Genomic DNA, 57,671 nt, shown 5'->3' with positions numbered 1-57,671 from the left:
ACGCATTTTTCTTGCGGGCCTGAATCTCGGAGTAGATCGCCTCGAGCAGAGTTCGGACTTGGGACCGCGAAACCGGTTTGAGCAAATAATGCTTCACGCCGAGCTGCATCGCTTGGCGTGCGTATTCGAAATCCTGATAACCGCTCAGGAGAAGGATTTCCGTGTCCGGGTACCGGTCGCGCACATGTCCGGCGAGCTCAAGGCCGTTCATGACGGGCATCCGAATATCCGTGATGATCAAATCGGGTTTGATGCGGTCGAGGAGCTCCAGCGCTTCCAGGCCGTTATAGGCCATCGCCGCCACTTCGAACATGTCGTGCGCGGACTCGACGACCACTCTTAGGCTGCGCTGAATCGGAGCTTCGTCCTCGACAATCATGACCTGGATCAATTGTGCCTCCTTTCGATCCGCACCATAGTACCCGCCGGTTTATTGTCGAAACTTGCTGTACGCTCTGATGATCCGAAGGCGAGATTTAAGCGGACCTATGCATGAAAAAATCTGCTACTTAATTTAACATGATTTAACATCCGGGTCTAATGCCTGAAAGGCGCTTTGGCCCGACAATGCTATGGTTATGTCGAAAAATAAAGCGGTTAACCGGCATCTATTTCAAAAATTGTCATGGATTAATCGAACAATATGACGATTTTATCTTGCGTATTCTTGATTATATGACGATTTTTGATCACTTTCGATATTTGGGATGGACGAACTGTGTCGAATGGTGAAGTATTATCGGAAATTTATGCATCATAAGTCCTTTAGTTTTTCTATTTAGTAACTATGTCCTAGGAAAATATAATTAAAACTATCGGACTAGAATTGAGGATGGTTCATAAGATAGTCAACTACGTCACTTCGTAACTTTCTTGATTTGAGGGGAATGATCTCTGCGCACAAACTGGAATAAAACGGAAAATATACAGAGGAAGCGTTTGCAGGGAAATGGAAAAAGTCAAGATTGAAAGGGGTTCTGAGGAGCAAGTCAATTGGAAATTGACTTCAGGCAGCTTATTCTATTCTAACTCGTCAGAATATTTTATACAAGCTTTTGTCGAATTAGGTGTTTGATGGTGAATGGACGAAAAATGGAGTTAATTGACGAATAACGTTTGGGAGGAAATCGGAATGCGGCAAGCGGATCAAAACCAGTACGTCGAATTCGGAATCGGCGAGGAGAGCTACGCCATTCTGATCTCGGACATCCACGAGATTATCCGGATGCAGGACATTACGGAAATTCCGAACAGCCGGCACTACGTGCAGGGCGTGATCAATTTGCGGGGAAAGATCGTCCCGGTCATCAGCTTAAGAAGCCTGTTTTCCCTCGACAGGGATGAGTTGACCAAATCGACCCGCATCGTCGTGGTCAATCATCTCGAGGAATCCGTCGGCATCATCGTGGATAAAGTGCACAAGGTCACCACGTTCAGCGATATCCAGCCTCCTCCGGAGCGTGTAGGCGGCATCAACGGCGATTACTTCGTCGGAATCGGAATTACGCCGTCCGGTTTGACCGGGATTCTGAAGCTGGATGAAGTGCTCATTCGGCAGTAGGGGGATAGGCGATGGCCAACATGACGGAGTATAAGTCGCTGTTCCTGGAAGAAGTAGAGGAGCAGCTGCAGGTCATGGAGGAGGAAATCCTCCTGCTGGAACAGGAGGGAGGCTCTGCGGAAGGCGTGCAGCGGCTGTTCCGGGCGGCGCATACGCTCAAGGGCTCATCCGCCGCCATGGGTTACGGCAGGATGAAGCAGCTGACCCACGCGATGGAATCCCTTCTCGATCAAGTGCGCAGCGGCGAATTTTCCGTCACCTCGGAATTGGCCACCTTATTCTTCCGGTGCGTGGACCGGATGAAACTGCTGCAGGCAGAAATCGCGGCTGACGGCGACGAATCGTCCGAAATCGACGACTTGGCCGCCGAACTGAATAAGCTGGGCAACAGTCGAATGCCGGAAAACGTGAAGCAGGCGGAAGCGGGTCAGCAGGTTCGCTCACCGTTCCTGCTGGAGGATGACAAGCTGGATTCGGCGCGCAAGCAGGCTGCGGCCGGCATGTCTTTGTTTCGGGTCGAAATCCGATTATCGGCGGACTGCCTGATGAAAAGCGTTCGATGGGATGTCATTGACGCACAGCTTCGGGAAGCGGCAACGGTCGTCTGGTCGGAAATCAAGGAGAGGGAAAACCAGGCATCGCCGGACGACGAAGATAAGGGTTGCTGGCTGATCGCGTCCGTCGAGCGAAGCGAGACGCTCGCGGAAGAAATTCGGTCCTGGTTCGATATCGCATCGGCTGAAGTGACGCCATGCAGCTTGCAGGAATTGGAGCCCAGATCCATTTCCCCGTCGGTCGGGGAAGAGGACAAAGCCGTGCGGGAGAAGGCTTCGGGCTCCTCGGGAGCTTCGGGCGTCATCGAAAAAACCAAAGCGCAGACGATCCGGGTGAACGTGGAACGCTTGGAGCATCTGATGAATCTGGTCGGGGAGCTCGTTATCGATCAGACACGGATTCGGCAAGTCGAGGGCATGCTCGGACAGAAATTCGGTTCCGACGAATCCGTGCAGGAAATGGGTTACATATCGGATCATCTGACCCGGGTGATCGGGGAGCTGCAGGAAAGCGTGATGAAGGTGCGCATGCTGCCGATCGAACAGCTGTTCAACCGGTTTCCCCGCCTGGTCCGCGACTTGGCGAATACGCTCGGCAATGAAGTCGAGCTGGTACTGGAAGGCAAAGAAACGGAGCTTGACCGCACCTTGATTGAGGAAATCGGCGATCCGCTCATTCATATTATTCGCAATGCAGTTGACCACGGCATCGAGACACCGGAAGCGCGCGTTCGAGCAGGCAAACCCGAGAAGGGAACGCTGAGGATCGTCGCCTCCCACGAAGATAATCAAGTCATCATAACCGTAGAGGATGACGGGGCGGGCATCGATACGGAGAAGCTGCTCGCTAAAGCGATAGACAATCAATTGATTCCCGCGAACGAGGCGCAGCATTACACGGAGAGAGAAGCCATCAATCTGATTTTTCACCCGGGCCTGTCTACGGCTCCCGAAGTCAGCGACATTTCCGGACGCGGTGTCGGCATGGATATCGTACGGGCCGGCATCGAGCGGATCAACGGCATGATCGAAGTGGAGGCCCACAAGGGCCGGGGAACCCGGTTCAGAATCCGGCTGCCTCTGACGTTAGCGATTATTACCGGCTTGATGGTGGATCTCGCCGGGCGGATTTACATCCTGCCGATGAGCAATGTCGTGGAAATCATCCGAATGGCGCCGAGGGAGATCCGGACCGCGGGCGGCGTTCCCGTCGTTACGCTGCGCGATCAGGTCATTCCCGTCGTGTGGCTGCACGATGCCTTCGGTTATCCGCGGACGTCTGGGACACGAAAGCAAATTCCGATGGTCATCGTCGGCCGGGCCGAGAAACGGATGGCGCTGGCGGTGGACGAGCTTCACGGATACCAGGAGGTCGTCATCAAAACCCTCGGCGCGTTCGTCGGAAAGACGGAGGGCATATCGGGCGCGACGATCTTGGGCAACGGCCAGGTGGCGCTGATTCTGGAAATCGGCGGGATTATGAAGATAGCCGGCGGGCAATCAGGGCGGAGCGCAACATGAACATGCAGACGACATAAGGGACATTATGGATCAGGACTGGGGCGTTCTGATCACTAGCCCATTCTAAGGAGAAGATTCGGTCATGAAATTAACGATCGGCAGAAAACTAACGTTTAGCTTTGTTTTGATACTGATCCTAATGATTGCGATCATCGGAGTAAGCTATTCACAACAGGACGCGCTTAAACGACAAACCGGCATGATTGTCAGCGACGCGATCCCGCTGGGCCAAGCGGCGAATGATATTCTGCTTGCCCTGGTGAACGAAGAAACCGGGGTTCGCGGATATCTGGTTACGGGCGACGAAGCCTATTTGGAGCCGTATAATGCGGGACGCAATAGCGTTCAAGAGTCGCTGGCTGTTGTTGAGAGCCATCTTGAGGGTCATCCCATCATGGCAGAATTGATTCGAGAAGCGAAGCCCAAGATCGAAAGCGTGGAGGAATATTTCAGCGAACAAATCGCTTTGGTTAAATCGGGGAAAATCGAAAAGGCCCGGGATAACATCGGAAATGGCAAGAAGCTGTTCGACAGCTTCCGGCAAACGAATGAGAAAATCAAGAGAGATGTCGCCAAGCTTACGAACGACTCGTGGATTGAAGTCATGAACGTCCAAAAAAAGGCCGCGATTCTGCTCGTCTTGATAGGCTCGTTTGCCATTCTGGTCACCATCATTCTCGTATTTGTGCTCGTGCGTGCCATCTCCAGGCCGATCATATCGGTTTCCGGTTCCCTCGGCCTTATCGCTGGCGGCAATCTGACGCTTGAGGAAATAAAGATATCCAATCGGGATGAAATCGGAGATCTAGCCCGATCGCTGAATCTCATGGTTGTGAATTTGCGCAGCACCATCGGATCTATTCTGGCGGCGGCGGACAACGTCTCTGCATCTTCGCAGGAAATTTCGGCCAGCTCGGAGGAAATAGCCAGCGGCAGCAACGATCAAGCTAAATCCGCGCAGACGATGAGCGAACTGTTCAAGGGGCTGTCTGAGGCGATCGCTGCAATGGCCCGAAGCGCAGAGCAGGCGTCCGACATGTCGAACCGGACGACGGAAATCGCTCGTGAAGGCGGCAAGGTGGTTGACGCTTCGATCCGCAGCATGGACCGTTTGAACGAGCAAATGTCAAAGCTGGAGAACGATTCGAATAAAATCGGGGAAATCATCGAAGTGATCGACGATATTGCCGAACAAACGAATCTGCTTGCTTTAAACGCTGCGATTGAAGCGGCGCGGGCCGGGGATCAGGGACGCGGCTTTGCCGTCGTCGCGGACGAAGTCCGCAAGCTGGCGGAGCGCAGCGGCGAGGCGACGAAACAGATTACGGCCATTATTAAAGGCATGCAAACAAACACGCAGGAAAGTGTTAAAGCGGTTGGGGAAGGCTTCGAGACATCACAAAAAATGGGAGAAGCTTTCCAGAACATCGTGTCTATGGTTAACGACTCCAGTCTGAAGGTGTCGGAAATCGCTGCTGCCAGCGAGCAACAGTCCGCGCAGACGTCGGAGGTGCTGCAGGCGATCGAAACGATCTCCTCTTCGACGGAGGAATCCGCCGCGAGCAGCGAAGAGACCGCCGCGGCGGCCCAATCGCTGGCCCAGTTGGCGGAGGATTTGAATAAAACGGTATCTGTTTTCAAAATCAGCTGACTGGAGGAGAACCCATGAACCTGTTCAAAAATCTGAAGCTGTACTATAAGATCTTTACGCTTATTGTGCTGGCTCTGCTGATGCTGATCTCAGTCGCTGTCATCGGTTACAACTATATCAACAAAGTGGCGGATAACGGGGATAACTTATACAAAAATAACATGCAGATCGTCGATTCGCTGCAAACGATCCGGAATTCGATGCGGGCAAACATCGCGAATTTCATGGAAATTATCGTTAGCAATGATGCGAACAAGATGAAGGACTTGAGCGAGCAAATCAAAGCCAGGGGGCCTAAGGTTCAGCAGCAATTCGCGCGTCTCGACGCGCTTACGATGCAACCAAGGAATAAAGCGCTATATCCGAAGTTTCAAGAACAATATGCCGCATACAGCAAGTTACGGGATGAAGGAATCGCGCTGGCGCTCAAGGGCAAGAACGAAGAAGCGTATGGATTGTTCCTCAACAAGACGGATGCCTTGATGAGGCAGACACTCGATACGATTGACCAGATGGTTGCCAATGCCAATGAAACGGCCGGGGTCATCAACGGCGATAACAAGAAAGCCGCCTCGACAGCCGTAACGATTATGATTATCGCCGCTCTGATCGCGGCCTCTCTTCTCACCGTCATCGGCATCGCCATTACGAATCTCATCACCCGCCCCGTGAAGAAATTACAGGCGCTGATGGGCCGGGCCGAGAAGGGCGACTTGACGGTGCAGGGGGACTACAACGCGAAGGATGAGATCGGCCAGCTCAACGCGTCTTTCAACGCCATGCTGACCGGGTTTAAAGATACGGTGGACAAGGTTCTGTCCGCTGCCGAAAGCGTATCCGCCTCTTCGCAGCAAATCTCCGCCAGCACGGAGGAAATCGCCAGCGGCAGCAACGATCAGGCCAAATCCGCGCAGACGATGAGCGAGCTGTTCAAGGAGTTGTCCGAGGCGATCGCTTCGGTAGCTCAGAGCGCGGAGCAGGCGTCGGATATGTCGAACCGGACAACGGAAATCGCCCGGGAAGGCGGCAAGGTCGTCAACGCTTCGATCCGCAGCATGGACCGTCTGAACGAGCAGATGTCCAAGCTGGAGAACGATTCGAATAAAATCGGGGAAATTATCGAAGTCATCGACGACATCGCCGAGCAGACGAATCTGCTCGCCTTGAACGCCGCCATCGAAGCGGCGCGGGCAGGCGATCAGGGGCGCGGCTTTGCCGTTGTCGCGGACGAAGTCCGCAAGCTGGCGGAGCGCAGCGGCGAGGCGACCAAGCAGATTACGGCCATCATCAAAGGCATGCAGACGAACACGAAGGAAAGCGTAAAAGCGGTCGGGGACGGTGTCGAAACGTCCCAGAAAATGGGCGAGGCCTTCGAAAATATCGTGTCGATGGTGAACGAATCCGGCCTGAAAGTATCGGAAATCGCGGCCGCCAGCGAGCAGCAGGCCGCTCAGACGTCGGAGGTGCTGCAAGCGATCGAAACGATTTCCGCCGCGACGGAGGAATCCGCCGCGAGCAGCGAGGAGACCGCCGCAGCGGCCCAATCTCTGGCCCAGCTGGCCGAAGATTTGAACCGAACCGTTTCGGTCTTCAAGATTCATTAAAGATGTATCCCATACAAGGAGATGTTCTCTATGGAAGAATGGCACCTGAAACCTTTTCAGGAATCGGCAAATAACGTATTCGGCATGTTCCAGTTGTCACCCCAAATCGGCAGTCCTTCTAAACGGGAAACGGCTTTCACAGGCAATGAGATCCTGACGGTCATAGGAGTGACCGGAGATCTTCGCGGACAAGTCTATCTGGGAATGTCGACAGCCGCCGCTATGAATATCGCATCGGTCATGATGGGAGGAGCCGCCATCGCCGAATTCGATGCCATGGCTCAAAGCGCCGTATCCGAGCTGGGCAATATGATCTGCGGCAACGCTGCGATTGCTCTTTATTCGAAGGAAGGGCTATCGCTCGACATTACTCCTCCTACCTTGGTTGCAGGGAGCGGAATGGAAGTGTCGGCGGTGAAAATGAACGTCGTTTCGATCCCGATTCATCTGGAAGGAATGGACGGAATGGAAATGAATCTGGCCCTTGAAGCCGGGAGAAACGAAGGGTAAGAAAGGAGAGCGGATACGGACATGAGAGTGCTGATCGTAGATGATGCCGCTTTTATGCGGATGATGCTTCGGAAAATTCTTGAAACCGCGGGATATGAAGTAGCCGGAGAAGCGGTGGACGGCAACGATGCGGTGGCCAAGTACTTCGAGCTCAAGCCGGATCTGGTGACGATGGATATCACCATGCCGGCCAAAGACGGAATCGAAGCGGTCGGCGAGATACGGGCCAAGGATCCGAAAGCGAAGATTCTGATGACTTCCGCCATGGGGCAGGAACCGATGGTGAGAGCGGCGATTCTCGCCGGTGCTTACGATTTCGTGGTCAAGCCCGTGGAAGAGGAACGGTTTTTGAAGGCGGTATCCCGTGCGGCAAAATGACTTGAACGATTGTCCGGGGACGAAAGTCCCCGATTTTTTTCGTTATTTATGTCGAATAATGCTACGATTATAAGTCTGAAGGAATTCAGAGCAGTACACTAGGTCTAATCTATGGACGGTCGAAAGCGAGGTGACCCGGATGAACGTCCAGCTGCTGCCCCATATCATGCTGCTTGTCCCGGCCTTATTCCTCTTCTGGATGACGGCGGAGATTTATTCGCGCAACCCCGGCAGCGCTCTGAACCGCTGGACGGCGCTAACCGTTTTTGCCTTCAGCTGCATGATTATGGGATTATTCCTTGAACAAACGCTGCCGATGGAGCTTGCGCCGCTCTTCGGGCGATATTTCACCTATACCGCTATCCTTGTATCCTTGACGGCCAGCCTTTATTTCGTGCACTTGTTCACCCGATCCCGGGTCCGGCCCGCGGTTCTTCATCTCCTGTCGCTGCTCCCGGCGACGGGACTCGGCTTTCTGTATTCGGGATCGCCCCGGTTCGGGATATCGGTGTTTCCCGGACCGGTATGGCGAACCGAAGTGAAAAGCGATGGATTAGACGTTCTCTTGCTGTTCTTCACGCTTTACTCCGTCGTCCTTTATTTCATCCGGATGAGCCAAGCTCTTCGAAAACTGAAATCCGAGCCCTGGCTTGTCGGGCAGAGGAGGCGCGTGCGGTTCTTCCTTGCGGCGAACGCGATCGCCTTGGCGCTAACCGCGGTTTGCCAATTCATTCTCAAGCCGCTGGGTCCGGATCATCCATACCTGTCGTACGAGGTTCTCTCCGTTTACCCGGTCCTGATCATCTGTTGGGCCATGCGGTATGCGATGCTCCATTACGGTTTCTTGTCCTCGACCGGCAGGCGGTACGAGATTCTGTTCGGGAAATCTCCGATCGGCGTTTCGATTTTCAACGATCAAGGCGAGCTGCTGGATGCCAATCCCGCTTATTTGCGGTTGTTGGGAGTTGCGAATCCGAGCGATTGCAGCAGCTGGAAGAAGAAGAGGATAGCGGATTTCGCCGCTTTTGACGACGGAGGAGACAATATAAGCCTAATGAGTCAGGGCTTCCGGGAGAAACGGTCGCTGCAGCTGAAGGGGGTGATGGTCAACCGTCTCGACGAGCGCTTTATCGTTGAGAAATCCATCGACTACTTCGAAATGGAAGGGCAAATGCTGGCATTCGCCATCATCCAGGATGTGACCGGGCAAACGGCCTATGAACAAAACCTGGCCTTTCTCGCCTATCACGATCCGCTTACCCATCTTGGCAACCGGAGATGGTTCTACGAGAATCTGGCCGGAGAGCTGGAACGGCTTCGCAGGACAGAGGAACGCCTTGCCGTCCTGCTGATCGACCTGGATCAGTTCAAGTGGATCAACGACACGCTGGGCCACCACGCTGGAGACGAGCTGCTGCGTTCGGTCGCGGAGCGGCTGAAGGAAGCCGTCCCGGCGGAGGCGATATTAGCCCGGCTCGGCGGCGACGAATTCGCGGTGCTGATTCCGAATCTGTCCTCGGAATGCGAGGCGGAGGGGCTTGCGAGGGAGGTGGTGGCGGCGCTGCGGAATCCTTTCCCCGTCAGCGGCCGCACCTTTCAGGTTACAGCCAGCGTCGGCCTGAGCCTGGCGCCGAAGGACGGACGGGATGCGGAAGAACTGATGCGCAATGCCGACTCCGCGATGTACAGCGCGAAGAAAGCGGGACGCGACGGATACGGGACATTCAGGCCCGAGCTGATAGCCGAATCCCAACGGTCGCTCATGCTGGTGAACGGGCTTCGAACCGCGCTGGAGCGGGAAGAGTTCACCCTTCAGTATCAGCCGCAATTCGATCTGCAAACCGGTCGGACGATCGGAGCGGAAGCGCTGATCCGCTGGCATTCGGCCGAATGGGGGGCGGTATCTCCGGGCGAATTCATTCCCGCCGCGGAGGAGAACGGCACGATCGTCCCGATCGGCGACTGGGTGCTTCGTTCCGCCATCCGGCAGGGCAAACGGTGGATGGAAGCGGGTCATGCCGGTCTGGTAGTTTCGGTTAACGTTTCCGCCCGCCAACTGAAGGATCGGCAGTTTGCGGGGCGACTGGCGGAGATTCTAGAAGAGGAGCAATTTCCTTCCTGCAATCTCTGCCTTGAGCTTACGGAAACTTCGGCGATAGAGGACATGGAGCAGTCTCTCCATATTTGCCGGGAAATCGTCGGGCTTGGCGTAACGCTGGCGCTCGACGATTTCGGAATCGGCTACTCGTCCATAGGGATGCTCAGTCAATTTCCGTTTCACACGATCAAGATCGACAAGTCGCTGATCCGCAACATTGAGAGAAACCTCAATGACGTCGATATCATTCAAACGATCGTGAAATTGTCCGGCAACAAGGGGATGAAAGTGTTGGCCGAAGGCGTGGAGACGGAATGGCAGATGGAGCTGCTGAGGCGATTCGGTTGCCATGCGGCGCAAGGCTATTTGCTCGGACGGCCGATGTCCGCCGATCGCTTCAGTGAACGGTTGAGCAGGCATGAAACGAAGGCGGAATTCAGATATCAGAGGTACCGGGGAATCGAGATTTGCGGAGGAGCCGTAATGTCTTTTCTAAACGGCGCCGGGAGGTACCGGCCCGTGGTGCTTCGATTCCTGGAAGAAGGCGGATTTGGCCGGCCCGAGCCGAACGGATGGTATCCGCTCCCGGATTTTTTGGCGGTATTGGGGGGCATTTCGGAACAATTGGGAACGGAAGCGCTCCACCGGATTGGTCGGGAAATTCCGGAAACCGCGGTATTCCCGCCGGACATCGGCAATCTCGTAGGCGCGCTCGCCTCCATCGACAAGGCATACTACATGAACCATCGGGGCGTGCAAACCGGACAAATCGGCCATTACCTGTTCGCCGCAACCTCGGACCGCTCGGGCGTCATGGTATGCGATAATCCATACCCTTGCGACTTCGATCTCGGCATTATCGAGGCGATGGCCGGCAAATTCAAAGAGCCCGCTTCGCAGGTCCGCATCGTTCACGACGTCAACGGCTGCCGCAAACGGAACGGATCCAGTTGCACTTATCGTATCGTTTGGTAAACCATGCGTATTGGAGTTGACTGAGAATGAAAGTTTTGCTGCTGCTGGTCTTCTTTTATACTCCGTTCCTGATACTCATTGCCGGAGCGGCGGAAATATACCGGAGGAATACCGGCAGCGCGCTTTATCGCTACTCGGCGGCGATGTTGCTCACCAACGCCGTCTTCTTTCTGGGCGACATTCTCGTGCAGACCTTGCCGATCGAGTATGCCCCGGACATGCATCTTTACGTCAAAACCGGCTCCGGATTGCTGAATATGACCGCAGGCATTTACTTTATTCAGAAAATGACCCGTTCATCGGTCCGGCCCGTCTGGTTCCATATCGGCGCGCTACTGCAGATTGCAGGAATCGGCGCCCTGGCGTTCGGACGGCCCTGGTTCTACGTCGAGGTTCATCAGGGTGCGGTCTGGAGAACGGTGGAGCGCAGCGAAGCGCTTGTCCTTCTTCTGCTCGTCTCCGTCGCTTATTCGTTTGTTTTATTTTTCTTTCACCTGGGGTCCGCCAGCCGAAGGCTGAAGATCACCCCTTGGTTGTCCCAGGAGAGGGCGAGAGTTTTCCTCTTCATCAACACGACCATCGCCTTGATGCTCTGGGTCGCACTCTGGCAGCTTTATGGGGCGCGGGCATTCTGGCAAAACGACTATCTTCAGATCGATTTGATCACTTCCTACGGAAATCTGTTCTTCTGCGGGGCGATTCGATATGCCATGGTTCATTACGATTTCCTGTCTGCGCCGGAAAAGAGGTACAAGCTGTTGTTCCGGGAAACCGAAGACGGCATTGTCATTTTTGACGAAGCTTGGCGTTTCGTGGACGCGAACCCGGCTTTCTTGCGAATGATCGGCATCGAGGATAAGAACGACGGGAGCTGGCAGGGCGCTTCTTACACGGAATTTGTGCATTTGGAAGGCAGCTTGCCGCAAGGCGGGCAGATCCAGCGGGCAAGAACGGGCAGCGTGCCCTTGCACATGGATCTTCGTTTCGTCAACAGGCAGAACCGCTCTTACGATATCGACGCCCAAGTGCATTTCTTCGAAACGGAAGGTCAAATCGGTTCCTTCGTCATCGTCAAGGACATCACCTCCCGGAAGGAATATGAACAAAAATTGACTCTGCTGGCCTATCACGATCCGCTCACCAGACTGGCCAACCGGAGACAATTCTATGAAAAACTGACGCAGATGCTCGGTCGGCCCGGCTATCATGCCGTGCTTCTCATCGATCTGGACCAGTTCAAGTGGATCAACGATACGCTCGGCCACTTTGCGGGCGACGAATTGCTGCTGAAGGCGGCGGAGCGGCTGCAGAAGGCGGTGCCGAAGTACGGCTGCGTCGCCCGCTTGGGTGGAGACGAGTTCGGCGTGCTGCTTCCCGATATCCAGACGGAATACGAGGCCGACGCGTTGTCGCTGGATTTGATCAACAAGCTGAGACACCCTTACGACCTCATGGATCAATCGCTCCAGGTCACGGCTAGCATCGGCATCAGCATCGCGCCCAGGGACGGAACCGACGCCGAAACGCTGATCCGCAACGCAGATACGGCCATGTACCGCTCCAAGCGGGAAGGCCGGGATCAGTACCGGAAGTATAGGCCGGAACAGCGGGAGACCGCGCAAAAAGCGCTTGTGCTGGTCAACGGGCTGCGAAGCGCGCTGGAGGAGCAAGAATTCACGCTGCATTATCAACCGCAAGTCGATGTGCGGACAGGCCGGATTGTCGGGGCCGAAGCGCTGCTGCGCTGGTTTTCTCCGCACCTGGGCGCGGTTTCGCCGGCCGATTTCATTCCGGTCGCCGAAGAGACGGGAGCGATCGTCCCGATCGGAGAATGGGTTCTCCGCGCGGCTGTCAAACAAGGCAAGCGGTGGATGGAAGCGGGACATGCAGACCTGAAGCTGTCCGTCAATCTGTCGGCCAGACAGTTCCGCGATCCGGATCTGGTAGGCCGTCTGAAGGAAATCCTCTCCGCATACGATTTCCCGGCAGGCAATCTGTGTCTGGAAATTACGGAAAGCGCCGCGATCGAACAACTGGACCAGGCGCTCGCCGTCATTCATGAAATGAAGCGGCTTGGCGTTTCGCTCGCCATCGACGATTTCGGAACCGGCTACTCCTCGCTCGCCATGCTGAACCGGCTTCCGTTCCGGACGGTGAAGCTCGACAAATCGCTCATCCGGGATATCGGGAAGGACCGCAAGGATGCGGCGGTCGTCCGCATGATCATGAACTTGTCCCGCCGCCTGGAGATGGAGGTCCTCGCGGAAGGGGTGGAGACGGAGGAGCAGCTTCGGCTGCTCAAACGGTTCCGGTGCCACCAGGTTCAAGGTTATTTGTTCGGAGCCCCGATGCCCGCCGAGGCCTTGAACGAATGGCTGGCCGCGCGTCAAGCGTTTGCAGCAGCTGATCAGACTTCGGCTAAGGGAGACCACACGGCGTGATAACCATCCAGAGGAAGGGGAGCGTGTCCGGGTGAGCGGCCTGATCCTGCCCTTATTGTTCATTTTTGTTCCCGTTCTGATGTTGGTCTATATGGAAGCGGACATCCATTCGCGGAATCGGAAGAGGCCTAACCGTTCTGCCATTCGGTAACGGTATCCGACGGGGGGATTTCGATCGCGTCCGGATTTTTCGGCAGCTTGGAAGAAGCGGGGCAATGGTTGTATGAAGTCGATGGAAACAGAAGAGGAACCGTTGAACGATAACCTCAAGAGAAGGATGGACCGGACAAATGGCGAAAATATTAGTGGTTGACGACGCTGCGTTCATGAGAATGACGCTGAAGGATATGCTCTCCAAAGGCGGGCACGAGGTGGTCGGCGAAGCGGAAAACGGCGTGGAAGCGGTTGAGCAATACCGCAAATTGAATCCCGACCTGGTGACGATGGATATCACGATGCCGATCATGGAAGGTATCGAGGCTGTCCGACAAATCAAGCAAGAGTTCCCGAACGCGAAGATCATCATGTGTTCCGCGATGGGACAGCAAGGAATGGTCGTCCAAGCCATTCAGGCGGGAGCAAGGGATTTTGTCGTAAAGCCGTTCCAACCGGAAAGGGTGCTCGAAGCGGTGAAGAGGGTTTTGGGATAAACGGGATGGAAGGCGTTGCCGAAAGGCGCTCAAATTCGAAGGATATGAGGGGTGTTGAGGATGGGAAGTTTGTTGTTTGCCGGGAAGCGGGGTGAAGAAATGTCCGGGAGCTTGCCGATCACGCATCTGGAGCACGCAATGAATCGGTTTTCGGTGAAATACCGGCTCACGAAGCGCGAGTCCGAAATTCTTGCCTTGATCATGATTAATGGATGCACGAACCGTGAAATCGCCGATCGATGCGTGATCAGCGAGAAAACGGTCAAAATCCACATCTCCAACATGATGAAAAAAGTGGGTACCAGTTCCATACGCAAGCTTTTTTCCTTGCTCTTCATCAATTTGAACCGAGACCTGTTTCAGCATCACGGACTGGAGAGATAGCGCGATTCCAAGCGAGTAAACGTTCGCCAAGCGGAAGGTGCAAAGGAGAATTTCCATGGAAACCGGCATGAACTTTCCCCAAGACAGCCGCCTGTTGCATGAAACGATCAGCCGTCTGGACATCGTTCTCTGGGCCCGTGATTATGAGACAAGACGGTTGTTATATATTTCGGAGGGCTGCGGAAGAGTTTTCGGGATTTCACAGGAGGACGCGTTCCAGCTCAGCAGCTTTGTCCACATCGTACATCCGCACGACTCGATGATGACGGCTGAGAAAATCTACGGCGGGACTCAACAGACGGTCGAATACCGGATCATTCACCCGCAAACCGGAGAACTGCGGTGGATTCAGACGCAAGTCAGACCGGAAACGGACGCGTACGGACGAATGAAATCCATTCACGGAATATCGATCGACGTCACGAACCGGAAGCTGCCGGTGGAAATCATGAGGACGCAGAACGAAGTGTTAAGTCTGATTGCGCTTGGTAAACCGTTATCGGAAATTCTATGGAAAATCGCGGAACTCACGAACACCCAACTATCGGGGCGCGCTTGTTCGATTCTCCTCGTGGATCAGGAAAGGCAAGTGTTCGTGAACGGGGCTTCGCCCGGTTTCCCCGACATCTATCAGGATGCGATGGTAAACAGGCCTTTCCGTCAATTAAATAATCCTAGCGTACAAGCAGTATTCTCCAAAAAGCCGGTCATCGTTCCCGACGTGAGCCGCGAAGCCGCATGGGAACATTCCGCTTTCAATCAGGCAGTCATGGCGTTCGGATTGAAGTCTTGTTATGTCTATCCGATTTTGTCGGTTGACCATGAAGTGGTTGCCGTGTTTGCGCTCTATTCCCAAACCAGGGGGGAGCCTGGAGAATATGAGCCCGAAACGATCGAATCCTTCACCCATCTGACTTCGCTTGCGATCGAACGGAAAGAAAACGAACGGAAAATCCGGAAGCTGGCGTATTACGACTCCCTCACCGGATTGTACAATCGGAGTTATTTTACCGACAAATTTCAGCAATTTCTGGACAACAAGCATCCGATTAACGGAAGGGCCGCTCTGCTGTACATCGATCTCGATCAGTTCAAGTGGGTGAACGATTCGCTCGGTCACGATGCCGGGGACCAGCTTCTTGTCGAAGCGGCTGGCCGGATGAACGGCTGCTTGTCGGAAAATCAAATTCTTTCCCGCATCGGGGGAGACGAATTTGCGATGCTGGTGCAAGACATTGCTACGGAGGCAGAGGCTTTTCAAGCGGCCGGGAAAATCAAGGATTGCTTCGATCAGCCCTTCTCGATCAGAGGGCACGAGTGCCGAATCGGCCTTAGCATCGGCGTATGCTTGTATCCGGATCACGGTTTAACGGCCGGCGAATTGATGAAGCATGCCGATACGGCCATGTACCAGGCCAAATCGGGGGGGAGAAATAAAGTGAAGCTTTACCATCCTTCCTGGAATGATGCCGTGTACGACAGATTCGTGCTGCGTACTCAATTTCATAACGCTCTACTCGAAAAACAGTTCTTCCTTCACTACCAGCCGCGAATCGAATTGTGCAGCGGTGAAGTTCACAGCGTGGAGGCGCTCATTCGCTGGAATCACCCGGTCAGAGGGCTGATTTCGCCGTCCGAATTCATATCGCTGGCCGAAGAGTCCGGATTTATCGTTACGCTGGGTGAATGGGTCATGCGGGAAGCATGCAGACAAAATAAAGCATGGCAGGATCGGGGTTACCCGCCATTGCGCGTCGCCGTGAACGTGTCCGCGCAGCAGTTCAGGCAAGAGTCGTTCGTTTCGAAGGTGAAGGAGATTTTGATGGAGACGGACCTTCATCCCAGGTTTCTGGAAATCGAAATTACCGAAAGCGCGCTCATGGATCATGAAGAGCGGATCATCCAAACCCTGCATCGGTTGAATGAAATGGGCGTCTATGTAGCCGTCGATGACTTTGGTACCGGTTATTCTTCGTTAAATTACTTGAAGAGGTTTGAAGTCAATGCTCTCAAGATTGACCAGACGTTCATCCGCGATCTTCAGAGCGATAGGAAAGACGAATCGATTACCCGAATGATCATTTCTTTGGCTTCCAGCTTGGGGCTCGATGTCATCGGGGAAGGGGTTGAAACGAGGCATCAGCACGACTTTCTGCTTCAAAACGGTTGCCGGCATGCACAGGGTTATCTCTATAGCAAGCCTCTGTCCGCAAAGTCAATGGAGGAGCAGCTGATTCGTGACATGCAATTCTTCAGCCTAAACCCCCGAAGGGGCAGCCCATGACGAGACTTACCCGGAGCTGAGGCTCAGGAACAATTCCTAAGCCGCGCGGAAGAAAGAAGCGATAGCCCGGGAAATGGCCGGAGGCACGCAGAACGTTGCGGCTGCGACGGAAGAACAATTGCCCGCCATGCAACGAACCGAATCCTCCGCTGCTTCGTTATCTCGGTTAGCGGAAGATTTAAGACAGGCGACGGAGCCATTTTCCCTTCGTTGGCGCCCAGGAATGAACAAGAAAGGGGGAGAGAGGGTGACCCTTCACTCAATTGTGAAAGGCGGCATGGATTATATCCTCTTTACGGCGTTCGTCATGCTTGCGTTGGCGGGATTGATGCGGTTCGTGCGCAAATCGTGGCTGCCGTCGGTCGACATCCGGCGGCTCAGGCCGGTTATGCTTATCGTGGCAGCGATAACGATCGTTATTATGCTATGCGGATGGTTTCTCGTTCAATTGTCGGAAAATAGGGAATACAAGCGAACGAAAGTCATGTTGACGAGCATGGCGCCGATTCTGGCCTACGAATTGTCCGAGAACGGATACGCGGGCATCCGGCTGGACACCCCGTCTGACGATCCGGTCTATTTGCGGTTACTGGAGGAAATGCTTCGCTGGATGAAGCTCGATCCGCAGGTAATTTCTTTCTATACGCTTCGCAAGCTGGAGACGGTCGGAACGTCTTTATCCTGGGACCCGAAACGGATTATAACCGCGACGGCCGGATTTCCGGCGATGTGGAGGCGAGGGTTCCGATCGGGGAAGTATACGCGGAACGGATTCCGGAGCTGGAGGAAGCGTTCCGGGGGCGAGAGACGTTTCAGTCCGAGGTCTCCGAAGACCCGTGGGGAATCACGATCAGCGCTTTTGTCCCGATTTACGATGCTAAAGGGGAGCTTCACGGCGTCCTTGGAATCGATTACGACGGCCGGCTGTTTCTGAGAAATGTCGCAATGGCCCGCATCGGCATGAGCGGGAGCATCTTCGCCGTCCTGTTGTTTTTGTATTCGATATTGGCGGCATTTGCTTACTTCATCCTCCGGCGACAGAGCAACCGCCATCAGGAAGAGTTGCGGAATTTGGCCTTTCACGATTCCATGACCGGACTTCCAAACCGTTTCTTGTTCCGCGAGCGGCTGACGGCGGCGATTTCCGATTTGCCGGAACGCGCGCATTCGGCTGCCGTATTGTATCTGGATATGGACCGGTTCAAGACCGTGAACGACAGTCTCGGGCATCAAGTCGGCGACCGCTTGCTGCTCGAGCTGGCCGAGCGGTTGAAGGCGGGGCTGAGCGGGGACGAGCTGCTCGCACGGCCCGGGGGAGATGAATTCATGATCCTCATGAAGAACGTTCGGGGCTGGGAAGACGTAAGGATCAAAGCGGAATCGATCCTGTCCGTGCTCGAGGATCCGGTCCTCGTAGACGAATACGAGCTGTTCGCCAAGCCGAGCATTGGGGCAAGCCTGTATCCAAGCGGAGGCAAGGACGCCGATACGCTGATCCGGAATGCGGATACGGCCATGTACTACGCCAAAGAGCGAGGGATTGATTTTCATATCTATACGGAGGATATGAACGAGAAGCTGTTGAAGAGGTTGTCGCTTGAAAACGATTTGCGCAAGGCGATCGAACGCGGCGAATTCCTGCTCTATTATCAGCCCAAGGTGGAGACTCGAAGCGGAAGCGTCGCCGGCATGGAAGCGCTGATCCGCTGGAAACACCCGACGAAGGGCATGGTCCCCCCGAGTCTGTTCATTCCGGCGGCCGAGGATACGGGGCTGATCGTTCCTCTCGGCGAATGGGTGCTGAGAGAAGCTTGCAGGCAGCTTCAGGCATGGATGGCAGCAGGCTTGGAGCCGATTCCCGTATCCGTGAACCTTTCGAGCCGCCAATTTCAAAAGAAGGATCTGGTCACGAGGATTCGCGGCATCCTCGCGGAATACGAAATCGATCCGAAGTGGCTGGAGCTGGAGCTGACGGAGAGCTGCGTGATGCAGACGCCCGAATTGTCGAACCATACGATGCATCAATTGAAGAAAAGCAGGCTGAGCATCGCACTCGACGATTTCGGTACGGGATATTCCAGCTTCGGCTACTTGCGCAGCTTTCCGCTCGACGTGCTCAAGATCGACAAGGGGTTCGTCAAAGACGTGACGAACAATCCGGATAACGCGGCGATCGTGGAGTCCCTCATTTCGCTCTCCCATCATTTGGGGCTGAAAGTCATTTGCGAAGGGGTGGAAACCGCGGATCAGCTCGAGTTTTTGAAGAAGCGAAGATGCGACGAAATACAGGGGTTCTATTTCAGTCCGCCGGTGCCCCCGGACCAGGCGGAAGGTTGGCTGGGCAGCGCCAAGGGCAGGGAGGCGAAGAGACTCGGCTAAACGGCGGGAAATAATCAAGAGAGTTGTGATTTCATGCTATTGGCAAGAGATTTGATTTCCAATTTTGCCTTACTGTCCACCATGATCTTTATCGTAACGCAGATCTCCAGCCAACCGCTGCTGCGCACTTCAGGCAGCGCCAAGCGGAAGTGGGCGATCGGCGTCGTGTTCGGCTTGATCGGCATCTGCCAGATACTGCTGAGCATCCGGGTTACCCCTTCCATGATGATGGATTTGCGTTCGCTCGCCATCGTTTGCGCTTCCCTGTTCGAGGGACTTCCGGCAGCCGTATTGGCAAGCCTTATCATTGCCGCCGCAAGGCTGACTTTGTTCGGCGCGCTTACCGATGCCGCGGTCTCGAGTTCCATCTCCATCGTGGTAAACGCGATCGGCTGCGGCATCATCGTACATATCGTAAAGGATTACCGCAAGGCATGGGCTTGCCTCCTGCTCTATTCAGCGGCATTGCCGGCGATCAACGTTTATTGGCTGCTCCGGGAGAACAGCCGGCCGGTAATCTTTGCATTCGTCCCGATATACCTCGCAAGCGGAGTTCTGATCGCCTACGTCATTTACTACTTGGACCGGACGAAGGCGCTTTTCCTGAAATACGAAACGGAAGCAACGAAAGACCATCTGACCGGATTGCCCAATGTTCGATCCTTTGACGTAAGCTATAATGAAGCTGTCCGGCAAGCGAATGTCAGGCATTCCGCTCTTTCCGTCCTGATGGTCGACATCGATGATTTCAAGATGGTCAACGATACTTACGGGCACGCAGCCGGCGACGAAATATTGAAGCAGTTCGCGGCGGTGTTGGCCGATTGCACGGGGTCTCCTCAATCCGTATTTCGGAAAGGCGGAGAAGAGTATGCCGTTATCTTGGAAAATTGTCCCCGCAGCCACGCTTTAACGGTTGCAGATGCGATTTGCGCCGAAGTACGAAGATTCCATTTTCGGTTGCCGGACGGGCAAAGCATCCCGATCACGACCTCTATCGGGACGGCAAGTTACCCGGATATTGCCGGCGAGAACTTGTTGGCTGCCGCCGATGCCGCATTGTACGAAGCGAAGAGGACGGGGAGAAACAAGGCCGTATCGGCATCTGGCACGGCTCGGATGAACGTATTCGGACCCTAGAGAGGGAATACCTGAATCGGCAGGTGTGGGAGGTTTTCCTGTGAAACTTATCCAAATGCAATGCAACAGATGCCAAGGCAAGCTGGTATGGCATCCTGATTTCGGATCGATAGAAGCATGCGTGTACTGCTTCCACCTGTGGGACGAGAATTCGAATCTGTCCCGGAAGGACGATCGGGTCGAATGCTACACCCCGGAGACGTTTGCCATGGCGCTGGATGTCCTAGAATTTACAACTCGTCCTCATATTGAATCCGCCATTACCTTTGCCTTGAAAGCAGTAGAGATTGCCTCGATGCTGGGTGTCGAGGAACTGGAAATGCGCGCCCAGTTAATCCATGCCGAAATCATGATTCGGAAAGGACTACTAGCGGAAGGAGGACGCATTCTCCAGAAAATCAGCGGATGGGCCGAATCTCATCCCCATGCATACATTTCGGCTCGCGCGCACCGGCATCTGTCCGTTTTTTTCCAGTGTCTCGGAGATTTGCCAAGGGCGCTGGAGCATGCGCTGCATTCCTGCCAGCTTCTGCCCAACGATGCGCGGCCCCAGATTCGGGGAAATCACCTTCTGCTGATGGGGTGTATTCTTGCTCGAAGCAGGGAATATGAAGAGGCCAATCGAAGTTTTCAAGAGACTCTTGACATCGCGCTCGAAACGAATCAGTTGCAAATTGCCTTGATTACGTTAAACAATATGGCCTATGCGCAGTATGAAATGGGGAATACGGAAGAAGCAACCGGGATCATCGAACGGCTCCGTGAGTTTGGGCAAAAGCACGGACTGCCGCTCAATCCCCGCATTCTGGATACGATTGCGAGGGTTGAAATCCTCCGTGGACGTTATGAGGAATCGGAGCGTACGCTGCAGGCTGTTATCGATCGTCAGCTGGACCGTCTTGTAAATGAGTTCGAAATGCTGCCCGAATGTTTCATCACCGCTGCGATGGCTCAACGGCTTCAAGGAGCGTACGGCCGATCGCAAGCAACGCTGGACGAAGCGCTGAGGCTTTGCGAGGAGCACGGCTTCGCGGGTTACCAGGTCAATATCATGGAGGAGCAAGCCGAGCTCTATGCCGCATCCGGACGTTACCGCGAAGCTTATGAGGAATTCCGCAGATTCCATGCCGAATCGGAAAAGCTGCGCTCCAAAGAACGCGAAGCCCGGGCCAAAGTTCTGCAGGCCGTCTTTGAAACGGAAGAGGCCAAACGCGCCAGCGAGTATTACCGGAATTTGGCTTTCCGAGACCCCTTAACCGGCCTGTACAACAGGCGTTACATAGACATGCAGGTCGATGAATGGATCCGGCTCTCCGTCGTTTCCGGCGCCCCCCTCTCGATCGTCTTGCTGGATCTCGATCATTTCAAGCAAATCAACGATACGCTGTCCCACGAGATCGGCGATACGGTGCTGATCCATGTCGCCAAAATCCTTGAAGCCGCCGCCGAAGAGCCCAAAGCAGCCGCCCGCATAGGCGGAGAGGAATTCCTTATCGTGCTTCCCGGATACGATTCCAAACAGGCATTGGCCTATGCGGAAGAGCTCTGCCATACGATTCGTTCCATGGACTGGTGTCCCATTACCGGGACATTGAAAGTTACGGCCAGCATGGGAATCAGTACCTTCTCCGATGGACTAAGCCGTTCCCGCTTATTGACGCTGGCAGACAACAACTTGTACCAGGCCAAGCGCGCGGGAAGAAACCGGGTTGTCGGTTGAACAAGTGAAAAGTTCGAGGATAGGATTCAAGAGGGTCGGAGTGGAGGCATAGAAGGTCATCGCCAGAATGGGGGAAAAGCGACATGCGAGCATTGATCAACATCGACTATACCCGCGATTTCATCGCGTCGGACGGGGCGTTGACGTGCGGGGCGCCGGGACAGGCGATCGAACGGGAAATCGCGCGTTTGACGAAGGAATTCGCGGAAGCGGGCGATTACGTTGTGTTCGCGGTTGACGTACACGACAAAGACGACCGGTTCCATCCGGAAACGAAACTGTTTCCGCCGCACAATATTCGCGGAACGGAGGGTCGAGACCTGTACGGGGAACTCGGCGTACTGTACGAAAGCATCCGGCGGTTGCCGAACGTCCGCTACATGGACAAGACGCGGTACTCCGCTTTCACGGGCACGGATTTGGACTTGAAGCTGCGGGAACGCGGCATCTCCGAAATCCACCTCGTCGGCGTCTGCACCGACATTTGCGTTCTTCACACCGCCGTGGATGCCTATCATCGGAACTATAAGATCGTCGTGCACGAGAAAGCGGTCGCCAGCTTCGACCCGGCAGGCCACGAATGGGCGCTGCGCCATTATCGCAACTGCTTGGGCGCCGAGGTCGTTTGATCGGAGAGGGAGTACCGCTTCAAGTCGCGGAAGGATATTGCAGATGATCCTCGGTTGCCTTCCTCACTCCGATCCGAACGATGGATCCCTTCGGACGGTTCGGTGCAATTTCATAAGAAAACAAACCGCCATAAGTCAGCTTCAATCGTTTTATCGTGTTGATAAGACCTACGCCGCCATGATTTCCGGACGATTCTTCTTGTAAACTTTTATGATCGCCGTCCGAATCGTCATGGAGGCCATCTAAACGTTGGAGTTTGGCAATCACCTTCGGATTGAACCCAACCCCCCGATCCTTTACTTCGAGCAACCAGCCGTACTCGGGAGTTTGCCGAATGGTGACGTGGATTTCCCATGGAGGATTGCAAGTTTGAAAAGCATGATGAAAACAATTTTCGATTAAAGGCTGGATGATGAGGCGAGGCACCTTATACAAAAGCGAGGCTTCATCTATTTCCACCTGATATTGCAAGTGATCCTCGTACCGGACCTTCATCAGTTCCAGATAGAGCTGCGCGTACATCATTTCATCGCGAATCGTCACTTCTTTGTCCGGATTTTGCAACGTATACCTGAACATCGAGCCTAGCTTTTCGCATAATTCGGCTACTTTATCCGCGCCGGCTTCCTCTCCGACGGATCCAATGACCGCAAGCACATTATACAGGAAGTGCGGATTGACTTGCGATTCCAGCGTGTATAGCCGCGCCTTGGTTTCACGTGAACGCGCGTCCGCCTCAGCTTCGATGGAAGTCTTAAGACGATCGATGATGCTATTGAAGGCATTATGGATTTGTACCATTTCATCATCCGCATGATCGAGCGGTATCGTGAGATTCCCCAATCGAACCTGCCTGATCATGTTGACCGTTCTGCGGATTTTTTTTGTAAATTGTTTGGCGATGACGTAATTCATGATAAAACTAAGAATGATGAAGGCGATGCTTACGATGACGATCAGTCTGCCTACCAATTTGATGGATGAAAGAAAATCGGACTTGGGAACGGCAAGGACAACCGTCCAGGGGTTTGAAGGATATCGTATGAAGGAATAAATAAGATCGGATTTGATGATGGTTTCGGGATTTATATCGGCAGATGTGTCGGAGAGCTCGGTTCCAAGCAATTGATGAAACGTTACATTCGGATTCGCCTGCCCGGATTGCGTCGTGAATACAGGCCGACCTTCCGGATCAAATAAGAACACCTCGGTATTTCCTGCATAGGGTACGCCCAAGGTTTCTTCGAATTTCGAAACGTTCTGCTGAAATTCGATCAGGCCGAGGGTTTCAACCTCATTGTGAAATACGCGATAAAAGGAGACCATCCGTTGTTTTCCCTCGGGGTAATAGGGATCAATATGGGGACCGGCGAAGTGAATGGTATCGTCTTCGGTGAAATGAAGATATGAAGCTTTGAATGAATCGCTTAGCAAATAAGAACGGATGGAATCCGTATTCTCCCAGAGCTCTCCCAAACTCACATAGTCGCCGCGATCGTTATAGATACTGATTCTTGACAGATTCAGACCGGGATTTTTGTAGATCGATAAGTAATTCTGAACCATTCGTTCAGCATCGGTATGGAGTGCGAAGAAGTTCTTGTTTTCCTTGGATTGGCCGGCTTTTAGCATAATATATTGTAATTCGGAAGTTTGGCTGATTTGAAATGACGTATGATTCAACTGGCTATAGACCAAGGCGACTTGATTCGATATCTTTAGCGTTAATTCCTCCAAGTTATCAATGGCTTGCTTCTCCAAACGTCCCGATATATAGTAGTAAAAAAAGGAAAAAGAACTGACGATAAGCAGCAGTCCCAGCACGGAATTGATCAAAAACAGTTTTTCCCGAACGCCGAATCTGAAAGTAATCGCAGATTCCTCCTTATATTCGTGCGCGCAAGCCGACGTCTAAAGTATGGCATGATTCGACATTCGTGTAAATGAGAAGACAATCGTAAGAGACCAGGGTTTTTGGAGGATTCGAGATGGGAAGGAAAACGAAATTCGGATTCATAATCTTGATTTCCATTGCGGTGCTGTTTCTTTTTGCAACCGCTTGCAATTTCGCCAAGGAGCCGGAAAGGTCTTCGGAACCCCTTGTCACCACCGGCGAAGCTAAACCGCAAGTCACCATCAAAGTGTACTTGGGTACCGATTTTTCATCTAAAGAGTTTTACAAGAAAGTAAATGAGGCGTTTACAGCCCGGACAGGAATCCAAGTCGAGTCGGAAATGGTTCCCGGAGCCGGTAATGATATGTACAAGAAAGTCGATTTGGATCTTGCTGCCGGCGGTACGGTTGACGTCATTCCATTGATTCAACCTTTAATCCTCGACAAATATGTGAAGAAAAATTATTTGCTGCCATTAAACGGTTTGATGAAAACGGAACACTACGACGCGGATCAAAGGTTCGGCCCCTATTTAACGAAGTATGACGGCATCATTTACGCATTGCCTGAACAAGTGTCTACTTGGGCCGTATTTTATAACAAAAAAATATTTGATGACGCGGGAGTTCCCTATCCGCCGTCGGAATGGACATGGGAACAATATATTGAAACGGCAAAAAAACTGACCGATCCTGCCAAAGGAATCTATGGATCGTATATGTTGGATTACGATATTTATTTATTCATGCTGGCCAAACAACATAACGTTTCCGCTTACAAGGCGGATGGAACCTCGAATTACGACGATCCGCTGTTCATGGAAAGCTTGAAATTTTTCGGTGATTTAGGGAATGTGTATAAAATTCAACCCAGTTGGAAGGAGTTCAAGACGCAAAAATTGACATGGGACGGGTTTATGTCCGGAAAATACGGGATGCATCTGATTGGAACCTGGTATACTTCCATTCTAACGAATGATGCTGATTTCCCGAAAGATTGGGAGTGGGGCATCACCCAAATTCCCACGGATGGCAAGGGAACGAACAATTTCGGCGTAACTTACACCTACGCCGTGAACAAGAATTCGGCTCATCCCAAGGAAGCTTTGGAATATGTGAAATTCAGAGCCGAGAACGCGGCATTGATGAGCGGAAATATCCCCGCTCTGACCGATCGGGCCGTCCAAAGAAAGGCGCTGAAGGAAATCGCGGTCGCTTCCGGAGGCAGCGTTACCGTGAACGATTTATCAAAAGCATTTTTTGATAACAATTTAGGTTTTATTCAGGAAAAAAACATCGGGTCCGCAGCAACGGAGTACAGCAATATTATTTTATCGGAAGGCGATCTGTATCTTAGGGGTCAACGTTCATTGGACGATACGGTAAGAGCCATTAAAGAAAAGGCGGATGCAGCCATACGGAAAGAGTTATCGGTGCAGGATGACTAAGGAGCTGCACGCCGGTACGCGCAACGGCAGCATGATTTTGACGGCCGAGTACACCTTATAAATCCCGCAAGGGATTTTTTTGTTTCGTCAGCGGTCGAGTTTCCCCCGTTGCCTGCACCCGGCGATAAAGTTATAATAATGGAGTAAAACATGAACTAAATATTTTACTAAAAATGTGGGGTTTTATGGCAACGATTAAAGATATCGCCCGGATGTCCGGCGTATCAATCGCCACCGTCTCCCGGGTGCTCAACCGCGACCCGAAGCTGTCCGTCAGCGTCGAAACGCGGGAACGCATCTATCGGGCGGCCGAGCAGCTGCGCTATAAGCCTAAGCATCGGATCCTCCCTTACGACCGCGGCCGCAACGCGGCGGAGAGAATGTTCGCCGTTCTTACGGCGGTCTCGCTGGACGGTGAGGAGGAAGATCCTTACTTCGCCTACATCCGTCGGGGGATCGTCAGAAGAATCGGCGAGCTGGGCTTGGGCCAGCCTCGATGGTTTCGCCGGGATCAGCAGGATGAAATCGACTTTGCCGCATTGGACGGGCTGATCGCGGTCGGTACTTTCGATACGGAGGATTTGGAAGCCAGAATGCCCCCCGGCACACCTCTCGTCCTGGTCAACCAGCTGGGGGATTCCGGTCGTTGCGATTCCGTTAAGTTGGATTTCCGCCAAGCCATGGAGGATGCGCTATCCCATCTGCTCGGCCTCGGGCACGTTAAAATCGGCCTGATCGACGGATGCGAGAAAGAATTCGTTCTCGATCCGGGACTGTCCGAAGGACGCAGGATCCACGATGACCGGCGCGTCCATTTCGAACGTTTTTTGCGCGAACGCGAGTTGTACCATCCCGAGTTCGTTGCGACCGGCGATTGGAGATCGTCGGGAGGGTACGAGGCGATGCTGCGTCTTCTGGCATTGCCGGATCGGCCGACGGCTTGCTTCGTCAGCAGCGACCCGATGGCCATCGGCGCCTTGCGGGCGCTTCGCGAACGCGGCGTTAAGGTTCCGGAAGGAATGGCGGTCATCGGATTCAATGACATTGAAGTTTCGGCATTCGTGGAGCCTCCCCTGACGACGGTCAAGGTCTATCCCGAAGAAGTCGGCAGGGCCGCGGTCGGCTTGCTGATGGACCGGTTTGAGGGCCGCGAGGTTCCGCAGCGCGTCGTCATCGGCACGAAGCTGGTCGTCAGGGAAAGCTGCGGCGCCGCCATAAACAAGTAAACGGAGGAAAAACAACATGCCCATCACCCACCACCCAACCGAGAACATCTTCCACCTGCACTCGGACGAAATGAGCTACGCCATCCAAATCGTCCGCGGCTATCCCGTCCATCTCCATTGGGGCAAACGTCTGCGCGACGGCATGGATTGGAGTGGGATGCTTCCGCGCGTGGAGCGCGCCTCGTTCAGTCCGAATCCGGTGGAGGACGATTATTCGATTTCGCTGGACACCCTTCCGCAGGAGTATCCGCAGTACGGAACGAGCGATTTCCGCGAGCCGGCCTACCAGGTCCAGCTGGCGGACGGAACCCGGATTACGGAGCTGCAATACCGCGACCACCGGATATACGCAGGCAAGCCTAAGCTGCAAGGTCTTCCGGCGGTGTACGCGGAATCGGACTCGGAAGCGGACACGCTCGAGCTGACGCTCGGGGACGATTACAGCGGTCTCACGGTTACGCTCAGCTATACCGTGTTTGCTCGCATGAACGTCGTAACCCGATCCGTCCGTTTGCAGCTTGAACGGGAAGCTTCGGAAATCCGGGTGCTGCGCGCTTTGAGCGCCAGCGTCGATTTCCACGACCGGGATTACGATTGTCTCTATCTGGCGGGAGCTTGGACGCGCGAGCGGCACGTGCAGAGGAGGCCGGTCGCGCCGGGCGGGACAAGGATCGAGAGCCGCAGGGGCGCCAGCAGCCACAACATGAATCCTTTCCTGGCGCTGGTGCGCCCGAATGCGGATGAGGACCAGGGCGACGCTTACGGATTCAGTCTCGTGTACAGCGGTAATTTCATGGCCCAGGCGGAAGTCGACCAGTTCGACATGACGCGGGTGTCGATCGGGCTGAACCCGTTCGACTTCTCGTGGAAGCTCTCGGCGGGAGAGACGTTCCAGACTCCCGAAGCGGTGCTCGTCTACTCGCCGGAAGGCTTGGGCGGCATGTCGCGGACGTATCATCGGTTGTACCGGACGCGGCTGTGCAGGGGAACCCACCGGGACAAGCCCCGCCCGATTCTCGTCAACAACTGGGAAGCGACCTATTTCAATTTCAACGCCGACAAAATCGAGTCTATCGCCAAAGCGGGAGCGGAGCTCGGCATCGAGCTGTTCGTGCTGGACGACGGCTGGTTCGGCAAACGCGACAACGACCACAGCTCCCTGGGAGACTGGGTCGTCGACCGCAAGAAGCTGCCGAACGGATTGCGGGATCTGGCGGAAAGGGTGAACGCTGCCGGCTTGCAGTTCGGGCTGTGGTTCGAGCCGGAAATGGTATCGCCGGACAGCGACCTGTACCGCGCCCATCCGGACTGGTGCCTGCATGTACCCGGACGGAGAAGGACGCCGGCGCGTCGTCAGCTCATCCTCGACCTGTCGCGGCAGGACGTTCGGGACTACTTGTACGGCGCCCTGAGCGATATTTTCTCGACCTGTCCCATCTCGTACGTCAAATGGGACATGAACCGCAACATGTCGGAAATCGGCTCCGCCTTGCTGCCGGAGGACCGCCAAACCGAGACGGCCCACCGGTATATGCTGGGGCTGTACGAGCTGCTCGGGCGGATCACCTCCGCTTATCCGCACATCCTGTTCGAGAGCTGCTCCGGCGGAGGCGGCCGTTTCGACCCGGGCTTGCTGTACTACATGCCCCAGACGTGGACGAGCGACGATACCGACGCGATCGAGCGCCTGAAAATCCAATACGGAACGAGCATGGTCTATCCGGTCAGCTCCATGGGCGCCCACGTGTCCGACGTGCCGAACCATCAGGTCGGGCGGCGGACGTCGCTGGAAATCCGGGGCGACGTCGCGATGTCGGGGAACTTCGGATACGAGCTGGATTTGACCAAGTTCGACGAGGCGGAGAAAGCGGTCGTCAAACGGCAGGTCGCTGCCTACAAGGAGCTGCGCGGGCTGATCCAAACGGGGGACTTGTACCGCCTCCGGAGCCCGTTCGAAGGCAACGAGACGGCGTGGATGTTCGTGTCGGAGGACCGCCGCGAAGCCGTCGCGTTCTACTTCCGCACGCTGGCCGAACCGAATCCGCCGCTCAAGCGGTTCAAGCTTCGGGGGCTGGATCCCGCCCTCGGTTACGTGATCGACGGGGTGGAGGGCAAGTTCGCGGGCGACCGGCTCATGAACTTCGGGTTCAACGTCCCGCAACTGCACGGCGACTTCGCCAGCCTCGTGTTGAAGTTGAAGGCGGAATAGTATCGAAATGACGTCATTCTGCCGAAATGGCGGGAGAGCGGCGGAGTTGAGGTACAAAGTGCCTTAATTCCGCTGAAATGGCGGGAGAGCGGCGGAGTTGAGGAATAAAGTGCCTTAATTCCGCTGAAATGGCGGGAGAGCGGCGGAGTTGAGGAATAAAGTGCCACCAATATCGGAGTAAGCGCCTCGGCCACCGGCCGAGGCTTTGCTTGTCATGATAGTGTTTAGGATAAATATGTTTGAATTCGTTCTGCTTGAGGGCGCAGCCCAAGCGAAGGCGCGGGAGCGGGGTTTGTCCTTACCCTGGAAAGGTACCCGCACGATAAGCTCTTCCCGCGAGCTTATCGCATCCTCGGCCCCCCCGTTTCCGCACGATAAGCTCCTCCCGCGAGCTTATCGCATCCGAAAGGTGCTTTAACGGAGGAGAATAGCGTTGGCCGGCACTGGCGAGCTGTCTTATTTATCGGTGCACCGTTCAATAGGTCTGATTAGCGTCTCTCCGCCACTATTCCGACCGACTCGCATGACCACTCGCTGATTAGCGTCTCTCCGCCACTATTCCGACCGACTCGCATGACCACTCGCTGATTAGCGTCTCTCCGCCACTATTCCGACCGACTCGCATGACCACTCGCTGATTAGCGTCTCTCCGCCGCTATTCCGACCGATTCGCATGACCACTCGCTGATTAGTGTCTCTCCGCCGCTATTCCGACCGATTCGCATGACTACTCGCTGATTAGCGTCTCTCCGCCACTATTCCGACCGACTCGCATGACCACTCGCTGATTAGCGTCTCTCCGCCGCTATTCCGACCGATTCGCATGACCACTCGCTGATTAGCGTCTCTCCGCCACTATTCCGACCGACTCGCATGACCACTCACTGATTAGCGTCTCTCCGCCGCTATTCCGACCGATTCGCATGACCACTCGCTGATTAGCGTCTCTCCGCCGCTATTCCGACCGACTCGCATGACCACTCGCTGATTAGCGTCTCTCCGCCACTATTCCGACCGATTCGCATGACCACTCGCTAATTAGCGTCTCTCCGCCGCTATTCCGACCGATTCGCATGACCACTCGCTGATTAGCGTCTCTCCGCCGCTATTCCGACCGATTCGCGTGACCACTCGCTGATTAGCGTCTCTCCGACGCTATTCCGACCGTTCGCGTGACCACTCGCTAATCTAATAAGTCGCGGGTACGAGGAAGCGGCGGTTCTCCTCTCCCTCCCCCTTGGCGAAATTCGTCGATATGGTACAATATTCTGACCAAACTGCCCCTGCAAGCGGTTTCTAGAGCTGACTTTCGGCCGGCGGATTGCTGCCAATCGTTCTTCATAAAAGAGGTGCATGCGTTTGCGATTCATCCGAAACCGGCTGCTCGGTGCCAGGCGGTGGCACATCGCCACGATTTTGTACGTCTCCTTCTTCCTCATGCTCATCTTACCCATCCTTTTCGTCACCTGGTTCGCCGTCCGCTCGTTTAACGCCGTGCTGTACGACAACGTGACGACGAGGGCGATGCAGACGCTTGAGCAGGTCTCCTACTCGCTCGATTCCGAAGCCAGCCGAATCGTTCATACGATCGCCACCATCGCCAACGACGAGAAAGTGTTCGCGACCGCCACCAAGCTGCACGCCAGCGAGACCGGGAACCCTCAAGCGAGCTACGAAGCGAGCGTCGAGCTGGATCACCAGCTCAGCAACTATTTCCATTACACCTCGGACATCGCGGCGGCGCTGTTCTTCTTCCGGGGCGGCGGCGTCTACGAATACAAGCAGTTTCTGGGGCTCCGCGAAGAGGACCTGCGGAATTCCGAATGGTTCAAGCGGTCGGCCGCGAACGTGAACAAGGTGCATTTGTTCGGCGCCGGGTCGAACCTCGGGACGGGAACGCCCGGGCGAATGGACATCACCGTTTCCGTTGCGCCCCGGTTCGCTTCGTCGTTCTACTCCGTGGAGAACGCGTATTTCATTTTCCGGGGGAGCGTGTTCCAGCAGCTGCTGCGAACGAAGGTGCCGGAGCCCGGATATTTCCTCGTATTGTCGAAGGACGGCTCCGTGATTACCGCCAGCGATGACGGGATGATCCGAGGCGGGGTCGGCCAAGTGCCCGCGGTTCGGGAGGCGCTTCGCGGGCCGAGGGGCAGCTACGTCGTCAAAGACGGGGGCAAACGGTCTTTCGTCCTCTACTTGACGTCGGAGAACACCGACTGGAAATACGTTCACGTCATCCCATACGAAGAGATGCTGTCGGACGTCCGGCAGGTATACAACCGGACGATGCTGGTTTCGACGCTGGGCCTGATCGTGTTCCTGATCGTCTCCTTCTTCCTCGTCCGCAGCATCGCGGGGCCGATCAAATCGCTCGTCCGGCAGATGAACCGGCTCAAGACCGGCAACTTCCAGGAAGTGCGGATCGAAGCTTCGGGCCCTGCGGAGGTGTTCGTCCTCGGTTCCAGCTTCAACGAGATGACGGCGAGGATCGAGGAATTGATCCGGGAACGCGAGGAGAAGGAGGCTCAGCGTTCCCGCGCGGAGATTACGGCGCTGCAATCGCAGATCAATCCGCATTTTCTCGTCAATACGCTCAACGCCATGAAGATCATGGCGATGATGTCCAAGTCCGTCAACATCCAGAAAATGACGGAGGCGCTCATGTACCTGGTCTCGTCCGCGTTTAACCGCGGCGGAAGCCATACGACCGTGGACGAGGAACTGCAGCTGCTGGAGCACTATGTCACGATCATGAAAATGAGGTACGGGGACCGTTTCGAAATCCGGATGGAGATCGACGGCCGGATCCGCGGGGCCTACATGCTCCGGCTGCTGCTTCAGCCCCTGGTCGAAAATTCGATCGTCCACGGCTTTCACGGCTTGAACCGCAAAGGCGCCATCCGCATCGAAGGGCGCCTGACCGAGGAGGGCGCGGTCGAATTCGCGGTGGAGGACAACGGCAAAGGCTTCGAGGGAGAAGCGGAACTCCTCGGGCGGGAGACGAGCGGCGAGACGTTTAACGGCATCGGACTCCGCAACGTGCACCGCCGGATCCAATTAAACTACGGACCTGCGTACGGCATGACGATCGCAAGCAGCGTAGGAGACGGCACGAGAATCACGCTGCTTCTGCCATGGCTGGAAAAAGACCCGGAATCGCAGAAAGCGGCGCCGGGCAAGGGGGCTTAAACCGTGTTTCGCGTGATATTGGCGGATGACGAACCGCTCGTTCGCATCGCTTTAAGGGAAATGATCGCTTGGGAGGAGCATGAGTGCGAAGTCGTCGCCGAAGCGTCGGACGGCGCCGAAGCGCTCCGGCTGCTCGAACGCGAGGGCGGGATCGATCTCGTCGTCATCGATATCCGGATGCCGGAGATGGACGGAATCGAATTCCTGGAGCGGCTCGGGCGAATGGACATGCCGGCCAAGCCGCTCGTGGTCGTGCTCAGCGCTTATCCGGAATACGACTACGTACGGCAGGCGTTCCTGCTCGGCGCGGTCGACTATATCGTGAAGGCGACGATGGAGCAGGGGCCGATGAACGCGGTGATCCGCAAAGCCGCGGCACGGCTCAAGGACAGGCTGCAGCAGGACGACCGGCTGCGGAAGGAACGGCAGGCGGAGCGGCTCAAGCTTCGGGAGCAGGCGGTTATGGAACTCCTCTCGGGAGTAGAGGGACCGGCAAGGACGGCCTTGGCGTCCGACGTTGACTGGCTCAGGTGGCTGCGGGAGGCGGAAGCTTCGGAGCAGGCGGTGGCTTGCATCGAAGTGGATATGACCGGCAGCCAGGCGGGGGGAGCCGGGCCGGACGACCAAACGGCCAGGTATATTCTGCATACCGTCCGCCAGGCCGCGGACGAGAGCGGGCACGCGGAGGCGCTCGTCCTCCGGATGGGCGCGCAGGAATTCGCGCTGCTCATCACGTTCGCCCCCTCGGCCGCCATGAGTCTGCACAAACGGCGAATCCGGCTTGCCGAAACGATCGACCGGGCGGTCAGCCATTTGAAGCAATATTTGAACCTCTCCGCCTGGATTGGCGTGTCGGATGCCGTCCGAGGCCCTTCGGGCTGGAATGAGCGTTACGCGCAAGCCCGCGAATGGGTCCGATTGCGTTTCTACGAGCCCGAGCGGAAGGTGTTTTACCCGGAGCATGGAGTGCCGACGGCGGAGGAAGCGAGGCTGCAGGCGGATCCGTGGGATCGCAAGCCGCTGCTTCGCGCCTTGGAGAATGGAGAACCTTGGGAAGAGGAGTGGGCGAGGGGCATCCGTTATTGGAGAAGCTTCCGGACGCGCCCCGGAGCGGAGGTCAAGCAGTCGATCCGCACGCTCTTGTGGGAGATCGGGGCGCTGCTAGGCGCGCATGGGTTCGATTGGGATGCGTTGTCGGAGCAGGATCCCCCGCCTCCAGAACGCCTTCTGCAGATGAACCGGCTGGCGGAGATCGAGCAATGGCTGTCGGACTTGGCCGGCAAAGCGGCATCGCTGCTCGACCCCCGGCGCCGCGCGGCGGATTCGTCACCCCGCCTCGTCGACAAAGCGATCCGCTATATCGAGCGGCACTATCCGGAGCCGATTTCCCTCGGCCAAGTCAGCGAATGGATCGGCGTATCCGAAAGCCATCTGAGCAAGCAGTTCGCGAAGGAAACCGGCGAGAACTTCATCGTCTACCTGACCCGGCTTCGCGTCCGGAAGGCGATCGAACTCATGGGCGGCGGCATGAAGCTGTTCGAAATCGCCGAGCGCGTCGGCTATCCGAATCCGGAGTATTTCAGCCGGATTTTCAAGAAAATGACGGGACGAACCCCCCAGCAATACAGGGACGAGATGAGGCCGTGAGCACAAAAAATGTCAACGCAAGCACAAAAATCGTCATGTAGCGGAAACCCGAATCCGCTTACAATGATCCATGAAAGCGCAAACATACATTTTTGGGAGGGTTCACATCCATGGCAAAACGCTGGGCAGGCTCCATACTGGCGCTCCTGCTGACGCTATCCGTCGTGCTGGCGGCATGCGGCCAAAGCAAAGACAAAGAGAACGAAGAGACGGCGGCAAGCTCCGGTTCCGCGTCCGCCGCACCGGCTTCGGAAGCGAACGGCGAGAAGATCACGATCAAGATGGCGATGTGGGACGTCAACGCTTCGTTCATTGACTTCCTGACCGCCAAGGTGAAAGAGTATTCCAAGGTCGATCCGAACGTGAGCGTGGAATTGGAAGCGTTCAAAAACGACGGCGACTACCTGAAGGCGATGAAGGTCCGCCTGTCCGCGAACGAAATGCCGGACTTCTTCGAGCTGAAGCCGAACTTCATCAACGACTTCAAGTCGGAGCTGCTTCCGCTGGACGACCTGAGCATCACGGCGAAGAACAAGTTCGCCAAGAAATACGCGGTGGACGGCAAGGTGCTGGCGATGCCGACAGTGTCGTTCCCGGAATTGGTATACTACCATCCGAGCATCTTCCAGGAACTCGGCTTGAACGTTCCGACGACCTGGCAGCAGTTCATGGACGTCCTGAACAAACTGAAAGAAAACGGGAAATACATTCCGTATGCGATGGGCGGCAAAGACGGCTGGCCGGACTATCCGTTCAACGAGTTCATGCACCAGATCATGTCGGGCGACGAGAACTACCTCAGCGCCATCGCCGCGCAGGACAAACCGTTCTCGGAAGGCACGCCGTTCTATAACGCCTACTCCCGCATCGCGGCTTTGTACGACGCCAAGGTGATGGGCCCGGATCCGCTCGGCGTCAGCTGGGACCAGGCGACCGGCCTGTTCGAGAGCAAGCAGGCGGCTGTCGTCGCCGCGGGCCTATGGTACCTGGACACGTACCTCTCCAAGGTCGGCAACATCGACGACCTCGCGGCGTTCCCGATGCCGCTCCGCGACAGCGAAAGCGAAGAGCTCAAAGTCATGACGTTCACGGACCACTTCTATGCCATCAACAAAAACACGAAAAACCCGGAAGCCGTGAAGAAATTCATGGAGTGGTTCTATAGTCCGGAGGTTCATCAGGCTTACGTGGACAAAGCGAAGCTGGGCGCGGCCATGGAAGGCGTCACGGCGAACGTGCCTTTCCTGAATGATTTCTATGCCAAAAACAAAATCACGCCGTTCCTGTACGTGCCGGGCAACCAGCAGTACACCGATCTCATCAACGCCACGCAGCTGGATTGGAAGAAAATCGGACAGGAAATGATGGCGGGCAAGAAGCTGGCCGACATCTCCGCCGAGCTGAACGACAAGTGGAGCAAGGCGCGCGCCGGCGCGAAGTAAGAGAGAAAGGAAAGGCGGGAGACGCCCGGTCCAGGCTAAGGGACGGGGCGTTTCCCGAGCTTTCCCGGAGGAGAGACCCTAAATGAGCTACTCGATGCAGAAGAAAGTGATTATCGTCTCTTTCCTGGCCTTGCCGATCGCGCTCTTGCTCCTGTTCCTGCTGTATCCGACGGCGAAGCTGCTGCAGCTGAGCTTCACGGATTGGAACGGGATCAGCAGAACGTTCGAATATGTCGGACTGGATAACTACGCGGACGCGTTCCGCATGCCCGAGCTGTGGAAATCGCTCTACAATAACTGGCTGTATTTTCTGATTCACGCGTTGTTCATCCCTCTCGAAATCATGGTAGCTGTGTTCCTCAACGCGAAGCTCCGGGCGAATCCGTTCTTCCGTTCGATCGTCTTTCTCCCTTATGTGATCAACGGGGTGGCCGTGGCTTACGTATTCAGCTATTTATATAATCCGATCAACGGACCGATCAACCTGTTCCTGCAATCCATCGGGCTGGAGTCCTGGATCCAGCGGTGGCTCAGCGATCCCGGCGTCGTCAACTATTCGCTGATCGCGGTATCGCTGTGGCGGTTCTGCGGCTTGCACGTCATCCTGTTCCTGGCCGGCCTGCAGGCGATTCCCCAGGACTTGTACGAAGCGTCGAAAATCGACGGCGCGGGACCGATGAGGCAGCTGTGGTATATCACGATCCCGGGCATGAGCCTCGTCATCGAAATCGTACTGTTCCTCAACGTGCGCGGAGCGCTCCAGGTGTTCGACATTCCGTTCCTCATCACCCAGGGCGGACCGGGCAACGCCAGCAGCACCTTCACGCTGTTCACGGTGGATACCGCCTTCAAATTCAACAACTACGGACTCGCTTCCACGATGGCGATCCTGCTTATGATCATGATCATCGTCTTCAGCTACATCCAGAAAAAACTGTTTCAGGCGACGGGAGGCGGGCGCTCGTGACAATGGGTTGGAAAGCCAAACCGTTCTATTACCTCCTGTTCGCGCTCATCACGGTCATCGTGCTCATCCCGATGGCGCTCGTCGTGTTCGCGGCGTTCAAGCCGACCGCCGAGCTCTCGGCTTCATCCCCCTTGGCGCTGCCGAAAAGCTTGTATTTCGGCAACCTGGAAGCGGCTTTCGTGAAAGGCAATATCCTGACCGGCTTCCGCAACACGGCAGTCCTGATCGCGGTCAGCGTCGGCGCAAACATGGTGCTCGGCACGATGACGGCCTACATTCTGAACCGGTTCGATTTCCGCTTCCGGAAGCTGATTTTCGCCATGTTCACCGTCGCGATGATCGTGCCTTACTACACGACGGAAGTGGCCCGTTTCCAAATCATCAAAGGTCTCGGGCTGTACGACACGCTGATGGCCCCCATTCTCATTTACGCGGGAACCGATCTGCTGCAGATCTTCATTTTCCTCCAATTCATGGAGAAAATATCGGTGCAGCTCGACGAGAGCGCGATGATGGACGGGGCGTCGTACTTCCGGATTTTCCGTTCGATCACGTTCCCGCTGATGTTGCCGGCAGCAGCCACGCTGGCGATCATCAAGGTCGTGGAAATCATGAACGATATGTATATTCCGTTCCTGTACATGCCGGACAAGGATCTGCATACGCTGTCCACCGCGCTGATGACGTTCGTGGGAGAACGCGCGACGTTCTGGAACGAGCTGTCCGCGGCGATCCTGATCGTCATGCTCCCGGCCGTGCTGATCTACCTCTTCTTCCAGAGGTACGTGTTCGCCGGATTGATGGACGGCGCGGTGAAGGGGTAGAGCGCCGAGTGCAGCCGGCAACTCAAATCCCGTAACGATCGCGTTACGGGATTATTGAGGATTCACCGGTGTCGGAACGGCGGGCTCGTTCTCCCCTCCCATGCGGCGGCGCGACGTTTCCATTTTGCCAACAGCCGGTACATGCTCCGATACCTTCGCAAGGCCAAACACCGGCATATTACCGTATACGCACTCATACTCACCGGCTCGGATCTTAAAGGTTTCATGGTAGATTCCGACTGTTCCATCCGTTCCGACCCTGCGATTGAAATTCCGCCATGCGGTAAGATGCTGCCCACCCCGGGCATACGCCTCCAGTTGTTCATACGAATCCCAATATTGGAGCAGATGGACGCTGCGCCAGCCCAGCATGAACTCCGTGCCACGGAAGCCGAGCTTGCGATTGGTGTAAAGTTCCCGCAGCATCGGTCCCATTGCCAGAAATACCGGTAGCCACTTGTGTATGGCCCAGAGCCGATTGACGCGCATGCCGATTAGGAAGACGACGAAATCCCCCTCCATACGAGCTGTGTATCTTCCCGGTATTACTTTTGCCATCGAACATCATCTCTCTTCATTGTTGATTAATAAATAAATATAGTCCTAACAAATAGGCGAAGGTTTGTTATTTCTTCTTACAGTAAGGCGAAAGCTCGGGCAACTCCAGCAACTCCGACATTACCGCGACTATCCCGAGGCCAATGAAGCTAGAAGCCTGAAAGTCGGGCTGGGGAATCTGAGCTCGCTCGAATTTCCCCTTCACCATCTGATGAATATGGGCAAATCCTTCCTGAACCTTTTGACGAATGACCGGCTCAGCCGTCGTGAACGCCTGCATCGACAGAAGCGTTTCGTCCCGGTGTTTTTCCAACAGGCCATAGAACGCTGTGCCCATCTGTTCTATCAGTTGCTCCGCAGGCGCCTCAACTTCCCTGAATATGCCTGCAATACGCTGTACGGACTGCTGCAGCACTGCGATAAACAGCTCTTCTTTCGTTTTGAAAAAATGAAACACATACGGCTGCGTAACCCCTACTGCCTGAGCGATATGTGCGGTCGTCGTCTTGTAATATCCCTGCTTGGCGAAGACGGTTATGGCTGCTTCGACAATTTGCTGTTTTCGGTCTTCTTTGGCCACTTCTTGATGTCTCTCCTTTTTTATTTATTAATTAATAAATACACGAACCGTCGCTATCCGTCAACAATTTCCTTACAATCAGATTGCTTTCCGCTTGGATTTCCAGAGTTTATAATTCTTCTAGCGATTTGGGCAAGCGAAGCCTGCTCCTTACCATGAGACCGACGGGCGGGCGAAAGGTTTTCAGGTTATTGAAGCAGATCGCATCTCTAACTGGACATCTTGGCCAGGCGGAGGGCGATCTTTTCATTTCCGTGCGGGGGTGGTCATTCTAAAGCGCTAAAGTTTTCCATGGCGCCAATCAGGTTGACGCTCCCCGGACTTCCCCGTTAAGATAGCGATTACAACACCAAGCTCGCCTAGCGAGAAAGGGACGTGCGCCGAATGAGGCCCGATATCCGAATACCGGACTGGTTCCGCAGCCGTACGATCCGGAACAAGATCATCATCATTTATATTCCGCTCGTGGTGCTGCCACTATTCCTGCTGGGCTACGTGTCCAACCGGATTTACACGCAATCGATCGTGAACAAAACCGTCCAAAGCGTCATGGACGACTCCCGCCTGATCTCGACCCGAATCCAGGGGATCTTGCAAAACGCCGAAAGCAGCGCGAACAGTCTCACCCTGAGCCTGAACCGCGTCGTGTCCGAGGAAGGCGAGCCCGGAGCGGAGGAAGACCCGCGGTATACGGCCTTGATCGTCAATCAGCTCAGCTTTGCGCTGCTCGTGTTTCCGGATGTCGATTCGGCGGCTTTCGTCGACGTCCGCGGCCGCGTTTATCCTTCCCACCGTTCCTTGCAAGACAGGGCTGACAAGTTCCTCTCCAGCGACATGCTTGCAACGCTGCGGAAGTCAAGCGGCGCGAATCTGTGGTTCGGCATGCAGCAGCGGGACTACTTGGTCCGCACGGAGAAGCAGACCGTTCTGACTTTGGGGAAGAAAGTGATCGAGATCAACACCGGGAGAACGCTGGGGTGGTTGATCCTCAACGTGGACGAGAAACATCTGTCCGGCATTTTTCCCGCCGTCGGGCAGGAATTCCAAGCGCCCCACATGCTGATCGACAGCACGGGCCGGATCGTTTCCGCCACCGATCAAGACAAGCTGCTTACGGCCGTGGATAAACCCGAATTGCGCGAGTGGGCCGCGCTGACCCGGCCGGACGACCCGGACCGGACGTTTCGGGAAGGCGGAGAGTTATCCGTTGCCCATCGGCTGAACCAGCTGGGCTGGGTGCTGGTCACCCGCGTACCGGTGGGGGAACTCACCAAGGATACGGGCAAGGTGAGCCTGTTCATCGCGGCGCTTGGGGCAGGCTGCCTGCTGCTCGTCCTGCTCGGAGCCGGGTTGTTGTCCCGCACGATCGCGACCCCGCTGGTCCGGCTGACCCGCACGATGCGCAAAGTGCAGGACGGCTCGCTCGATTACCGTTTCGAGACCCGGGGCCGCGACGAAATCGCCCTTCTCGGATCCGGCTTCAACGGGATGATCGAGCGGATCCGCGAGCTGCTCCGCAGCGTGCGCAACGAACAGCGCCTTAAGAGGGAATACGAGCTGGCGCTCATCCAATCGCAGATCAAGCCTCATTTTCTGTATAACACCCTGGACGTCATCTATACGTTGACCGAGATGGGGCGGCATCGGGACGTGCAGAGGACGACCAAAGCGCTGGCCGATTATTACCGGATCGTGCTCAGCAAAGGCCGGGAGATCATCACGGTCGGGGAAGAAATCCACAACGTGCGCGATTATTTGGCCATCCAGCGGATCCGGTATTCCGACGTGTTCGATTACCGAATCGAAGTGCCCCCGGAGCTCCATGACTATCCGATGCTGAAGCTGACGCTTCAGCCGCTGGTGGAGAACGCGATCTACCACGGGCTGAAACCTTCCGGACGCTTCGGCCTCTTGACGATTACCGGCGAATTGTCCAAGAACAACGTATGGCTGAAAGTGGAGGACGACGGCATAGGCATGGACCGGGAAACCGTCGCCTCGATTTGGGCGCAGGAGCAGAAGAGTCCCGGGGGGCCGTCTTTCGGACTGCGCAGCGTGCAGGATCGGATCCGGCTCTATTTCGGTGAACCGTACGGGCTGCGGATCGATTCGGAACCGGGCCGGGGCACGTCCGTTGTCGCCGTCCTGCCGGTAAGTCCTGCGCAGCCGGAAGCCCGGGAGGCAGAGGAGGAGGGGAAAGCATGAACATCCTGATTGCGGACGACGAAGCGATTTTTCGGGACTACCTGAGGCAGGCCCTGGATTGGGAAGCCTTGGGATTCCGGATTTGCGGAGAAGCGCGAAACGGAGTGGAAGCGCTGGAGCTCTCCGAGCGGATGAAGCCGGATCTGGCGCTGGTCGATATCAATATGCCGCTCATGGACGGTCTTGCGCTCACGGAAGAATTGAAAAAACGGTATCCGCTTATGGACATCATCCTCGTGACCGGCCATAACGAATTCGATTACGCAAGGACCGCGATCCGGCTCGGAGTGGAGGATTACATCCTCAAGCCGTTCTCCAAGGACGAGCTCGTTCTGACCCTGCTCAAGTGCCGGCAGAAATACCGGGACACCCTGGAGGCAAGGCAAACCGAGCAGGCAGACCGGCAGCTGATGGCGGAAAGCATCTTGAACCGCCTGATATCGGGGGAAGCTGCCGAGCCGGCGGAACGACTTGCCGAGCGTTTGAAACAGCTGGGCGTGAAGCTCGGTGCCAAGCATACGGCGGCGTGCATCGAAATCGACCACATGGAGCGACGGTGGAACGAATCCGCGGAACGCCAGCTTTGGAAATTCGCGGTGGAGAACATTTTGCGGGAAACGATGGAGGAAGAAGGGGAACTGCTCGTTTTCCACGGACCGGAAGGCCGGATCGTCTGTCTGAGGCAAGAGAACGGAGACAGCCGGACCTCGCGTGCCGGACTCGAAGGATATGAGAAGGTTTGCCGGTATATCCGCAAATACCTCAAATTGACCGTTACGATCGGCGTCGGCACCTGCCGCGAAGGCGTCAGCGGAATCCGCCGCTCCTTCGAGGAGGCGCGGCAGGCTCTGCAGAGCAAATTCATGCTGGGGGAAGACCGGGTCATCGCGTATGGGGATCTCGAATCGCCTGGTGCGGGGACCGCATTTCCGGCCGATACGAACGAAACGCTGGCCCACATGCTCCGAATGGGCGATTGGGAAGGGCTGAACGGGAAACTGGAAGAGCTGTTTGCCGTCATTCGGGACCGAAGGCTGTCTTTGGACCTGACCTATGTGGCCTGCATGGGTTGGGTTTCGGTCTGCTTGTCCCACGTCTCCGAGGCGGGCCATCCGATCGAGGATTGCTTCGGGGAGCATTTCTTTCCCTATGCCGAGATCCGCCGGATGGAAACGTCGGAAGGAGTCAAAGCGTGGATGAAATCGCTGTTCCGCCAAGCTCTCGAATATGTGGGCCGGCACAAGCAGACGCGTTCGGCCGTCATTGCGAAGAACGCGCGTCAATATATCGAGCAGCATTACGGCGATCCGGAGTTGTCGGTCGAAGGGGTGGCGGCGCACGTTTTCGTCAATCCCAGCTACCTGAGAGCGGTCTTTAAGAAAGCGTACGGAATGACGGCGGGAGAATACATCATCCATGTCCGAATGACGCGGGCCAAAGCGCTGATCGGCGGGCCGCTTCGGCTGTCCGACGTGGCGGAACGGGTCGGATTCGCGGATCCCGGTTATTTCAGCCGGAGCTTCCGCAAATTCTTTGGCGTCTCGCCCAGCGAATACGAGAATGCGGCGAAAGGCTCAAAGCCTTAAGGAGGCCCGAATCGAACGGAAGCGTTCTGAAGCGAACTCAAGCGGAAAGTACAAATCACAATCGGTTTTTCCATTACTCTCGGCGGAACCGTTTCTTATAATGAACCTCGTAAGCCAATCAGAAGTTTCAAGCGGGAGGTCCACGAGATGATCAGAAAAACGGGAGCGATCCTGCTCATCGCTTTGCTTGCCTTTACGGCGGCCGCATGCGGCGGATCCGGTTCCACAAACGGCAGCAACGCTTCTCCTTCGGCCGGTTCGGCATCCCCGAGCGGCAGCGAATCGAGCGCAGCCGCTTCGCCGAGTGCATCGGCAAGCGCGGAGAAGGTCAAGCTGAGGATTTACGCCCAGTACGCCGATGAAGACACCAAATTGCCTTACGACTACGCGGTGGCCGAGCTGAAGAAAGAAATGCCGAACGTCGAGCTGGAGCTGGACATCCAGGCACAGGACGACGGCCAGAAGCTGAAGACGTACGCCGCGACGGGCAATCTGCCGGACATTTACCAGGCGGGTTTGGATATCATCAATACGTTCAAGCAATCCGGCAATATTCAGCAGCTTGACGAATACGCGGACAAATTCGGCTTCAAGGACGCGATGCAGCCGAGCGCGATGAATACGCTGGTGACGGATGACGGCCATATCTACGCGTTCCCGTACGCAGGCAACGAAATGATCCTTCTCTACTACAACAAAGAGCTGTTCGAGAAGTTCGGCGTCAAAGTGCCGACCACCTTCGACGAGTGGAAAACGGCGGTCGAAACGTTCAAGAAGAACGGCATCATTCCGCTCTCCATGTTCGCCAAGGAAAAATGGCCGGATGTCGCGTTGTACGACGTGTTCGCGTCCCGTCTCGATCCGGCGGGCATCACGAAGCTGGACAAAGGGCAGGCGAAGGCAAGCGATCCCGCCTACAAAACCGCTGCCGAGAAGCTTGCCGAGCTGGTTAAAGCGGGCCTGCTGGCCAAAGGCGCGACCAACATGAACTACGACCAGGCGGCAGCGCTGTTCTATGAAGGCAAAGCGGCGATGTTCCTGAACGGCCAATGGGAAATCGAAGCGTCCACCAAAGCGCTTGGCGACAAAGTAGCCTGGATGTTCTATCCGGGGATGGATGCCGCCGGCTATGAATCCTCGAAGCTGGTATTCAGCGGCGGCGGCGGCCCCGGGGGCTACGCGGTCAACCCGAAGAGCGAGCATGTGGAGCTGGCGGCTCAGGTCGCGGCGTTCATGTCCCGCAAGTATGCCGAGTTCAAGTACACGGAGCGCGGAACGCCGATCGTGGCCACGAAGGTGGATAAACCGATCGTCAAGCAATATCCGCCGATGATGCAGGAGCTGGCGAAGGTGATCCCGGACATGAAATCGACCGCGTTCGCCTGGGGATTGTCGAACCCGAAATTCAAAGCGGCGATCGAAGACGCGTCGCAATCGCTCCTGGCCGGAACTTCCGCGGAGCAGTTCGTCAAAGAAGTCGACAAGGCGATCGGGCAATAAGGAAACCGGCCCGCCGGTAAGGCTCACACCGCGTGCTTGCGCGGTGTGAGTGCTTTCCGGGGCGATACGGTTCTCTAAGAGGACGACGAAGTCGTTTTTACTTGGAGGAACAGAAGGGAAGAGCGTTATGAACAAATTTCTCGGCAATCGGGCGGCGGTCGCCGTTTTCATCCTCCCGGCCTTGCTTCTGTACTCGGTCATCGTCTTCTGGCCGCTTCTGCAGACGCTGTACCGGAGCCTGTTCCAGTGGGACGGACTGAATCCGGGAACCTTCCTCTTTCTCGACAACTATAAGGAGCTGTTCCAGGACGAATTGTTCCGGACGTCCGTCTACAACGGGCTCATCTTCGCGGTCATCATCGCCGTGTTCCAGATCGGCGTCGGAACGCTGCTGGCGTTCGGCGTGGCGGACGCCTACGTGAAAGGCCGCAAATGGCTCCGTATCAGCTTCTTCATTCCCGTCGTGCTGTCGGTGACGGTCGTCTGCCAATTATGGATGGCCGTCTACAACGGGGAATACGGGCTGCTGAACCGGCTGTTCCAGGCTTTCGGCATGTCCTACCGGCAAGACTGGCTGAGCGACCCGGACAAAGCGATTTACGCGATCGCCATGGTGAACGCCTGGCATTTCATGGGCTACCATTTCGCCTTGCTGTTCGCGGCGGTGAAATCGATCCCGGAGCATTTTCTCGAGGCGGCGCGGATCGACGGGGCGAGCAAATGGAAGGCGCACTGGCTGATCACCGTTCCTTTGCTGCGGGAAACCTACCGCTTCTGCCTCGTGCTGGCGGTTACCGGGGGACTCAGCGCTTTCGCCCAAATGTTCATCATGACGGGCGGAGGTCCGGGTACCTCGACGTATACGCTGACTTACCTGATGTACCGTTCCGCCTTCCGGATCAACGAATTCGGCTACGGAAGCGCGTCGGCGGTCGTGCTCGTCATCGAATGCCTGATCGTTACGCTGCTCATTAACCGGCTCGTCGCGCGCGACCGGATCGTCTATTAATGCGGAGTGACTTTGAGCTCTGCTCAAAGATCCTGATGTCAGGAGGTTAGCGGCATGCATACCTGGATGATCCGCCTGAGAAGGCAGGCGCCGTTGTCCCAACTGCTCATGTGGATCTACGCGGTCTTATCCGTTTATCCCTTGCTGTGGATGGTCTTCTATTCGCTTAAAGACAATAACGAGATCTTCGTCACCAACCCGTTCGGACCTCCTCTGTCGCCGCGGTTCGAGAACTACTCGACGGCCTGGCACAGCTTTCAGGTTCCCGTCTATTTCCTGAACAGCGTGCTCGTATCGGCGGCTACCGTGGCGGGGGCGATCGTGCTGTCGGTCATGTTTGCCTACGCGGCCGCCCGCATGCGCTGGCGGTTTCGCGAGACGGCCCGCATGTACATGGTCGTCGGATTGTTCATTCCGGTCCAAGTGATCCTGCTTCCGCTCGCCGTGCTCATGCGGGACATCCACCTGGCGAACTCTCTTCTGTCGCTGATCGTTCCGTACATCGCGTTTAATCTTTCGTTTGCGACGCTGGTATTTTACGGATTTTTCCGCACGATTCCGTTCGAATTGGAAGAATCGGCCTGCATGGACGGCGCGAGCATCTACCGGACGTTCTGGAGCATTATGCTTCCGATCGTGCGGCCGGCCATCGCGACGATGATCATCTTCGTCTTCCTGTCGGCATGGAACGAATTTCCGCTCGCCTTGATCCTGATCTCCAAGGAGGAGCTGAAGACGCTGCCGCTCGGGCTGCTGTTCTTCCAAGGACAGTTTACGACGGACTGGGGAGCGATGGGCGCGGTCATGACGATGGCCAGCTTGCCGACCGTGCTGCTGTATGTGTTTTTCAGCGAAAAGGTGGAAAGCGCGTTGACGGTCGGATCCGCGGTCAAAGGGTGAACGGCGGAGATCGGATGGTATAAAGTTCGGATAAGTATCGTGCATCCTCGGCTTGGCGGCCGGGGATGTTTGTTGTTGTCCGCGTCAGACGGGGGGAGGATCTCGGCCGCGGCAAATCTTTTCTTGCAGAAGGTGCTTTACAAACGATTAATTCCGAGTTATTTTATTGGAAAAGTAAAATATTATGGTTTGAAGGAGGGGTGGGAGGTGAATATCGAAAATATCGAGGCCTTCGTGTACGTGATCCATTACGGCAGCTTTAACAAAGCGGCCGAGGCTTTGTACTTGTCCCAGCCCTCCGTCACCGCGCGGATCCAATCGCTCGAACGGGAGCTCGACTGCAGGCTGTTCGACCGGATGGGCAAGCAGATCCAGGTCACGGAGGAGGGAAAACGGTTTTTGCCTTACGCCCAGCAGATCATCCTGACCTACCGGAAGGGCAAGCTCCACATCAACCGGAAAAACTCGCTTCCCTCGGAACTCAAGATCGGCTGCACGGTGTCGGTATCCAACTACATCATCCCGGAGCTGCTCCCCCGTCTGAAGCGGAATTATCCGGACATCCACTATAAATTCGTCACGGGCACGACGGACGATATTGTAAACAAGGCGTTGAACAAGGAAGTGGATATCGGCTTCGTCCGCAACGTCAACCATCCGCACCTGCAGTCGATCAAATTTTACGAGGATCCGATCCGGCTTTACGCGTATGAAGGACATCCTTTCCTGGGAGGAGAACGCGTAACGGTGGAGAAGATCGCGGAGCAGCCCCTCGTGTTCTTCGAATGCGGGGCGCTGGACTGGCTGCGGATCCACCGGATTTTCGAAAGTTTGGAGCAGCCTCCCAACATCCAGATCCAGACCGACAACTCGGAAATGGCCAAAAAGCTGGTCCTGCAAAAGGTGGGGATCGGGTTTCTCCCGGGATTGAGCGTCAGAAGGGAAGTCGCGGAGGAGAAGCTGTTCGCCGTGCCTTTGCCGGAAACGGAAGGCATCGCGCTTCAGACGAACGTCATTTCCCAATATGGGGAGCACGTCCCGTTCATCGAGACGATCCTGGAGGCTGGCAAGGCGTTTCGGTCGGAGAAGAAGGCCGTAACGGCAAGTTAAGAGCGAGATCAGAAGACGGAGGTATGGAAAATGAGCCGAATCGCGGTCATCGCGGGAAGTCCGAATCCGGGCTCCCGGCTGAACGGCATCATCGGGTACGTGGAGAACAAATGGAGCGCGGCGGGGTTCGGGATCGAGACGATCCGGGCCGCGGAGCTGCCGGCGCAAGCGCTGCTGCAAGCCGACTTCAAGGACGCGGCGCTCTTGCGGGCGATTGCCGCGGTCGAACAGGCGGATGGCGTCGTGATCGCAGGTCCGGTTTACAAGGCTTCTTATTCCGGTTTGCTGAAAGCATTCCTGGACTTGCTGCCGCAAACCGGCCTGCAGGGCAAAATCACGCTGCCGCTGTTCATCGGAGGGACGATCGCCCATCTGCTCAGCGTGGAGTACGCCTTGAAGCCGGTCATTTCGGCGCTCGGGGGCCGGCATGTGCTCGGAGGCGTGTACGCCGTCGACCAATGGGTGGAGAAGCGGGAGAACGGCGGCTTCTCGCTGTCGGAGGAGCTGCAGACCCGGCTTGAACGCGCCGCGGACGAGTTTGCAGAGGAGCTCCGGTGGCTGGAGTTTCGGAAGCGGCAGCAGCCGGCCGGCGTTTCCTGATCGGCGGTAATCATCGGAGCGGATGGGATAGCCTTGTCGGCTGGGCAATCCGAGGGGACGGGATAGACTGGGTGGATGGGATCCAGCGAGGACCTTACTTTTCGCGGAAAAGTAAGGTCCTTTTTGCGTTCGCCGAAAAAGTCCTCGCAGAACGCTACATTGCCTGCAGTGCGGGAACCCGCCGAAACAACGGAACCCGGTTCCGCTATCCGGCGCTCGCGCTGGCCTTCGGCCGAATAACGGCGGTGCTACACTTCAATCGGATTGTTGAATCGCTGTATCGAATATCTCTATTAGCCTTCGAGGAACGTGGATGGTAAAGTGAAACAACAGAAATAAAACTAACTAATCGGGTCGGAATTATGAGTTTAATCGACCGAAGAGGGAACCGGAGGAGAAGAGCACATGAAAAAAAGAACGTTAGCCATCGCATTCAGTCTTGTATTGGCGGTCATCGCGACCGGCTGCGGGAACAATGAAGGCGGATCCGGGGGCAAGGCGGACGCCGCGGCGCCTTCCGCGAACGATTCGGCGCCGGCTGCATCGGATAAGCCCGCGCAGGCGAAGAAAATCATCGTGGGGACGGGAACGAAGTTTCCCAAGGTCGCCTTTCTGGACGAAAACGGCAAGCTGACCGGCTTCGACGTCGAGCTGGTCCGGGAAATCGACAAGCGCCTGCCGCAATACGAATTCGAACTTCAGACGCTGGAGTTTTCCAATATCCTGCTCAGCCTGGAGACGAAGAAAATCGACTTCGGGGCGCATGAGTTCGAGAAAAACCCCGAGCGTACCGAGAAGTACCTTTTCAACAAAGTGCCCTACGCGCACTGGAAAAACAAGATCATCGTCGCCAAGGACAACGACTCCGTCCATTCCCTGGACGACTTGGCCGGGAAGAAGGTGCTGACGAGCGCGACCAGCGCGGAAGCCCAAATTCTCGAGAACTACAACAAGGACCACGAGAAGAAAATCAACATCGTGTACCAGAACGGCGCGGCGAACGATACGGTGAGCCAAATCTCCACCGGCCGCGTGGACGCGACGCTGGGCGCCGATTTCGTGCTCCCGCTCATCGATCCGCAAGGAAAGCTGAAGACGGTGGGCGAACCGCTCAGCGAAGCGGATATCCTGTTCGTCTTCCGCAAAGGGGACGCCGAATCGCAGAAGCTGGCGGACGACATCGACGGGGCGATCCAGGAGATCAAAGCGGACGGCACGCTTGGCAAACTGAGCACCCAGTGGCTCGGCCAGGATTTCACGAAATAGGATGGGCGGTTCCATAACAAGGACGGCCAGGGGGCTTGCCCGCCCCCTCCGGTCCGGGGAAAGGCGGTGAATACGGGATGGAACAGCCCTTCGACATTGGTTATGTCTTTCATTTCATCCCGAAGCTGCTCTCGACGCTCGGGACGACGCTGTCGATCGTGGCGGGGTCGCTGCTGCTCGGGCTGGCGGTCGGCTTGCTCGCCGCCCTTCCCCGTCTCTACCGCGTCCCCGTCCTGCAGCGCGTTTCCCGGCTGTATGTCTCCTTCTTCCGCGGCACGCCCATCCTGATCCAGCTGTTCTTGCTCTACTTCGGGTTGCCGGAGCTGCTCAAGCAGGCGGGCGCGGATATCTCCAAAACCCCCGTGATCGTGTTCGTGATTCTGACCTACGGACTCCACGCCGGAGCATCCGTATGCGAAATGATCCGGGCGGCCGTCACGGCGGTGGACCGGGGGCAGGTGGAAGCGGCCTACGCGGTCGGGATGACCGGATACCGCGCCTTTACGAGAATCGTGTTTCCCCAGGCCATCGCGATCGCCTTGCCCGTGTTCTCGAACCTGCTGCTGGCGTTGACGAAAGAAACGTCGCTGGCTTTCACGCTGGGCGTGATGGAAATGACCGGGAAAGCGCAGTCGCTGACCACGCTGACCCAGCATTTCCTCGAAGCGTACTTGGCGCTCGCCCTCGTTTACTTCGCCGTCTGCTTCACGATGGAGAAGCTTCTGCTGCGGGCCGAACGCCGGCTGCTGAAGCATGAGCGGCAAGAAAGCGAGGCCCGGAAGCGGTTCCGTTCATGGAAGAAGCTCCAATGGCGCCGCTATTCCCCGGAGTTCCCGCCGGGCGGAAGGAGGCAAGGTTATGAAGCTTGATCCGTCATTCATTTGGACCGCGTTCGTCCAGATATTGTCCGTTATCCCGACAACCCTGCTCATCACGGCGGTATCCGTCGTCTGCGGCCTGGTCATCGGTACGGCGGCGGCCTTGATCCGGACGTTCCGTGTGCCCGTTTTGTCCGAGGTAGCGGCGGCTTACGTCATTTTCATCCGGGGAACCCCGATGATCACGCATTTGCTGCTCATTTATTTCGGACTGTCGCTCGGTGTGGATGCTTTGTCGAAGCAGTTCGGATGGGCATTTCGGTCCTCCTCGATTCCGATGATCGCATTCGCGTTCATCGCTTTCTCGATCACGGCGGGCGCTTATGCGTCCGAAGTCATCCGGTCCGGACTGCTCGCGGTCAATCGGGGCCAGCTGGAAGCGGCCCATTCGATCGGCATGACGACGGGGCAGGCGCTCCGCCGAATCGTCGTTCCCCAGGCGTTCGCGGCCAGCTTGCCCAACGTGTCCAACCTCGTCGTCGGCATTTTGCATGCCTCGTCGCTGGCTTTTACGGTTTCCGTCGTGGAAGTAACGGCGAAAGCCCAGATCGTTGCCTCCACCAACTGGAAGTTTTTCGACGCTTATTTGGCAGCCGCCCTGATCTATTGGGGGTTGACGCTGCTGATCGAAAGAGCGTCCGCCCTGGTGGAGAAACGAATCAACATTTACTACCGGGGCGGTGTCGCATGATCCAGCTTAAGGGCATTACCAAATCGTTCGGGCGCCAGCAGGTTCTGAAAGGCATCGGCCTTACGGTGGAGAAGGGCGAAGTGGTGGTCATCCTCGGCCCGAGCGGTTCGGGCAAAACGACGCTGCTCCGCTGCATCAACTATCTAGAGAAACCCGGCGGAGGAGAAATCCGCATCGGCGATTGCCGAGTCGATTGCAGAGCGGCTTCCAAAAAAGACATCCGAGAGCTGCGCAAACGGACGGCGATGGTGTTCCAGCAATATAACCTGTTCCGGCATAAAACCGCGCTCGAAAACGTGATGGAAGGACTCGTCGTCGTGCAAAAGGTACCGAAGGAGGAAGCGCGGGCGCGCAGCGTGCAATTGCTCGAGAAGGTGGGACTCGGGGCGAAGCTGGACGCCTATCCGAGCCAGCTGTCGGGCGGACAGCAGCAGCGGGTCGGCATCGCCCGCGCGCTTGCATTGAACCCCGAGGTCATCCTCTTCGACGAGCCGACCTCGGCGCTGGATCCGGAGCTCGTCGGAGAAGTGCTGGCGGTCATCCGCAAAATCGCGAAGGAAGGCATCACGATGATCATCGTGACCCATGAGATGGGCTTCGCGCAGGATGTGGCGAACCACGTTATCTTCATGGACGAGGGCGTTGTGGTGGAGGAAGGCCGTCCGAACGAGATTTTCACCTCTCCGAAGGAAGAGCGGACGAAGCAGTTCCTGAAACGTTTTACGCCCGAAGGGGTTTATTCGATCTAAGAAGGACAGGAGTGGATAGGCGTGGGGATCCCATTCGGCATTCTCGACCAAAGCATCGTGTTCCCCGGACAAACCGCGTCCGAAGCGCTGCAAAACACCGTCAAGCTGGCCAAGTTCGCGGAGCGGCGCGGGTTTCGCCGGTTCTGGGTGGCGGAGCACCATGATTCCCCCCAGACGGCGGGCTCTTCGCCCGAGGTGCTCATCGGCCATCTGCTGGCCCATACGGAGAAAATCCGGGTCGGCTCGGGAGGCGTGATGCTGCAGCATTATAGTCCCTATAAAGTAGCGGAAAACTTCAACGTGCTCGCTTCGTTGGCCCCCGGCAGGGTGGACCTCGGCATCGGCCGGGCGCCGGGCGGGCTCCCGCGGTCGACGAGGGCGCTGCAGCAGGGGACGGCGGAAAGCCGGCCGCTCGCGGAGAAGCTGGCGGAGCTCGAAGGATACTTGTCCGGACGGACGGAGGAGGCTCACCCGCTCGCCGGCATTCAGGCCAGCCCGGTGCCGGCGCAGCCCGCCGACCTTTACTTGCTCGGAACGAGCGTATCGAGCGCGGAGCTGGCGGCCGAACGGGGATACCCGTACGCGTTCGCGCTGTTCATCAACAGCGACTATGAGACGGCGAGGATCGCGTTCGAGACCTATCGGGCACGGTTCAACCGTTCCCGGGGAACCGAGCCGTACGCGATCCTCGCGCTTTCCGCGATCGTCGCGGATTCCGAGGAAGAGGCCGCCGAGCTGGCCGGAAGCTTCAAAAGCGTTCGCGTGACGCTGGCCAGCGGAAAAACGGTTAACGTCGGTTCGCCGGAGCAAGCGGAAGAGTTCGCCCGCCAGGCCGGCGAGTCGTACACGGCCGAAGTCCGGGATGCGGACATCGCCAAAGGCACGAAGGAGACGGTGCGTCAACGGCTGCTGGAGCTCAAGGAGGCGTACGGCGTGGAGGAGTTTCTTTTTACGACCATTCTCGGGGATTTCGCCAAGCGGATCCGGTCGTTCGAGCTTCTGCTTGAAGCGTTCGAGGAGCTGCCGGTATGAGCGCGCCGGCGGTGGAAACGCTGGAACGGCGGCTGGCGGCGGCCCGGCGGCATCTGCACGCCCATCCGGAGCTCTCGCTGGAGGAATACGAGACGACGGCAACGATCCGCGGCTGGCTGGGGGAAGCGGACATCCGGATCGTGGAGTATCCGCTCAAAACCGGCGTTATCGCGGAGGTCGGAGGCTTGCTTGGCGGTCCCGTGGTGGCGTTGCGCGCGGATATCGACGCACTGCCCGTACAGGAGAAGACCGGCCTGCCGTTCGCTTCCACGGTACCCGGCCGCATGCATGCCTGCGGGCATGACTTCCATACCGCGGCGCTGCTCGGGGCCGCGCTGCTGCTCAAGGAGCGGGAGCGCGAGCTGGCGGGCACCGTCCGCCTGATCTTCCAGCCCGCGGAGGAGAAGGCGCTGGGAGCCGGGCAAGTGATCGCGAGCGGTGCGCTCCGGGGGGTGCAGGCGATTTTCGGACTGCATAACAAGCCGGATTTGCCGGTCGGCACCGTCGGCATCAAGGCGGGTCCGCTCATGGCGGCAGCCGACGGGTTCGCGGTGGAGGTCGAGGGGCGGGGAAGCCACGCGGCGGTGCCGGAGGCGGGGCTCGACCCGATCGTCGGCGCGGCCCATATCGTCACGGCGCTGCAGACGATCGTCAGCCGGAACGTCAGCCCGCTGGACAGCGTCGTGCTCAGCGTGACCCGCTTCCAGGGGGGAGCGTCATGGAACGTCATTCCCGACAAGGCTTCGTTCGACGGGACGCTGCGCACGTTCGACGAGAAGGTGAGGACGAAGGTCCGCGAGCGGTTCGAGCAAGTGGTGCACGGCGTCGCGGCGGCCTACGGGACGCAAGCTTCCGTCCGTTGGATCGCGGGACCTCCGGCCGTCCGCAACGACGCGGGATGGGCTGAAACCGCCGTACGGACGGCAGAGGGACTCGGCCTGAACGTGGTGTCGCCGCTCCCCTCTCCCGCGGGGGAGGATTTCGCCTTCTACCGGCAGCAAGTCCCGGGGCTCTTCGTGTTTCTCGGGACGTCGGGACCGCAGGAGTGGCATCATCCCGCGTTCGATGTCGACGAGCGGGCGCTGCCGATCGGCGCCAAATTCCTGGCGGCGCTGGCGGTTGACGCGATCGGGAAGCTGAAGGCGCAGGAGGCAACGGAGGCGGGGGCCGGAACGGGGAGAAGCACGGGGCCGGCGAGGGAAGCGAAAGCGATCGCGGGGACGGTGGATCCGAATGGCTGATGCGGGCATTCCCAAATCTTACGAGGTCATCGTCATCGGCGCCGGATCGATGGGCATGAGCGCGGGCTACCATCTCGTGAAGAGAGGCGTGAAGACGCTGCTCATTGACGCTTTCAACCCGCCCCATGCGCACGGGAGCCACCATGGGGAGCCGCGGCTGATCCGCCACGCCTACCATGGCGGGGACGCGTACGTGCGGCTCGCTCTGCGCGCGGACGACAAGTGGCGCGAGCTGGAGGCTTTATCCGGGGAGAAGCTGCTGGAACGCTCGGGCGTATTGAATGTGGCGACGGAAGCGATCGGTTCGTTCGAAGGCCGCGTGCAAGACGCGAGGGGGAACGGCGTATGCGTCGAGCTGTTGGACGCCGCGGAAATCCTGCACCGGTGGCCGGGGTTCGCCGTCCCGGAGGATTTCCGGGGGATGTACGAGCCGAACGCGGGCTACTTGCACAGCGAACGGTGCGTGGCGGCTTACAGGAGGCTGGCTCTGGAAGCGGGAGCCGTGCTGCTCACGAACACGCTCGTCCGGGACGTGAAGGTGGCGGGCAACGCTTTCGCTTTCGTCGCCGCCGGAGACGAGGTGTACCACGCGGACAATATCATCTTGTGCGCCGGCGCTTGGTTTCGGACGCTGGAGCCGTTCGTGCGTTTGCCGATCCGTTCCGTCCGCAAAGCCGTCGGGTGGTTCGAAACGCGGAACGATGGCTTCCGCGCCGGAGCGTTTCCAGGATTTACGATCGGTACGGCCGAAGGAGGCTACTACGGATTCCCGGACATCGGCGGAGCGGGACTGAAAATCGGCCGCCATGACGGGGGAGCCGAATGGACGCCGGGCGAGTCGTTTCCCCCGTTCGGCGCCTATCCGGAAGACGAAGCGGATTTGCGCCAAGCTTTGAACGCTTACTTGCCGGGAGCGGCGGGCAAGCTGCTTCGAGGCGCGGCATGCAAATACGAGATGACGCCCGACGAACATTTCGTCATCGACGCGCATCCCGCGTATCCGAACGTCCTGCTGGCGGGAGGGTTTTCGGGGCACGGCTTCAAGTTTGCCAGCGCGGTGGGGGAAGCTTTGGCCGATTTGACGGTGGACCGATCGACGGATCTCGATTTGAGCCCGTTCTCGTATTGGCGGTTTGACGAAACGCGGCAGCGTCTCGATTTTCAAATTTGAGGAGGATGTTGGACATGAGCCAGAAACCGGCGGATCTCGCGTCCTATTTGAAAACGTACGACCAATTGCTTGATGCGATCGAGGGCTTGTCGGAGGAGGAGCTCCGCTTCAAGCCGGCGCCGGACAAATGGAGCGTGACGGAGGTGCTCGCGCATCTGGCGGACCACAATATCGTCGTGTCTTTCCGGATTCGCGAAATCCTGTCGGGCTCGGAGGCGCGGCTGCCCGCTTTCAGCCAAGACACTTGGGTAGCCGGCCAGAAAGCGAACGCAGGGAAAGCGGAGGAATTCCTGAACGTTTTCCGGGCTTTATTGGTCCATAACGGCCATTTGTTCGTCCGTCTCTCCGAAGAGGAATGGGGAAGGACGGGCGTCAATTTCCGAGGGGAGACGGTCACGCTGTCCGCGATCGTCCACGCCTTCATCGATCACGTGAATAGGCATCTGGGCCAGATCGACCGCATCAAAAAAGGGATATCGGAAAATCCCCCGCTCGGCGCCGGCTGCGCGGTGTAAGGATTTCGGGGAGGTGGGAGGGAATGTCCGAAACGGAAGTTTCGATCCGCGAGGCGCGGAATTCCGACCGGGACGCGATCCGGAAAGTACTGCTGGACGCCTATCAGCAGTATGAGAGCGTCTTGGCGCCGGAGCGATGGGCGGCTTACCGCGAGGATATCCTGGCTTCCGTGGAAGCCGAAGGGCCGAGGGCGAGGCTGGTCGCCGACCGGAACGGCGAAATCGTCGGCAGCGCGCTGCTGTTCGACTCCTCCCTCGCCGCGTACGGACGCGATATCGGAATCGAATCGCCGATCGTCCGGCTGCTGGCCGTATCGCCGGGCGCGAGAGGGCAAGGCATCGCGACGGCCCTGCTGCGGGAAAGCGCGAGACGCGCGCTGGAGTGGGGAGCCGACACGCTGCACCTGCACACTTCCGACATGATGGCATCCGCCGTGCGGTTGTACGAAAGGCTCGGGTTCGAGAGAGCGTTCGACAAAGAGTTTTACAACGGGGAAAGGCTGGTTAAGAGCTATAGGCTTCGCTTAAGAGAATCCGCGCTGCTGGAGGCGCGGGCATAAGGAAGAGGAGGAGGAGAGAAACATGGCGGTCCGCAAAAAGATCAAGTTCGGAGCTCTCATCCACGGGGTAGGGGGCAACATTTCGGCCTGGCGCCATCCGGAGATTCCGGCCGACGCCAGCGTCAATTTCGGCTTCTACAAGCAGCAGGCCTTGACGGCGGAGGCAGGGCTTTTCGATCTGCTGTTCATCGCGGACGGCTTGTACATCACGGAGAAATCGATCCCCCATTTCCTCAACCGGTTCGAGCCGGTCACGATTCTGTCCGCGCTGGCGTCCGTCACCTCGCGGATCGGCCTGGTCGGCACGCTGTCCACCTCGTACAGCGAGCCGTTCACGGTCGCCAGGCAATTCGCGTCCCTCGACCACATCAGCGGAGGACGCGCGGGGTGGAACGTCGTCACTTCACCGCTGGAAGGTTCGGCCCGCAACTACGGGAAAACCGAGCATCCCAGCCATGACGAACGCTACCGGATCGCGGAAGAATTTTTGGAGGTCGCTCGGGGGCTCTGGGATTCCTGGGAGGACGGCGCGTTCATCCGGGATAAGGAGTCCGGCGTGTTCTTCGATCCGGCCAAGATGCATCGCCTGAATCACAAGGGCAAGTACTTCTCGGTGGAAGGCCCGCTCAACATCGCGCGTTCGAAGCAGGGACACCCGGTCATTTTCCAGGCGGGCTCCTCCGAAAGCGGCAAAAACCTTGCGGCCCGAAGTGCCGACGCCGTCTTCACCGGGCACGAGACGATCGAGGAAGCGCGGGAGTTCTACCGGGACGTGAAAGGGCGGGCAGCGGCGCTCGGACGGTCGCCGGACGAGATCGCCATCTTCCCCGGCATCGGGCCGATCATCGGCCGGACGGAGGAGGAAGCCGAGCGCAAATACGAGGAAATCGCGAGCCTGGTGTCGATCGACAAAGCGCTCGATTTCCTCGGGCGGTTCTTCGACCATCACGATTTCTCGCAGTATCCGCTCGACGAGCCGTTCCCCGACCTCGGCGATCTCGGGAGCAACAGCTTTCGGAGCGGGACGGACAAAATCAAGCGGACGGCCAAGGAGCAGGGGCTCACGCTGCGCCAGGTCGCGCTTCGCTCGGCGACGCCCCGCGGGGAATTCGTCGGCACGCCGGAGCGGATCGCCGACCTCATTCAGCGCTGGCACGAGGAGGAGGCTGCCGACGGTTTCATCATCCACTCTGCGCTACCGAGCGGCTTGAGCGATTTCGTGGACCTGGTCGTGCCGATCCTTCAGCAACGGGGGATTTACCGCACGGAGTACGAGTCGGATACGCTGCGCGGCAACCTGGGGCTTCCGATACCGGAGAACCGTTACGCGAGGGGGAAAGTGACCAGCTGACAGGCGGAATTGATGATGAGGCGTCGCGCCTCGGAGGCCTGCGGAAGGGGCGGACAGCTCCGGCGGAAAGGAAGCGCAGAAACCGGCGTTCTCGCGGAGAATGCCGGTTTCCGTTTCGCCGTTTCGCGGCAGTCTCGCCGACCCGACGCTGCGCCCTGTTTCGCGGCAGTCTCGCCGACCCGACGCTGCGCCCTGTATCACGGTAGTCTCGCCGACCCGACGCAGCGCCCTGTTTCGCGGCAGTCTCGCCGACCCGACGCAGCGCCCTGTTTCGAATCAGTCTCGCCGACCCGACGCAGCGCCCTGTTTCGCGGCAGTCTCGCCGACCCGACGCAGCGCCCTGTTTCGAATCAGTCTCGCCGACCCGACGCTGCGCCCTGTTTCGAGGTAGTCTCGCCGACCCGACGCAGCGCCACATATTTGCCGGCATTCTCGCCGACCTGCCGAAATAACGACGACGTGCAACTACTTACTGTAGTGTTGTTCACGCATTAACCCGGAAAACCCGGTTAGAGCGTCCCAAAGCGGCGAAATCCCCGCTGTAACCCGGAAAAACCCGGTTAGAGCGTCCCAAAGCGGCGAAATCCCCGCTGTAACCCGGAAAAACCCGGTTAGAGCGCCCCAAAGCGGCGAAATCCCCGCTGTAACCCGGAAAAACCCGGTTAGAGCGTCCCAAAGCGGCGAAATCCCCGCTGTAACCCGGAAAAACCCGGTTAGCGGCTAGGCCCCTTAATTCTGGAGTCTGCCCCACAAAAATTACATCGTTCGCAGGATAGGTATGTTTTTCTAGCGATTACAGCGCCCTGTAAAACGCAGATCGGTCTTCAAGTTCCATTGCCCACAT

45 protein-coding genes (1 of these 45 running past the window's edge) are annotated in these 57,671 nt (G+C 56.9%); 41 read left to right on the top strand and 4 right to left on the bottom strand.

All coding sequences use genetic code 11. The features are described 5' to 3' along the window. A protein-coding gene (locus GE107_RS25280) for a response regulator (protein ID WP_219644422.1) crosses the window boundary here: on the bottom strand, positions 1 to 391 show its beginning. The gene continues 1,169 nt to the left of window position 1, outside the view; the window shows 391 of its 1,560 coding nt (coding positions 1-391); it begins with the start codon at positions 389 to 391; the stop codon falls past the left edge of the window. Between the two features lie 741 nt (positions 392 to 1,132). Here GE107_RS25280 and GE107_RS25275 point away from each other — a divergent pair. From GE107_RS25275 to GE107_RS25205, 16 genes are all read left to right on the top strand, one after another. Further along, positions 1,133 to 1,561 carry a chemotaxis protein CheW gene (locus GE107_RS25275; RefSeq protein WP_219644420.1) on the top strand — a complete coding sequence of 143 codons (429 nt, stop codon included), beginning with the start codon at positions 1,133 to 1,135 and terminating at the stop codon, positions 1,559 to 1,561. 11 nt (positions 1,562 to 1,572) lie between these two features. Continuing rightward, positions 1,573 to 3,636 (top strand): chemotaxis protein CheA, encoded by a 2,064-nt coding sequence (locus tag GE107_RS25270; protein WP_219644418.1) that lies wholly within the window; start codon positions 1,573 to 1,575, stop codon positions 3,634 to 3,636. 82 nt (positions 3,637 to 3,718) lie between these two features. Then, positions 3,719 to 5,287, top strand: coding sequence for a methyl-accepting chemotaxis protein (locus tag GE107_RS25265; RefSeq protein WP_219644416.1), 1,569 nt, complete (start codon positions 3,719 to 3,721; stop codon positions 5,285 to 5,287). A 14-nt stretch (positions 5,288 to 5,301) separates the two neighbouring features. Beyond that, the gene (locus tag GE107_RS25260; RefSeq protein WP_255570863.1) at positions 5,302 to 6,891 is read left to right on the top strand and encodes a methyl-accepting chemotaxis protein; all 1,590 of its coding nucleotides are present in this window, start codon (positions 5,302 to 5,304) and stop codon (positions 6,889 to 6,891) included. Positions 6,892 to 6,921: 30 nt separating this feature from the next. Beyond that, positions 6,922 to 7,401 carry a chemotaxis protein CheX gene (locus tag GE107_RS25255; RefSeq protein ID WP_219644414.1) on the top strand — a complete coding sequence of 160 codons (480 nt, stop codon included), beginning with the start codon at positions 6,922 to 6,924 and terminating at the stop codon, positions 7,399 to 7,401. Positions 7,402 to 7,422: 21 nt separating this feature from the next. Beyond that, positions 7,423 to 7,779, top strand: coding sequence for a response regulator (locus GE107_RS25250; RefSeq protein WP_219644412.1), 357 nt, complete (start codon positions 7,423 to 7,425; stop codon positions 7,777 to 7,779). A gap of 139 nt (positions 7,780 to 7,918) precedes the next feature. Next, positions 7,919 to 10,852 carry a sensor domain-containing protein gene (locus tag GE107_RS25245; protein ID WP_219644410.1) on the top strand — a complete coding sequence of 978 codons (2,934 nt, stop codon included), beginning with the start codon at positions 7,919 to 7,921 and terminating at the stop codon, positions 10,850 to 10,852. A 26-nt stretch (positions 10,853 to 10,878) separates the two neighbouring features. Then, entirely contained in the window at positions 10,879 to 13,293 is a 2,415-nt protein-coding gene (locus GE107_RS25240; protein ID WP_219644408.1) for a putative bifunctional diguanylate cyclase/phosphodiesterase, read from the top strand. Between the two features lie 290 nt (positions 13,294 to 13,583). Next, on the top strand, positions 13,584 to 13,943 hold the full coding sequence (locus GE107_RS25235) for a response regulator (protein ID WP_219644406.1): 360 nt from the start codon (positions 13,584 to 13,586) through the stop codon (positions 13,941 to 13,943). A 60-nt stretch (positions 13,944 to 14,003) separates the two neighbouring features. After that, a complete protein-coding gene (locus GE107_RS25230) occupies positions 14,004 to 14,327 on the top strand; it encodes a helix-turn-helix domain-containing protein (protein ID WP_304517923.1) in 324 nt (107 codons plus the stop codon). Between the two features lie 55 nt (positions 14,328 to 14,382). Continuing rightward, positions 14,383 to 16,611 carry a bifunctional diguanylate cyclase/phosphodiesterase gene (locus GE107_RS25225; RefSeq protein ID WP_219644404.1) on the top strand — a complete coding sequence of 743 codons (2,229 nt, stop codon included), beginning with the start codon at positions 14,383 to 14,385 and terminating at the stop codon, positions 16,609 to 16,611. Positions 16,612 to 16,858: 247 nt separating this feature from the next. Then, complete coding sequence (locus GE107_RS26865; RefSeq protein ID WP_255570862.1) at positions 16,859 to 17,545, top strand: hypothetical protein; 687 nt, start codon at positions 16,859 to 16,861, stop codon at positions 17,543 to 17,545. Between the two features lie 11 nt (positions 17,546 to 17,556). Beyond that, positions 17,557 to 18,990 carry a putative bifunctional diguanylate cyclase/phosphodiesterase gene (locus tag GE107_RS25220; protein WP_370636537.1) on the top strand — a complete coding sequence of 478 codons (1,434 nt, stop codon included), beginning with the start codon at positions 17,557 to 17,559 and terminating at the stop codon, positions 18,988 to 18,990. Between the two features lie 33 nt (positions 18,991 to 19,023). Next, on the top strand, positions 19,024 to 20,130 hold the full coding sequence (locus GE107_RS25215; protein ID WP_219644400.1) for a GGDEF domain-containing protein: 1,107 nt from the start codon (positions 19,024 to 19,026) through the stop codon (positions 20,128 to 20,130). Positions 20,131 to 20,170: 40 nt separating this feature from the next. Next, positions 20,171 to 21,850, top strand: coding sequence for a GGDEF domain-containing protein (locus GE107_RS27340; RefSeq protein ID WP_219644397.1), 1,680 nt, complete (start codon positions 20,171 to 20,173; stop codon positions 21,848 to 21,850). An 83-nt stretch (positions 21,851 to 21,933) separates the two neighbouring features. Further along, positions 21,934 to 22,479 carry a cysteine hydrolase family protein gene (locus GE107_RS25205; protein WP_219644396.1) on the top strand — a complete coding sequence of 182 codons (546 nt, stop codon included), beginning with the start codon at positions 21,934 to 21,936 and terminating at the stop codon, positions 22,477 to 22,479. A 19-nt stretch (positions 22,480 to 22,498) separates the two neighbouring features. On the opposite strand, the gene GE107_RS25200 is transcribed toward GE107_RS25205, so the two are convergent. Further along, positions 22,499 to 24,316, bottom strand: coding sequence for a sensor histidine kinase (locus GE107_RS25200; protein ID WP_219644395.1), 1,818 nt, complete (start codon positions 24,314 to 24,316; stop codon positions 22,499 to 22,501). A 152-nt stretch (positions 24,317 to 24,468) separates the two neighbouring features. Between GE107_RS25200 and GE107_RS25195 the strand changes: the two genes are divergently transcribed. The 8 genes from GE107_RS25195 to GE107_RS25160 all read left to right on the top strand — a co-directional run bounded on the left by GE107_RS25195 (position 24,469) and on the right by GE107_RS25160 (position 37,325). Further along, on the top strand, positions 24,469 to 25,821 hold the full coding sequence (locus GE107_RS25195) for an ABC transporter substrate-binding protein (protein WP_219644393.1): 1,353 nt from the start codon (positions 24,469 to 24,471) through the stop codon (positions 25,819 to 25,821). Between the two features lie 185 nt (positions 25,822 to 26,006). Continuing rightward, positions 26,007 to 27,047 (top strand): LacI family DNA-binding transcriptional regulator, encoded by a 1,041-nt coding sequence (locus tag GE107_RS25190; RefSeq protein ID WP_219644391.1) that lies wholly within the window; start codon positions 26,007 to 26,009, stop codon positions 27,045 to 27,047. 16 nt (positions 27,048 to 27,063) lie between these two features. Further along, on the top strand, positions 27,064 to 29,256 hold the full coding sequence (locus tag GE107_RS25185) for an alpha-galactosidase (protein WP_219644389.1): 2,193 nt from the start codon (positions 27,064 to 27,066) through the stop codon (positions 29,254 to 29,256). A 1,359-nt stretch (positions 29,257 to 30,615) separates the two neighbouring features. Next, positions 30,616 to 32,445: a cache domain-containing sensor histidine kinase gene (locus tag GE107_RS25180; protein ID WP_219644388.1), complete on the top strand. Its 1,830-nt coding sequence runs from the start codon at positions 30,616 to 30,618 to the stop codon at positions 32,443 to 32,445. 3 nt (positions 32,446 to 32,448) lie between these two features. Then, positions 32,449 to 34,092, top strand: coding sequence for a response regulator (locus tag GE107_RS25175; RefSeq protein WP_219644384.1), 1,644 nt, complete (start codon positions 32,449 to 32,451; stop codon positions 34,090 to 34,092). A gap of 110 nt (positions 34,093 to 34,202) precedes the next feature. After that, complete coding sequence (locus GE107_RS25170) at positions 34,203 to 35,534, top strand: ABC transporter substrate-binding protein (RefSeq protein WP_219644382.1); 1,332 nt, start codon at positions 34,203 to 34,205, stop codon at positions 35,532 to 35,534. Between the two features lie 82 nt (positions 35,535 to 35,616). Next, positions 35,617 to 36,501 (top strand): carbohydrate ABC transporter permease, encoded by an 885-nt coding sequence (locus tag GE107_RS25165; protein ID WP_219644380.1) that lies wholly within the window; start codon positions 35,617 to 35,619, stop codon positions 36,499 to 36,501. 2 nt (positions 36,502 to 36,503) lie between these two features. Further along, positions 36,504 to 37,325 (top strand): carbohydrate ABC transporter permease, encoded by an 822-nt coding sequence (locus tag GE107_RS25160; protein ID WP_219644433.1) that lies wholly within the window; start codon positions 36,504 to 36,506, stop codon positions 37,323 to 37,325. Between the two features lie 51 nt (positions 37,326 to 37,376). Here GE107_RS25160 and GE107_RS25155 read toward each other — a convergent pair whose 3' ends face one another. Together GE107_RS25155 and GE107_RS25150 are read right to left on the bottom strand one after the other, a co-directional pair. Beyond that, positions 37,377 to 37,883 carry a DUF4188 domain-containing protein gene (locus GE107_RS25155; RefSeq protein ID WP_219644377.1) on the bottom strand — a complete coding sequence of 169 codons (507 nt, stop codon included), beginning with the start codon at positions 37,881 to 37,883 and terminating at the stop codon, positions 37,377 to 37,379. 67 nt (positions 37,884 to 37,950) lie between these two features. Next, the gene (locus GE107_RS25150; protein WP_219644375.1) at positions 37,951 to 38,463 is read right to left on the bottom strand and encodes a TetR/AcrR family transcriptional regulator; all 513 of its coding nucleotides are present in this window, start codon (positions 38,461 to 38,463) and stop codon (positions 37,951 to 37,953) included. Positions 38,464 to 38,847: 384 nt separating this feature from the next. Here GE107_RS25150 and GE107_RS25145 point away from each other — a divergent pair, with 384 nt between their 5' ends. From GE107_RS25145 to GE107_RS25065, 17 genes are all read left to right on the top strand, one after another. Then, positions 38,848 to 40,668 carry a sensor histidine kinase gene (locus GE107_RS25145; RefSeq protein ID WP_219644373.1) on the top strand — a complete coding sequence of 607 codons (1,821 nt, stop codon included), beginning with the start codon at positions 38,848 to 38,850 and terminating at the stop codon, positions 40,666 to 40,668. Then, positions 40,665 to 42,254 (top strand): response regulator transcription factor, encoded by a 1,590-nt coding sequence (locus GE107_RS25140; protein WP_219644371.1) that lies wholly within the window; start codon positions 40,665 to 40,667, stop codon positions 42,252 to 42,254. The genes GE107_RS25145 and GE107_RS25140 overlap by 4 nt, the downstream gene beginning before the upstream one ends. A 147-nt stretch (positions 42,255 to 42,401) precedes the next feature. Beyond that, positions 42,402 to 43,754, top strand: a complete 1,353-nt coding sequence (locus tag GE107_RS25135; protein WP_219644369.1) for an ABC transporter substrate-binding protein — start codon at positions 42,402 to 42,404, stop codon at positions 43,752 to 43,754. A 127-nt stretch (positions 43,755 to 43,881) separates the two neighbouring features. After that, a complete protein-coding gene (locus tag GE107_RS25130) occupies positions 43,882 to 44,763 on the top strand; it encodes a carbohydrate ABC transporter permease (RefSeq protein ID WP_219644366.1) in 882 nt (293 codons plus the stop codon). Between the two features lie 54 nt (positions 44,764 to 44,817). Then, positions 44,818 to 45,663, top strand: a complete 846-nt coding sequence (locus GE107_RS25125) for a carbohydrate ABC transporter permease (RefSeq protein ID WP_219644364.1) — start codon at positions 44,818 to 44,820, stop codon at positions 45,661 to 45,663. A 207-nt stretch (positions 45,664 to 45,870) separates the two neighbouring features. Then, a complete protein-coding gene (locus GE107_RS25120) occupies positions 45,871 to 46,773 on the top strand; it encodes a LysR family transcriptional regulator (protein WP_219644362.1) in 903 nt (300 codons plus the stop codon). A gap of 30 nt (positions 46,774 to 46,803) precedes the next feature. Further along, the gene (gene ssuE, locus GE107_RS25115) at positions 46,804 to 47,373 is read left to right on the top strand and encodes an NADPH-dependent FMN reductase (protein WP_219644359.1); all 570 of its coding nucleotides are present in this window, start codon (positions 46,804 to 46,806) and stop codon (positions 47,371 to 47,373) included. Between the two features lie 405 nt (positions 47,374 to 47,778). Continuing rightward, positions 47,779 to 48,639: a transporter substrate-binding domain-containing protein gene (locus tag GE107_RS25110; RefSeq protein WP_219644358.1), complete on the top strand. Its 861-nt coding sequence runs from the start codon at positions 47,779 to 47,781 to the stop codon at positions 48,637 to 48,639. A gap of 77 nt (positions 48,640 to 48,716) precedes the next feature. Beyond that, positions 48,717 to 49,508 carry an amino acid ABC transporter permease gene (locus GE107_RS25105; protein WP_219644356.1) on the top strand — a complete coding sequence of 264 codons (792 nt, stop codon included), beginning with the start codon at positions 48,717 to 48,719 and terminating at the stop codon, positions 49,506 to 49,508. Then, positions 49,498 to 50,208, top strand: coding sequence for an amino acid ABC transporter permease (locus GE107_RS25100; RefSeq protein WP_219644353.1), 711 nt, complete (start codon positions 49,498 to 49,500; stop codon positions 50,206 to 50,208). Before GE107_RS25105 ends, GE107_RS25100 begins: the two co-directional genes overlap by 11 nt. Beyond that, positions 50,205 to 50,957, top strand: a complete 753-nt coding sequence (locus GE107_RS25095) for an amino acid ABC transporter ATP-binding protein (protein WP_219644351.1) — start codon at positions 50,205 to 50,207, stop codon at positions 50,955 to 50,957. The genes GE107_RS25100 and GE107_RS25095 overlap by 4 nt, the downstream gene beginning before the upstream one ends. A 21-nt stretch (positions 50,958 to 50,978) precedes the next feature. Beyond that, positions 50,979 to 51,989: an LLM class flavin-dependent oxidoreductase gene (locus GE107_RS25090; protein ID WP_219644349.1), complete on the top strand. Its 1,011-nt coding sequence runs from the start codon at positions 50,979 to 50,981 to the stop codon at positions 51,987 to 51,989. Further along, entirely contained in the window at positions 51,986 to 53,230 is a 1,245-nt protein-coding gene (locus tag GE107_RS25085; RefSeq protein WP_219644346.1) for an amidohydrolase, read from the top strand. Before GE107_RS25090 ends, GE107_RS25085 begins: the two co-directional genes overlap by 4 nt. Continuing rightward, complete coding sequence (gene solA / locus GE107_RS25080; RefSeq protein ID WP_219644344.1) at positions 53,223 to 54,401, top strand: N-methyl-L-tryptophan oxidase; 1,179 nt, start codon at positions 53,223 to 53,225, stop codon at positions 54,399 to 54,401. The genes GE107_RS25085 and solA overlap by 8 nt, the downstream gene beginning before the upstream one ends. 14 nt (positions 54,402 to 54,415) lie before the next feature. Further along, a complete protein-coding gene (locus GE107_RS25075) occupies positions 54,416 to 54,916 on the top strand; it encodes a DinB family protein (protein WP_219644342.1) in 501 nt (166 codons plus the stop codon). 23 nt (positions 54,917 to 54,939) lie between these two features. Then, positions 54,940 to 55,476 (top strand): GNAT family N-acetyltransferase, encoded by a 537-nt coding sequence (locus GE107_RS25070; RefSeq protein WP_219644339.1) that lies wholly within the window; start codon positions 54,940 to 54,942, stop codon positions 55,474 to 55,476. Between the two features lie 22 nt (positions 55,477 to 55,498). Continuing rightward, a complete protein-coding gene (locus GE107_RS25065) occupies positions 55,499 to 56,827 on the top strand; it encodes an LLM class flavin-dependent oxidoreductase (RefSeq protein WP_219644338.1) in 1,329 nt (442 codons plus the stop codon). Positions 56,828 to 57,671 lie beyond the last annotated feature (844 nt).

It is taken from the genome of Cohnella sp. CFH 77786 (assembly GCF_019400745.1).
Classification (GTDB): Bacteria; Bacillota; Bacilli; order Paenibacillales; family Paenibacillaceae; genus Cohnella.
The sequence above is the reverse complement of the archived record's forward strand: the minus strand, read 5'-3'. Positions and strand labels throughout refer to the sequence as shown.

What these genes read in the sequence shown, in the direction of transcription:
- GE107_RS25095 (WP_219644351.1), top strand. Translation starts at nt 50,205, where the DNA reads ATGATCCAGCTTAAGGGCATTACCAAATCGTTCGGGCGCCAGCAGGTT.
- GE107_RS25235 (WP_219644406.1), top strand. Translation starts at nt 13,584, where the DNA reads ATGGCGAAAATATTAGTGGTTGACGACGCTGCGTTCATGAGAATGACG.
- ssuE (WP_219644359.1), top strand. Translation starts at nt 46,804, where the DNA reads ATGAGCCGAATCGCGGTCATCGCGGGAAGTCCGAATCCGGGCTCCCGG.
- GE107_RS25155 (WP_219644377.1), bottom strand. Translation starts at nt 37,883, where the DNA reads ATGGCAAAAGTAATACCGGGAAGATACACAGCTCGTATGGAGGGGGAT.
- GE107_RS25240 (WP_219644408.1), top strand. Translation starts at nt 10,879, where the DNA reads ATGAAAGTTTTGCTGCTGCTGGTCTTCTTTTATACTCCGTTCCTGATA.
- GE107_RS25265 (WP_219644416.1), top strand. Translation starts at nt 3,719, where the DNA reads ATGAAATTAACGATCGGCAGAAAACTAACGTTTAGCTTTGTTTTGATA.
- GE107_RS25220 (WP_370636537.1), top strand. Translation starts at nt 17,557, where the DNA reads ATGGCCCGCATCGGCATGAGCGGGAGCATCTTCGCCGTCCTGTTGTTT.
- GE107_RS25135 (WP_219644369.1), top strand. Translation starts at nt 42,402, where the DNA reads ATGATCAGAAAAACGGGAGCGATCCTGCTCATCGCTTTGCTTGCCTTT.
- GE107_RS25260 (WP_255570863.1), top strand. Translation starts at nt 5,302, where the DNA reads ATGAACCTGTTCAAAAATCTGAAGCTGTACTATAAGATCTTTACGCTT.
- GE107_RS25245 (WP_219644410.1), top strand. Translation starts at nt 7,919, where the DNA reads ATGAACGTCCAGCTGCTGCCCCATATCATGCTGCTTGTCCCGGCCTTA.
- GE107_RS25160 (WP_219644433.1), top strand. Translation starts at nt 36,504, where the DNA reads ATGGGTTGGAAAGCCAAACCGTTCTATTACCTCCTGTTCGCGCTCATC.
- GE107_RS25275 (WP_219644420.1), top strand. Translation starts at nt 1,133, where the DNA reads ATGCGGCAAGCGGATCAAAACCAGTACGTCGAATTCGGAATCGGCGAG.
- GE107_RS25145 (WP_219644373.1), top strand. Translation starts at nt 38,848, where the DNA reads ATGAGGCCCGATATCCGAATACCGGACTGGTTCCGCAGCCGTACGATC.
- GE107_RS25190 (WP_219644391.1), top strand. Translation starts at nt 26,007, where the DNA reads ATGGCAACGATTAAAGATATCGCCCGGATGTCCGGCGTATCAATCGCC.
- GE107_RS25185 (WP_219644389.1), top strand. Translation starts at nt 27,064, where the DNA reads ATGCCCATCACCCACCACCCAACCGAGAACATCTTCCACCTGCACTCG.
- GE107_RS25070 (WP_219644339.1), top strand. Translation starts at nt 54,940, where the DNA reads ATGTCCGAAACGGAAGTTTCGATCCGCGAGGCGCGGAATTCCGACCGG.
- GE107_RS25195 (WP_219644393.1), top strand. Translation starts at nt 24,469, where the DNA reads ATGGGAAGGAAAACGAAATTCGGATTCATAATCTTGATTTCCATTGCG.
- GE107_RS25085 (WP_219644346.1), top strand. Translation starts at nt 51,986, where the DNA reads ATGAGCGCGCCGGCGGTGGAAACGCTGGAACGGCGGCTGGCGGCGGCC.
- GE107_RS25170 (WP_219644382.1), top strand. Translation starts at nt 34,203, where the DNA reads ATGGCAAAACGCTGGGCAGGCTCCATACTGGCGCTCCTGCTGACGCTA.
- GE107_RS25215 (WP_219644400.1), top strand. Translation starts at nt 19,024, where the DNA reads ATGCTATTGGCAAGAGATTTGATTTCCAATTTTGCCTTACTGTCCACC.
- GE107_RS25125 (WP_219644364.1), top strand. Translation starts at nt 44,818, where the DNA reads ATGCATACCTGGATGATCCGCCTGAGAAGGCAGGCGCCGTTGTCCCAA.
- GE107_RS25130 (WP_219644366.1), top strand. Translation starts at nt 43,882, where the DNA reads ATGAACAAATTTCTCGGCAATCGGGCGGCGGTCGCCGTTTTCATCCTC.
- GE107_RS25230 (WP_304517923.1), top strand. Translation starts at nt 14,004, where the DNA reads ATGGGAAGTTTGTTGTTTGCCGGGAAGCGGGGTGAAGAAATGTCCGGG.
- GE107_RS25225 (WP_219644404.1), top strand. Translation starts at nt 14,383, where the DNA reads ATGGAAACCGGCATGAACTTTCCCCAAGACAGCCGCCTGTTGCATGAA.
- solA (WP_219644344.1), top strand. Translation starts at nt 53,223, where the DNA reads ATGGCTGATGCGGGCATTCCCAAATCTTACGAGGTCATCGTCATCGGC.
- GE107_RS25140 (WP_219644371.1), top strand. Translation starts at nt 40,665, where the DNA reads ATGAACATCCTGATTGCGGACGACGAAGCGATTTTTCGGGACTACCTG.
- GE107_RS25165 (WP_219644380.1), top strand. Translation starts at nt 35,617, where the DNA reads ATGAGCTACTCGATGCAGAAGAAAGTGATTATCGTCTCTTTCCTGGCC.
- GE107_RS25205 (WP_219644396.1), top strand. Translation starts at nt 21,934, where the DNA reads ATGCGAGCATTGATCAACATCGACTATACCCGCGATTTCATCGCGTCG.
- GE107_RS25100 (WP_219644353.1), top strand. Translation starts at nt 49,498, where the DNA reads ATGAAGCTTGATCCGTCATTCATTTGGACCGCGTTCGTCCAGATATTG.
- GE107_RS25065 (WP_219644338.1), top strand. Translation starts at nt 55,499, where the DNA reads ATGGCGGTCCGCAAAAAGATCAAGTTCGGAGCTCTCATCCACGGGGTA.
- GE107_RS25270 (WP_219644418.1), top strand. Translation starts at nt 1,573, where the DNA reads ATGGCCAACATGACGGAGTATAAGTCGCTGTTCCTGGAAGAAGTAGAG.
- GE107_RS25105 (WP_219644356.1), top strand. Translation starts at nt 48,717, where the DNA reads ATGGAACAGCCCTTCGACATTGGTTATGTCTTTCATTTCATCCCGAAG.
- GE107_RS25250 (WP_219644412.1), top strand. Translation starts at nt 7,423, where the DNA reads ATGAGAGTGCTGATCGTAGATGATGCCGCTTTTATGCGGATGATGCTT.
- GE107_RS25255 (WP_219644414.1), top strand. Translation starts at nt 6,922, where the DNA reads ATGGAAGAATGGCACCTGAAACCTTTTCAGGAATCGGCAAATAACGTA.
- GE107_RS25075 (WP_219644342.1), top strand. Translation starts at nt 54,416, where the DNA reads ATGAGCCAGAAACCGGCGGATCTCGCGTCCTATTTGAAAACGTACGAC.
- GE107_RS25110 (WP_219644358.1), top strand. Translation starts at nt 47,779, where the DNA reads ATGAAAAAAAGAACGTTAGCCATCGCATTCAGTCTTGTATTGGCGGTC.